Genomic DNA, 53806 nt, shown 5'->3' with positions numbered 1-53806 from the left:
TGGTCGATGTGCTGCCGCGAGTCGGCCAGCCTCCGGCCAGCCGTGTCCACGAACTCACGCCGCGACTCTGGAAGAAACTCTTCGCCCGCAATCCACTTCGATCGCCTTTGCACAGCCTTCGGGCGTAGGCAAGAACGCCGGGTAGTTACCGGTTACTCAGTGGCGGCACTTCCACTCAGAACCGCAGGTTGGCAGCGGCATAGAGCGAGCGCCCCATGCCGGGAACGGCGGTGCCATAGACCATCGGCCTCTGGCCAAGATAGGCACCGCCGAGCGGCGAATCGTAGAACCGGTTGAACACGTTCTCGACGCCGACATCGAGGCGAAGCTGCTTCCACTGGTAGCTGCTGCGCAGATTCATCAAGGCGTAGCCAGCGGTTTCCAACTCGTTGCGAACGCTGGAAACCCGGGTCTTGGCGTCTACGAAGACGCCTTCGAGAGTGTTCGTCCACGGCCCCGATTGCTGCACCAGAGCCAGTTTGGCGTTCAAGGGCATCAGGTGGTAGAGATTGTCTTCGGTGTCCGCGTTCTTGCCCCTGACGGTGCTCGCCACTCCCGTCATTTTCACCTTGCCGAGCTCCCCACCCTGGAGCAGCGTGAAGAAGCCGGAAATGTCGGCGCCGTACAGGCGAGCCGACTGATTGACGAACTGGAGATTGACGAAGCCGGTCGTCGCGATCACGTTGTTGCGATCGCAGGACGTCATCATCGCTCCCCCGGAACACCGACGTGCGTCGATGTAGTCCTGGACGTGGGTGTAGTAGGGCGTGACGTTGAAACCCCACTGCTCGCGCTCGGCGTCGTGCCAGCTGGCGGTGGCACTGACAGTATTGGCGACTTCCGGCTTCAGCTCGAGGTTGCCGACGTAACCGTTGCCGTCGCCGAACCAGTTGATCATGGTCATCGTCATGGTGTTGTTGGTTGACCAGGCGTAGCGCTCATACAGGTTCGGCGAGCGCGTCTTGCGCGCAACACCGGCTTCGTAGGTCTGCTGGGCGTCGGGAGTGAAGCGCAGCAATGCCGTCAGATCGAGGTTGTGATCGGTTCGACTGCGATCGGCGGCATTGAACGCGCCCGGGATCGACTTCGGGTTCGCCGGATCGCCGTAGACCACCGGGTTGTAGCCCTGCACGTCGCCGGTATTCATCCATACGGTGCTGCTGCGCAAGCCCAATTGGGACAGCCATTGCCCGCTCCAGCGCGCTTCCCATTCGCCAAAGACATCGAAGCGGTCGCGCTTGCCGTCGTTGATGTTCCAGAAGGTCGAACCGTTCATCATGTTCATGCTCATGCCGGCCATGCCGCCCATCCCGCCCATGGGCGGTACGTACGGCCCGATGGCCGGCCACCAGTCATCCAGGCGATACCTCTGGTACTCGCCGCCGACGCGGAACAGGTCGCGATCGGAGGCGAAGACATCCGCCTTGAGTAGCGCACCGGCGGTCTTACCTTCTGTATCCATCGGCATGCCGGCCGGATTTGCCAGGGTCAGCTTGTCCGCGAGGAAATTCATCTTGTGGCGGGTGTCGTTGTAATAGGCGCGCGCCTCCAGCGAACCCCAGCCGTACTGCCCCAGATAGCGAAGATTGACTTGGTGGCTGTCGTTGAGCGTCATGTCCATGCGCTCGTTCGGAAAACCCTGGTAGGGGATGTGCTGGTAGCCGAACTTGAGTTCGAGCAGGTGCTCCGCATATCGCAGCGCGAAGCCAAGCGACTGGTTCTCGGACTTGTACTGCGTCGAGCCCACTTCGTCACCGGCCAGCCGCTCCGAGGTTCCCACTGATAGTCCAGCAGGTTTGAAGCGCCCCCCCGCAGTGTAGTTGTCAGCCTGCGCGGTGGAGCCCGAGTAGTTCACGCTGAACATTTCGTTGGCCAGCGTGGCCGACAGGTTGGCTCCCCGGCCGTTGCCATTGCTGCGATAGAAGGCGCCGGCCTGCCCCTTGAGCAAGGCACCCTCGCCCGCTTTGGCGAACTCCGGCGCCGCCGAGTTGACGAGAATCGTGCCGGCGATGCTGTCGCCGCCGACGCTGACCGGCGTGATGCCGGCGAACAGCATGACGCTGCCGACGTTGGTCGGGTCGATGTAGGACAGCGGTGGGTTCATGTGGTTGGCGCAGGAGGAGATCAGATCCATGCCATCGACCTTGATCCGGATGCGGTCGTCGGCCAGGCCACGAAGGACCGGCAGGCTGGAAACGCCACCGGCGCCGTAGAGGCTGACGCCCGGCAGGCGGTCGAGCAGGCTGGCCGTGTCACTGGTTGCCGCGCGATAGGGGGCGAGAGTCGCCGCGTCGAGACGGCTGGCGCCAAATGGCTCCTGGTGTTCGATTTTCGACGCCCTGACAACGACTTCGCCCATCACCGGCATCGCGGCACTTTCCTGGGCGATTGCGCCCTGCCAGAGGCAGGGCAGAGTCAAAGCAACCGCGACGACGGTGGGTTTCCTGACAAACTTCATCTTCCTCTCCCTGGGTGGTTTTCTTTGCGCCCGGCATTCTAGGAAGTAAGGCTGACTTGCAGAATGTGGCATATCGCCGCACAAGCCATGGTTTTTGATAAGGATCAATATCGGTCAGCGGTGGGCTGCCGAAACGCAGCGCTACCCGGGCGGCAAGGCTGACGCTGGCCGCGGCGGACATCAGGCAGCCGAGCCGCTTTTCCGTGTCGGGTCGAAGCGGCGCGCCAAGCGGTGCAGTCGTCGCGATTCGCCCCGCCCAGCGGAGCTTGTCGCGGCCTCGATGCTGGTGCTGTCGCAACTCGGCTCGGAGAGGTGGCCCCGGAAATTCGGACAGGAGGATAAGTGATAGCCTTGCCCCAACGAACGGCTGCGGAACCAGCCGCCACAGGAGCAAGCACATGACCAGAAGGACCAGGCTAAACCACACACCGGCGTTCAAAGCGCAGGTGGCACTGGCGGCGCTGAAGAGCGACAAGACGCTAGCTGAGCTGGCGCAGCAGAATGACATTCACCCGAATCAGATCACCGACTGGAAGCGGCAACTGACGGAGCGCGCGGAGCAGGTTTTTGGAGACACCAGCAGCCCGGCTGGCAGCGATTTCGACCTGACGAAGCGGCACGCCAAGATCGGCCAGTTGACGCTGGAAAATGATTTTTTTGAACATGCGCTCACCAAGGCGGGTGGGCTTCCCGCAAGAGGATGATTAACCGCCGCCACAAAAACCCCGTATCGCGTCAGTGCCTGCTAACTGGGGTGACGCGTTCGACCGCGTACTACGCCCCGCGCGAAGTGACGCGGGAGAACCTGGCGCTGATGCGCCGGATGGACGAGTGGCACCTCGGGCACCCGTTCGCCAGCGCCCGCATGCGGCGCGATCTGCTGCGGCCCGATGGCTTCTCTGCGGGACGCAAGCACATCGGCACGCTGATGGAGCGCATAGGGATCAAAGCCCTCTATCGGAAACCCAACACCTCTCGTCGGCCGCGGGGGGATGAAATCTATCCCTACCTCCTGCGCAATCTCGCGATCGAGCGACCGAATCAGGTGTGGGCAGCCGACATCACCTACCTCCCGATGCGCCGAGGGTTCTACCTGTGCGCGGTGATCGATGGTACTCGCGCCGGGTGCTCGCCTGGAGGCTCTCCAACACGCTCACCACCGACTTCTGCCTGGACGCCGTGCGGGAAGCCATTCACCGCTCTGGTCGTCCAGAGATCTTCAACACCGGTCAGGGGTGTCAATTCACCAGCGGCGAGTTCACTGGCCTCCTGAAGGCGCACGAGATCCGGATCAGCATGGACGGCAAGGGGTCCTGGCGCGACAACCTCTTCGTCGAGCGCTTGTGGAAAAGCGCCAAGTAACGAAGAAGTCTACCTCAAGGCCCATGACAGCGTCGCCGACGCGAAGGCCAACCTGGCCACGTATCTACGTTTCTAGAACGAGCGCCGACCGCATCGTTCCCTGGAAGGCAAGACGCCGGACGTCGCCTACTTCGTAGCCCTCGCGTCTGCCACGCGACCCGCGGCGTAAGGGATGAGGAAGGGACTCCGTGGATTTGTGGACGATGCGCTGTCGCGCACCAGGCCGCTTGCCATGGAAAAGTCTGACGACTTTCCCACCGCACGTCCCTTCGCCCACAAGCTCCACCGAGCTCTATTCGTTTTGTATCAAATCCGGGAAAGTCAAAACCCACCGCAACACCGGTCACTTGACCGCAACTGGCCGGGCTCCACTTATCCAAGAGAATTTCCTGTCCAAACAAACGGGGCCACCTCTGTTCATGATGCGCGTCGGCAACCGATCTACACCGTGAGCGTCGACGAGAAGCCAGGTGTTCAGGCGCTGGGTCTGACGGCGCCGGACTTGCCCCCGATACCTGACAAAGCGGCTACCCTCGGGCGCGACTACGAGTACGTTCGCCATGGCACCGTCTCGCTTCTGGCCGGCATCGATCGGCACTCCGGTCATATCTTCGAGCGCGTCGAGGATCGGCAGCGTAGCGCCGAGTTCATGGAGTTGCTCAAGGACATCAACGCCCACTATCCTCCAGAGGCGATTGTTCGTCTCGTCCTCGACAATCATTCGGCACATATCTCGAAGGAAACCCGGGCGTTTCTCGCCCGCCACGCGCCCTGAGCGCTTGGCGTATGTCCACACCCCCAAACACGGCTCGTGGCTCAACCTCATCGAGTGCGCCGTCTCAAAAATGGCTCTCACCTTCTTGCGACATATCCGCGTCAGTTCTCAGGACGAACTCAAAACACGCATCCGCCAAGGTGTCGACGAGATGAACGTGGCCCCAGAATGGCCGGCGCACGCAATTTCTCAAACGCATGCTTGAGTTCGCCGATCACCTCGGCAAATCCATCCGCCTCCTCTACGATCCGCCTAGCACAGCAAATACCATCCGGTGGAGCGTTGCCGGGGAATCCTGGAAAAGCACTGGAACGGCGCCAAGCTGACCGACACCCGAACGATGCTGGAGTGACCCAAGAGCATGACCTGGAAAGGCGTTCATCCCGTCGTTGAGCTGAGCCGCACGGTCTATGAAAAAGGAATCCGACTGGCATGAGCGGTATGAACATTCGTAGAAACCACCTTAACGCTGGGTTTCAGAGTCGAACAGCCGTTCCAGAAGACCGCCCCCGTGGCAAGTCCTCGGCCGAAACAGGCCTTCAGCCAACCGGCCACATTCGCCAGGAATGCGCCGGCGAACTGCCGCTCATTCCATTTGCCACAGCCTATTGAGGCAATACGGCAACTCAATATGGGCCCAGCATCGGCCTTCACGCCACCGGCAACGCCGTCTTGTATTTGATCTGCTTGATCGCCACGCTGGAGCGGATATTGGAGACATTCGGAATACGAGCCAGGCGGTCGACGATGAAGGATTGCAGGGCCTTGAGGTCGGGGACGACGACGCGGAGCAGGTAATCCGAATCGCCGGTCATCAGGTAGCACTCCATGACTTCCGGCCAGGAATCGATGGCCGCTTCGAAAACCTGCAGCACGCTGCCGACCTGTTTTTCCAGGCTGACCTGAATGAACGTCGAGACGTCGAGGCCGACGCTTTCCGGGTCCAGCAGGGTGACGTAGCCGCGGATGACCCCGGCGGCTTCGAGGTCGCGCACGCGGCGCAAACACGGGGCCGGCGAGAGGTGAACCGCCTCTGCGAGCGCGACGTTGGTGATGCGTGCGTCGGCCTGCAACAGCTCCAGCAAACGGCAATCGGTATCATCGAGCGCCGCAAAGTCTCGTTTATTGCCCATGGCCAATCAATTCTTATCGAATATTGCCAAATAGTGGCAAATGGCAGCACATATAGCAACACTTGAAAGTGCTCGCGGGCCTATAGTTTTCTCCATCGACAGCCATAACGGACACGAGGAGAGATCCCATGAGCAAGGACACGAGCCGCCACCCGGCCCAGGACTGGGTCGATGAAGACGACGACGAAACGCAGGACTGGCAAGCCAGCCTGCAGGAAGTGATCGAGCGCGCTGGTGTGCCGCGTGCCGAGTTTCTGGTAGACCGACTGATCGAGTCGGGCCGCCGGGCGGGTGGCCGATTCCACACCCGCCACACCACGCCTTACCGGAACACCATTCCGGTGGAGGCGCAGCCGCCCTACCCTGGCGATCTTGATCTGGAAGCCCGCATCACCGCCATCCACCGCTGGAACGCGCTGGCCATGGTGATGCGAGCCAACCAGGCGCATCCCGAACTCGGTGGCCACATTGCCACCTATGCCTCGATTGCCGACCTTTTCGAGGTCGGCTTCAACCATTTATTCCGCGCCCCCAGTGCCGACCACCCCGGCGATCTGGTCTATTTCCAGCCCCACGCCGCGCCCGGCGTCTATGCCCGCGCCTTTCTTGAAGGCCGGCTGAGCGAAGACAACCTCGACCATTTCCGCCGTGAAGTCTCTGGCGGCATCGGTCGCGGCCTGTCGTCCTACCCGCACCCGACGCTGATGCCGGGATTCTGGCAGTTCCCCACCGGCTCGATGGGCCTCGGCCTGCTCACTGCGATCTACCAGGCGCGCTTCCAGCGTTACCTGCAGCACCGCGAGATCATGCCGGCCAACGACCGCAAGATCTGGGTCTATGTTGGCGACGGCGAAATGGACGAACCGGAATCGCTGGCCGGCATCTCGCTCGCCGCCCGCGAACAGCTCGACAACCTGATCCTGGTGGTCAATTGCAACCTGCAACGCCTCGACGGCCCGGTGCGCGGCAATGGCAACATCGTGCAGGAACTGGAAACGCTGTTCGCCGGTGCCGGCTGGAATGTCATCAAGTGCCTGTGGGGCAGCAACTGGGACGTGCTCTTTGCCCGCGACACCGAAGGCTGGATCCTGAAGCGCATGGCCGAAGCGGTGGACGGCGAATTCCAGAAGCTGTCGGCCACCGACGGCCACTACAACCGCCAGCACTTCTTCTCGCGCTATCCTGAACTGGCGGCGCTGGTCGCCAACATGTCGGACAAGGACATCGACGCGCTGATCCGCGGCGGACACGATCCGATCAAGGTCTATGCCGCCTACGCCGCGGCGGCCAAGCATCGCGGCCAGCCGACGGTGATCCTGGCGCAGACGACCAAGGGCTACGGCATGGGCGCCTCCGGCCAGGGCGCCAACACCTCGCACCAGACCAAGAAGCTGGCGCATGACGACCTGCGCCACTTCCGCGAACGCTTCGGCCTGCCGCTCTCCGACGACGACCTCGAAAACGCCCGCTTCTACCACCCCGGTGAAGACAGCAAGGAGGTGCGCTACCTCAAGGCGCGCCGCGCCGCGCTGGGCGGTTTCGTGCCGCAGCGGCGTCAGGAAGCGACGCCGATTGCCGTGGCTACGCCGGACCTGTACACCGCCTTCCATGCCGACTCCGGCGAGCGTGAATTTTCGACGACGATGACCTTCGTCCGCCTGCTGACCAAGCTGATGCGCGACAGCAACCTGGGCCAGCGCATCGTCCCCATCGTCGCCGACGAGGCACGTACCTTCGGCATGCAGGACATGTTCCGCCAGTTCGGCATCTACTCGCCCTGGGGCCAGCGCTACACACCGCAGGACTCGGACCAGCTCGCCTTCTATCGCGAGGACATCAAGGGCCAGATCCTCGAAGAAGGTATTTCCGAGGCCGGCTCGCTCGGTTCCTGGCTGGCGGCCGGCACGGCCTGGTCGCACAGCGACCAGCCGATGCTGCCGTGCTACATCTTCTATTCGATGTTCGGCTTCCAGCGCGTCGCCGATCTGATCTGGAACGGCGCCGACTGCCAGGCGCGCGGCTTCCTGCTCGGTGCCACCGCCGGCCGGACGACGCTCTCCGGCGAAGGTCTGCAACACGAAGACGGGCAGAGCCAGATCTACGCCGCGACCATTCCCACCTGCCGCGCCTATGACCCGGCCTTTGGTTACGAAGTCGCTGTGATCGCCGAGGATGGCGTGCGCCGGATGATGCACGTCGGCGAAAACGTTTTCTACTACGTCACGCTCTACAACGAGAACTACCCGCACCCGGCCATGCCGGCCGGCGCCGAGGAAGGCATTCACCGCGGCCTCTACCGCCTGCGCAGCGCGCTGCTCGCCGACGACAAGCCGCGCGTCCAGCTGATCGGCAGCGGCAGCATCCTGCGTCAGGTGCTGGCGGCCGCCGCCATTCTTGAAAGCGATTTCGGCATTGCCGCCGACGTCTGGAGCGCAACCAGCTTCGGCGAATTGCGCAAGGACGGCATCGCCTGCGACCGCTGGAACCTGCTCCACCTGGAAAGCGAGCAGCGGGAGCCCTATGTCACCGCCCAGCTGCGCGCCAGCCGCGGTCCGATCATCGCCGCCAGCGATTTCATGCGCGCCTACGCCGACCTCATCCGCAACTGGGTGCCGCGTCGCTACACCGTGCTCGGCACCGACGGCTTCGGTCGTTCCGACACCCGCGTCGCGCTGCGCGATTTCTTTGAGATCGACGCCCGCTACATCGTCCTCGCTGCCTTGAAGAGCCTGGCCGACGACGGCGACATCGAGCGCGGCATCCTGGCCCGCGCGCTGACCCAGTTCGGCATCAACGCCGACAAACCGAGCCCGCTCGGCTTCTGAGGAGAAGTTCCCATGCGTCAACTCATCGACATCCAGGTGCCGGATATCGGCGACTTCAAGGCAGTCCCGATCATCGACCTCTTCGTCAAGGTCGGCGACAGCATCAAGGTGGATGACGCCATCGTCACGCTGGAGTCGGACAAGGCGACGATGGATGTGCCGGCCACGGTCGGCGGCGTCGTTGCCGAGGTACTGGTCAAGGTCGGTGAGCGCGTTGCCGAAGGCAGCCTGCTGGTCCGCGTCGAAGCGGCGGCGGGTGCCGATGCAGCGCCGTCTGTTCCCGCCATAGAGACCACCGCGCCGCCACCCGCAGCGGCAGCGAACGTCACGGCCGTGCCGGCCCCTGCTCCAGCCTCGACCCCACAACCGGCCTCACCGCACCCGACCCCGATTGCAAGCCCGGCGGCGACCCCAGCCACGGGCGCTCGCGTGCACGCCTCGCCATCGGTCCGCCGCCTGGCCCGCGAACTCGGCGTCGACCTGATCAAGGTCCGGGCCAGCGACGCCAAGGGGCGCCTCTCGAAGGAGGACGTGATCGCCCACGTCAAGGCCACCATGCAGGCCGGCGCCGGACCGGCCACGGCGACAGGCGGTAGCGCACCCTTCGACCTGCTGCCCTGGCCCAAGGTCGACTTTGCCAGGTTCGGCCCGGTCGAGCGGCGCCCAATGTCGCGCCTCCAGAAGATTTCGGCGGCCAACCTGCACCGCAACTGGGTGATGATGCCGCACGTCACCAATTTCGAAGAGGCCGACATCACCGATCTCGAAGCCTTCCGCCAGCAGGTTAACGGCGAGCAGGACAAGGACGGTGCCAAGGTGACCCTGCTTGCCTTCCTGACCAAGGCGGCGGTGCATGCCCTGCAAACCTATCCGGCGTTCAACAGCTCGCTCGATGGCGACGATGTGGTCGAAAAACGCTACTGGCACATCGGCTTCGCCGCCGATACGCCGAACGGCCTGGTCGTGCCGGTGATTCGCGATGCCGACCGCAAGAGTATCGTCGAGATCGCCAGCGAAAGCGCCGACCTGGCCCGCCTGGCCCGCGACGGCAAGCTCAAGCCGGAACAAATGCAAGGCGGCACCTTCACGATCTCCAGCCTGGGGGGCATTGGCGGCACCGGCTTCACGCCGATCATCAATGCACCCGAAGTCGCGATCCTCGGCGTCACCCGCAGCAGCGTAAAGCCGGTGTGGGATGGCAAACAATTCGTACCGCGCACCATCCTGCCGCTCTCACTGTCCTGGGATCACCGGGCGGTGGACGGCGCCGCCGCGGCGCGCTTCCTTGTGCACCTGCGCAAGCTGCTGGCCGACTTCCGCCGCGTGGCGCTTTAAGGGGAGATGACCACGGGTCTCGCTGAAGTCAAAGTCCCGGATGTCGGCGCTTTCTCCGACCTGCCGGTCATCGACCTGTTCGTCAAGGTCGGCGACAGCATCAAGGTGGACGATACCATCGCTACCCTGGAACAAGGAAAAGGTCGTCGGCAAGCTGACCGGCGGCCTGGCCGGCATGGCCAAGGGCCGCCAGGTCGAGGTCGAGCGCGGCTACGGCGCCTTCATCGACCCGAATCACGTCGAGCTAGAAGTCACCGACGGCAGCGGCCAGAACAAGACCGGCGCCAAGGTCGATGTCGTCGAAATGGCCGACGCGCTGACGCAAGGTCCGGACCGCGACGCCATCAAGGTCTGGGACAAGCAGAACCTGCACCGCGGCGACAAGATCATGCTGAAGACCAAGACGATTGTGGTCGACGCCAAGGACGACGGACTTTACGTCACCTTCGAAGGCGACGGAGCACCGGCCGAGCCGGTCAAGTACGGCATGATCCTGCAAGCCGCCGGCCGTGCGCCGAACGGCAAGAAGATCGCCGCCGAGAAGGCGGGCGTCATCGTCAGCGACTGCGGCTTCATCCCGGTCGATGCCCAGATGCGCACCAATATCCCGCAGCCCATGTGGCCGCTGAAGTCGCCGCAGGCCACAAGACTTCCTTCGACGCGCAGATCATCCCCGGCGTCGCCTGCAGCCATCCGGAAGTGGCGTGGCTTGGCTGCACCGAAGACCAAGCCAATCCGGAAGGCCGCAAGATCGGAACCGCCAAGTTCCCGTGGGTGGCCTCCGGTCGCGCCATCGCCAACGCTGCCGACTACGGCTTCACCAAGCTGATCTTCGATGCCGGGACGCACCGCGCCATCGTCGGCCCCTCGGCCGGCGACATGATCGGCGAAGTCTGCCTGGCCATCGAGATGAGCTGCGATGCGGTCGACATCGGCAAGAACATTCACCCGCACCCGACGCTGGGCGAGACGGCCGGCATGGCCGCCGAAGTCGCGCACGGCTCCTGCACGGACGTTCCGCCGCCGCGCAAGAACTAATAGAGCCTCAAAAACCTCTGCGATGCGCCATAGGGTCTCTTGGCGTTCGGTTCGGGCGGGGCGGCTGACCCCGTCACCCATTTTTTGTCCGCTGCGGCGGTTGGGCAGTCACTTGTTTCGCCCGTCTGGCCAAAAAGCATGCAGATCCGTTTCTGTGCCGACTATTCCTTCTGGCGGGCATGCCAGAATTTTCAGCCGAGGAACCCGAATCCCAAACCAACGGCTCCAGCACGAACTCCAAAGACGAGAGAAAAAAAGAACTTCCCCGAAAATGTTGCCGGAATATTGGCCAGCACCTGCTCAGAGGATGGGATAGTGCCGCCAGAACCGGCCGAGGCTCGCATGAGTATCTCAATGAAATGTTCTGCCAATGGATAGTTGTAGTAAATGAAAGCCGTCTGGGCCGCAACGAACCAGCCAATCAATCCACCCATTCTGGCGCTGCGGGTCAACAGACATACGGTCGCAAAATAGAGTACGAACAATGCTCCGCTATCGACCTTGAACACCACAAAAGTCGGAATCACTCTCAGAACGGCTGAGAGCCAGAAGTAGCGCCCGGTGGCCAACTGCCAAAAGGTCACTAGTTCGTCGAGAAAAGCCTCGTCGTATCTGGTCATGGGCTTACCAAAGCGAGTTGGCCGGAAAGGTTGTTACCGCCTGCCGGCCAACTGCCGCCTCAAAGTCCATCGATTTCAGCATTCACAGCATACTCCTCGACAGCAATACGCACGACGTTGCTTGCCGCGGGCCGAAGGGCCAGCGCGTAGCCTGTGGTCGGCACCGGCACGTCAGGGTTGGGTGCCTCCACAGCGATGCCAGCGACTTCTCCCGGCGGGCAATCGGGGTGGATTTCCAGCTCGCGGCCGTTGGCAAATGCCACGACCAGGTTGGTGGCATCAAGGGCGACACGCTGCCCCGTTGCGCTGACCGCGAAGAAACGCGGCGTATTTGATTCGAGTGCATCGATCGGCATGTTATTACTCCGGTTTGGCGATTGACGACAGCAATTGGGCGCAGCGTTCGGCCAGGTAGCCGCGCAAGGCCTGGACGACGGGGCTGATGCGCCGCCGGCCGGCGCACAGCAGGCTGAGCGGCGCAGGCTCCCCGGCCCAATCGGGACACAGGTGGACGAGACGCCCGGCGATCAGGTCGTGCGCCACGTCCAGCGACGATTTGTAGGCCACGCCCTGACCGGCGATCGCCCAGCGACGTACGGCATCCCCGTCGTCGGAGGTGCGGTTGCCCGATACCTGAACCGAGGACTCGCCGCCGTTGCGGAAGAAACGCCAGCGGTCATGGACGTAATCGCCGAGCAGATAGGTCAGGCAGTTGTGCCGCGCCAGATCCCCCGGCGTTTCGGGGGCGCCATGACGCGCGATATAGGCCGGCGAGGCGCACAGAATACGGCAGTGCCCCGGCGCCACGGGCAACGCCACCAGCGACGAATCGGGCAAGCTTCCGTAGCGCAGCGCGAGATCGACGGGCTGGCGATAGATGTCGGCCAGGCGATCGGTCAGCAGCAGGCGCAGCTGCATATTCGGATGGTCTTCCTGGAAGCGGTCCAGCCAGGGCAGGACGACGTTGCGGCCGAGATCCGAAGGCATGGAGAGCTGCAACATGCCGCGCAGCGCAGCGCTGCCGGTCAATGCCGCTTCGCGCCCATCGGCCAGCAGTTGCAGCGCCTGTCGGCAGTGATCGAGGTAAACCCGTCCCTCGTCGGTCAGGCGCAAACTGCGTGTCGAGCGCAGGAACAGCGGCACCCCCAGCTCGGCCTCCAGGCGTTTCAAGCTCATGCTGGCCGCCGCCGGCGTCATGTCGAGACGCCGGGCTGCCGCCGACAGGCTGCCGGTATCGGCCGCCAGTTGGAACACCTCGAGGTCGCGCAGGGTTTGCATCCGCTCATTGTAGTCAGGGCAAGGGCTTATTTTTAAATAATTCTGATAAGTGAATCAAACAGAAGCCAGTTTTTTTGCAAATCAAACAGGCTCATGATGCGTCCACGTTCCAAACCGACCGGGAGACACCATGACCGAGGCCCCAGCCCATAGCACCAACGATTGGCAGTTCGACCACCTGACCCTGCTGGCCGCACCGGGCGACACGGGCGTCTGCGGGCTGGCCGCGCTCCTCGGCCTGGAACCCGGCCGCCGCCCGGCCTTCCCCTTCGGCGGCAACTGGTTCTATCAGGACGAAACCCCGCTACTGCACGTCATCGATGCTGCCGTAAACGGGGGGGCAACCTTCGACCACCTCGCCTTCCGCAGCCATCGTCCGCTGGATACGGTGCTGCCGGCGGTCACCGCCAGCGGCCTGCCCTATCGCGTCATGCGTATTCCGGAAACGGATACGGCACAGATCTTTGTTCAGATTGCCGAGAAGTTCGTGGTCGAACTCGACGTCCCCGTGGGAACGGCCGGATCGACAGCCGCCGACTATTCGCCACCGCAACCGGAGTAAGCCATGCCGAACACGACCCTGTTTGACGCCTTTCCCCTCGGCACCATGCCCTTGCCCAATCGCATCGTCATGGCGCCGATGACTCGCTGCCGCACAACCCAGCCGGGCGATGTCCCCAACGCGCTGATGGCGACCTACTACGCCCAGCGCGCCAGCGCCGGGTTGATCGTCAGCGAGGCGACGCAGATCTCCCGCCAGGGTCAGGGCTACAGTTTCACGCCGGGCATTCACACCCCGGAGCAGATCGCCGGCTGGCGACTGGTCACCGACGCCGTCCATCAGGCCAGTGGGCGCATCTTCCTGCAGCTCTGGCATGTCGGCCGGATGTCGCATGCCTGCTTCCACGATGGCCAGCCGCCGGCCGCCCCGTCGGCGCTGGCGCCCGATGCCCAGGTCTGGGTGGTCGGCGGCGACGGGGTCGGCCGCATGGTCGATTGCCCCGTGCCTCGCGCCCTGAGCATCGGTGAAATCGCCGCGATCGTCGGCGACTTCCGCCAGGCGGCGGTCAATGCCATTGCCGCCGGCTTCGATGGCGTCGAAATCCACGGCGCCAACGGCTACCTGATCGACCAGTTCCTGCGCAGCACCGCCAACCGCCGCACCGATGCCTACGGCGGCAGCATCGCCGGCCGCTGCCGCTTTCTCAAGGAGGTGGCGAGCGCCGTGACCGAAGCCATCGGGGCGCAACGTGTCGGGGTCCGCCTCTCGCCCTACATCACGGCGCGCAACATGCACTGCCCGGAGATCATCCCGGCCATTCTCCATGCCGCCGGTGAACTCGAGCGGCTGGGCATCGCCTACATCCACCTCTCGGAAGCGGACTGGGACGATGCGCCGCAGGTTCCGGACAGTTTCCGTCTCGAGCTGCGCCGGGCATTCGGCGGCACCCTGATCGTCGCCGGACGCTACGACCGGTCGCGTGCACAAGCCGTGCTCGCGACCGGGCTGGCCGATCTGGTCGCCTTCGGCCGCCCCTTCATCGCCAACCCCGATCTACCCGCCCGCCTGGCCAACGGCTGGCCACTGGCCGACTTCGACCCTGCCACCCTGTTCGGCGGGGACGCGCGGGGCTATGCCGATTTTCAACCCCATAGCGCAGTCTTCCCCCAATAAGACCCCAAAAGGAAAACAGCCATGTCACTGAGCATCATCGCAAGCATCGTCGCCCACCCCGAACACCGGGAAACCGTCCGCCAGGCCCTGAGCGCCATGCTGACTCCCACCCGTGCCGAGGCCGGCTGCCGGCAATACGACCTGCACGTCGACCAGGCCGACCCGAACCGCATGGTCATGATCGAACGCTGGACCGACGATGCCGCGCTCGACGCCCATGTCGCCACGCCCCACATGGCGCAGCTGAAAGCGATCATCGGCGACAAGACCGCCGGCATCGACATCCAGCGCCTGAACCACATTGCCTGACCCCACACCCAAGGAATATCCATGAAAGCCGTTGCCTACCAGAAGAACCTCCCCATCGACGATCCCGCCGCCTTGCAGGACATCGAACTGCCGGACCCCGTCGCCATCGGCCGCGACCTGCTCGTCGAAGTCAAGGGAATTTCCGTCAATCCTGTCGACTACAAGATACGCCAGGGCCGCCAGCCCGCTGCCGGCCAGTGGGGCGTGCTGGGCTGGGACGCCGCCGGGATCGTCCGCGCCGTCGGCCCCGAGGTCACGCTGTTCAAGCCGGGCGACCGCGTCTGGTACGCCGGCGACATCACGCGCCCGGGCAGCAATGCCGAGCTGCAGCTGGTCGACGAGCGCATCGTCGGCCACATGCCGGCCCGGCTGGGCTTTGCCGAAGCCGCCGCGCTGCCGCTGACCGCCATCACCGCCTGGGAACTGCTCTTCGACCGCCTGGGCGTCGCCCCCGGCAAGCGCCCGACCGGCGCGTCGCTGCTCATCGTCGGCGCAGCCGGCGGTGTTGGCTCCATCCTGACTCAGCTGGCCAGCCGCCTGACGCCGCTGACCGTCATCGGCACCGCCTCCCGGCCGGAAACCCAGGCCTGGGTGCGCGAACTGGGCGCCCATCACGTCATCAACCACAGCCGCCCGTTTGCCGAGGAACTGCAAGGCATCGGCCTGAAGAACGTCACCCTGGTAGCCAGCCTCAACGACAGCGAGGGGCATTTCGCGCAGATCGCCGAGGTCATCGCGCCGCAAGGCCGATTCGCCCTGATCGACGACCCGGTGGCCCCGCTCGACATCATAAAGCTCAAGGGCAAGAGCATCTCGCTGCACTGGGAGCTGATGTTCACCCGTTCGCTGTTCCAGACCGACGACATGATCGCCCAGCACCGCCTGCTCGACGAGGTGGCGGCCCTGGTCGACGAGGGCGTCATCCGGACGACCGTCGGCGAGCGCTTCGGTACCGTCAGCGCGACCAACCTGAAGCGCGCCCACGCCCTGCTGGAAAGCGGCAAAGCCCGCGGCAAGATCGTTCTCGAAGGATTTTGACATCCATTTACCGACTCACCACGGAAACAATTTCATGAATCTCAGCCAGATCGTCAAGGCCCGCTACACCACCAAGGCCTATGACCCGACCCGGAAAATCCCGGCCGAGCAGTTTGCTCACCTGCAGACCCTGTTGCGCTACGCGCCGTCATCGGTGAATTCGCAGCCCTGGCACTTCGTGATCGCCAGCACCGACAAAGGCAAGTCCCGCATCGCCAAGGCGACGCAACCGGCTTACGCTTACAACGAAGCGAAGATCAAGAACGCCTCGCACGTCGTCGTCTTCTGCGCCCGTCAAGGCATCGATGAAGCGCACCTGCAGAACCTGCTGGCGCAGGAAGATAAAGATGGCCGCTTTGCCACACCAGACGCCCGGACCGGCCAGCACACCACCCGCAGCTTCTACGTCAACCTGCATCTCTACGACAACAAGGATGTCCAGCACTGGATGGAGAAGCAGGTCTACCTGTCGCTCGGCACCCTGCTGCTGGGGGCGGCCGCGCTGCAAATCGACGCAACGCCGATCGAAGGCTTCGACGCCAAAACCCTCGATGAGGAACTCGGCCTGCGCGGCCAAGGGCTGAGCAGCGTCGTCATCGCCTGCCTCGGCTACCGGAGCAGCGAAGACTTCAACGCCCGGCTGCCGAAATCCCGCCTGCAGGAGGAAAGCGTTATCACACAAATCTGATTCCCCCCAAGCCCACGGAGAAAAACATGCTTCATCGATTCAAGCAAGGCCTGGCCGTGAGCATCCTGCTGGCCGTTTCTGGCAGCGTCCTGGCGCAGCAACTCCCGCAACTGAAGCCGGAGGAAGCCACCCGCTACCGCAAGGCAGGCTATGCCTTCGCCAACAGAAACATGCTGAAGATCAAGGCCATGCTCGACGGCAGCCTGCCCTACAACAAGGATCAGGTACTGGCCGCTGCCACGGTGATCAACAGCACCGTCAATTCCGGCATGGGGGCGCTCTACCTGCCAGGCACCGAAAAGGACATCGGAAGCGAGAAGACGCGCCTGAAGCCGGAATTCTTCACCCAGCCGGACAAGGTCAAGGAAGTGGCCGGCGCCTGCCGGACCGCCGGCAGCAAGCTGGCGACGGCTGCCGCGAGCAGTAATCAGGCACAGGTCAGGGTCGCTTTCGACGACATGGGCAAGGCCGGCAAGGGCTGCCACGACGCGTTCCGCAAGGACTGAACGCCGAGGCCCGCCATGACCGCCGCCCGTATTCGCCTGTGGGAGCTTCCCATCCGCATCTTCCACTGGAGCCTCGCCGCCGCCGTCCTGAGCGCCATAGCCAGCGGCCTGACCGGCGGCAACTGGATGATCTGGCACCAACGCCTGGGGCTGGTGGCGGTCGGGCGGCCGGCTTTTCGGCTCGTATGGGGTTTCGCCGGCCCGACCCATGCCCGCTTTTCGTCTTTCTGGCCGACGCCGGGCAAGGTCGCTGCCTATCTGCGCGGTGCATGGCGCGGTATCGGCCACAACCCGCTGGCCGCCCTCTCGGTACTCGCCCTGCTCGGCACCGTCGCCTTCCAGGCAAGCAGGGGCCTGTTGGCCAACGACGACATCGCCTTCAACGGGCCGTTCTACGCGCTGATCGACAAGGCGACGAACGATGCCGCCACGGGCTGGCACCGCACGGCCGTCAATGTCCTCTACCTGCTGGTCGCACGGCAGGTCGCGGCGATTGCCTTCCATGCCCGCATCAAGCGCCAGAACCTCATCCGCCCCATGATCACCGGCTGGCACGAAGGCCAGGGCGCCCAGCCGACCTGCGGCGGCAGCCGCCATACCCTGGCTTTCTCCCTCGCGCTGGCGCTGCTCGTCGTCTATGCTGCCAGCGGCACCTGGCTGCCGGCGCCTGTCACCCCTGCCACCAGCCCGACCATGGACTGGTAGCTCCATCATCCTTACAAGAAAAGGAAAACCACCATGCCCCACACGCTCCACCACGCCCGGCGCACACCGTACACCCTCGTTGCCGCAGCCCTGCTCGGCCTTGCCCAGCTGGCCGCCGCCGCCCCGCCGGTCGGCACCCTCGAGGAGGTGGCCCGACTGCCCATCCGCCCCGGCAACGTCACCGCCACCAACGCCGGCCGCGTCTTTGCCACCGTGCATCCGCTCGACAAACCCTCGGGCGTGCAGCTGATGGAAGTCACCGGGCCGGACGCCTACCGCCCCTGGCCGGATGCCAGCTATCAGAGCGCGGCCGACAACAAGGGCGACGATCGCATCGACACGCCGCTCGGCATCGCGCAGGACAAGGCCAACCGCCTGTGGATCGTCGACATGGGCCTGAACCTCGGCAAGACCCGCGTCTGGGCTTTCGACATCGCGAGCGGCAAGCTGGCGCACAAGTTCACCCTGCCCGCCGACGTCGCCCCGAAGGGCGCCTTCGTGCAGGACCTGGCGGTCGACAGCGAACGCGGCTGGGGCTACCTCGCCGACATCGCCCCACCGGCCCTGATCGCCCTCAACATCAAGACCGGCGAAGCGCGCCGCTTCTCGGCCTCGCCGACCCTGCTGGCCGACCCCAAGGCCGTCATGAAGGTCGATGGCAAGCCAACGTTGTTCGGCGGCAAGCCGGCCAGCATCGGCGTGAACCCGCTGACGCTGTCGAAGGACGGCGAGACGCTCTACTTCGGTGCCATGAACGGCCTCAAGTGGTATGGCGTGCCGACCCACCTCTTCCGCGACGGCGCCGATGACCGGTCCATCGCCGCGGCGATCCGCAGCGTCGGCAGGAAGCCGGTGTCCGACGGCGTGGCGACCGACGATGCCGGCAACCACTTCTTCACCAACCTCAACGCCAACGGCATCGACCGCCTCGACCGCCGGGGCCGCCTCAAGCCGCTGGTCCGCGATGCCCGCCTGTCGTGGCCGGACAATGCCCAGTTCGGCCCGGAATCCTGGCTATATGTCTCGGTCAACCAGTTGCACAAGACCAGCGCCTTCACCGGCGGCGACGATCTCGGCCAACCCCCCTACCGCATCATGCGCGTGTGGACCGGCACCGGCGGCAACGCCCGTCGATGACCCCCGCGCTGCGGCGGTGCCCGCCCGCCGTCGCAGCGAAACCGAGAAAATGCCAGCACTACCTGCACACCATGGTTCGCGTCACTGACCCGCCGGCTTCGCTCGCCTTTTGCTGCAACGCTCTGGGCCTGGAACTGCGCCGGACCTGCGAGAACCCCGCCGGCCGCTTCACGCTGACCTTCCTGTCCGCGCCCGGCAACGAAGCGGCCGAGATCGAGCTGACCCACAACTGGAACCCGGAGACCTGCACCGGCGGGCGCAATTTCGGCCACATCGCCTGTCAGGTCGACGACATCTGCACCGCCCGCGAACGCCGGCGAGCCCGCGGCTGACCATCGCCCGGCCGCCGCGCGACGGCCGCATGTCCTTCGACCACTCGCCGGACAATATCTCCATCGAATTGCGGCAAACCGGAGCACCGTTGCCCCCGCAGGCACCCTGGGTGGAGTTGCCCAACGTCGGCACCTGGTAGAAACGGTCGATCCGCTGCGCGGCGTGGCGTGGACCAGGAAACGATCCGCCGCCAGATCAAGGAGATACTCGCCGAATCCGGCGGCGCGAGGCAGGTAGACCGGGTGCGCAAGCTGGCGCAGAGCCGCGCGTGGACGGGAGACGTTCCGACCGATCGGCAGACGACCCAGGCGCTACATCGGCCGGCACCGTCAGCGAACCTTCGAGTTGTGCCTGGCCAACCTGTGGCATGAGACGAAATGCCGCACCTGAAGGCGTGTTGGAAAGCCTAGAATCGTGTTCTTTTGGCGACACCGGCCGTGCTCTCCGAAACCGACCTGAGCGCCGCGGCAGGCGGCTTGCCCGCCTTGCCGGAGAAGCCCCGACCGTCACTCCGGCGGACGATTCCCTTCCTGCTGCTCTCCGTCGCACTCCACGTCCTAGCTCTCCGGCTGGCGTTCGGGGTGGTCGTTCGACCACCCACACCGGCGTTTCCTCCGGCGCTGACGGTCGACGTGCGAGAACCGGCGCCGCGGCCCGGGAAGTTCGCGCAAACCAGCCGGCGTGAGCCGCCGAACGTGACTGTACGGTCAAAGCCTGCCGCCTTGGCCGGCCGGCCGGCCAAGGCGGCGGCGCCGCCGCTCCGGGAGACGGCGACGGCGGCCACGGCGCATTCATCGGCCGTTCCACCCCAACCCTCCCGCGGGCCGGCCGAACCGCTGCCTGCGGCGCCGACGCCGGGGCCGGGCAGCGCGGCACGCTTCGACGCCGATTACCTGCACAATCCCCAGCCGGTCTATCCGATCGCGTCGCGCCGCCTGGGCGAGGAGGGGCGGGTGCTTCTGCGCGTCAGGGTGAGCGCGCAGGGCTGGCCGGCAGAGGTGGATGTCAAGCAGTCGAGCGGTTTTCCGCGTCTGGATCAAGCCGCCCGTGCGGCGGTGCAGCGCTGGCGATTCGTCCCGGCCAGGCAGGGAACGGAAGCCGTCGAGGCCTCCGTGCTCGTACCGTTGCAATTCACCCTGGACAGTTGAACCGGGAATAGCGAATGCGGCGGGAGAGGATTGAGCGCCGTTTTGGGTGCCGGGCGATGCGGTAGCGCCGGCGACGACGGCGAGCCGGAAGCAAACGGGAAGCCGCAGCGCCGCAAAGGCAGCGGAACTGCTATCTTCTCACCGTCCAAACCCAACCGAGGATGCCCGATGACCGAGACCGCACCGCTGCCCGCCGCCGACCGGACCGTTCACGGCGCCTGCCCGCACGATTGCCCGGACACCTGCGCGCTCGAAGTGACCGTCAGCGCCGGCCGCGTGATCAAGGTGGCCGGCGCCGCCGATCATGCGCCGACCGCTGGCGTGCTATGTACCAAGGTCGCTTTCTACCCCGAGCGCATCCATCACCCCGACCGGCTGCTTTACCCGCAGCGTCGCATCGGCGCCAAGGGACCTGGCGCCCGCTTCGAACGGATCACCTGGGACGAAGCGCTGACGGCGATCGCCGAGCGCTTCCAGCGCATCGCCGCCGAGCACGGCGCCGAGGCAATCGTTCCCTACAGCTACGCCGGCAACTCGGGAATGCTCGGCTACGGTTCGATGGATCGCCGCTTCTTCCACCGCCTCGGCGCCGCGCAGCTCGACCGGACGATCTGCGCCAGCGCCGGGGCGATGGGCTACCGGGCGACGATCGGCGCCAGCGTCGGCTTCGACCCCGAGAACGTCGTCGATGCGCGGCTGCTCATTCTCTGGGGGACCAACAGCGTGGTCTCCAATCTCCACTTCTGGCGCCTGGCGCAGGAAGCCAAGAGGCGTGGCGCCCGGCTGATCGCCATCGACCCGTACCGCACGGCGACGGCCGACAAGTGCCATCAGCACATCGCGTTGCTGCCAGGTACCGACAGCGCGCTGGCGCTCGGCCTGATGCACGTGCTGATCCGCGACGAGTTGATCGATCGCGACTACATCGCGCGCTACACGCTGGGCTTCGACGCGCTCGCCGAACGCGTCCGGTCGTACGCGCCGGCGCGCGTGGCGGCGATCTGCGGCCTCGACGAAGCGACGGTCGAGCAACTGGCGCACGACTACGCGACGCTCGCGCCGGCGGCGATCCGCACGAACTACGGCATCAACCGCACCGCCGGCGGCGGCATGGCCTTGCGTGCCGTGGCCTGCCTGCCGGCGCTGACCGGCGCCTGGCGGCAGCCGGCGGGCGGCGTTCTGCTGTCGACTTCCGGCCACTATCCGGTGGCCAGCGCGGCGCTCGAGCGCCCCGACCTGATGCCCAGTCCGCCGCCACGAACGATCAACATGAGCACCATCGGCAACGATCTGCTACACGCCCGACCACCGATCCGAGCGCTCTTCGTCTACAACAGCAACCCGGTGGCGGTCGCCCCGCAAGCCGCCGAGGTGGTACGCGGCTTCGCCCGCCCCGATCTGTTCACCGTCGTGCACGATCTCTTCCAGACCGATACCGCCGACTACGCCGACATCCTTCTGCCGGCGACCAGCCACATGGAGCAGCTCGACATCCACAAGTCCTACGGCCACCTGTACCTGCAAGTGAATCGGCCGGCGATCGCGCCGCTCGGCGAGGCTCTGCCGAACACCGAGCTGTTCCGCCGCCTGGCCCGACGCCTGGGTTTCGACGACGCCTGCTTCGCCGACAGCGACGACGATCTGTGCCGCCAGGCCTTCGACTGGAGCGATCCCCGCCTGGCCGGCCTGTCGTGGGAGAAGCTCAAAGCCGATGGCCACGCCCGCCTGGCCTTGCCACGCGGCAGCGCGCCTTTTGCCGCCGGCGGCTTCCCGACGCCTTCCGGCAAATGCGAGTTCTACAGCGAATGGCTGGCGAGCCAGGGTCTCGATCCGCTGCCCGACTTCATCGCGCCTCGCGAATGGCAGCACAGCGCGCTGGCGGCCGACTTTCCGCTGGCCCTGATCACGCCGCCGGCGCGCAACTTCCTGAACACCAGCTTCGCCAACTCGGCGCGCTTTCTGGCACAGGAAGAGTCGCCGGAGATACACCTGCACCCCGCCGACGCCGCCGCACGCGGCATCGCCAACGGCAGCCCGGTACGCGTCTTCAACCGGCGCGGCGAGTTTCGCGCCCGCGTCGTGGTCACCGACCGCGTGCGCTCCGGAGTCGCGATGGCGACGTCGATCTGGTGGCGCAAGCGGTCGCCCGACGGCCGCAACTGCAACGAAGTCACCAGCCAGGCGCTGACCGACATGGGCGGCGGTGCAACGTTCTACGATTGCCTGGTCGAGGTGGCGAAGGCCTAGCCGCGGTCGGTCGGCGCCAGCGCAAGCGTCGCCCTGGTTCGGCGTTCGCGCCGGCGATCGTCGGCCTGTGGCAGCAACGGAACGGGGTGGTCAGGCGCCTCGGCTTCTGCTCCGACCGCGGCGCGGCGGGAAGCGCCACCAGGCCAGAAGCACCAGTCCGGCGAACACCGTGTAGGCCGCGGTAAATACCCACAACGGAGCCTCGTGGTAGATCAGCTTCTGGATCCAGTGCTCGATGAAACTCGCGCGGTACGCGGTGATGCCCGCTTGACCGCGGAGCCAGGATTCGAGTGAGGTGAGTGGACAAGATTGCCCAAACCAGGTCTGAACTACCACGAAGGCGATGGCGGCGAGATGCGCCAGCCGGAAGCGCCATTCGTTGACCCAGCGCCAGTGCCGCCAGTTTCCCGCCACAACCACGACGAGGCCGCCCACGACAAAGAGGACGACTCCGAAGTGGATGACGAGGACGACGTCAGCTAAGAGCTGGTAGGACACGACGGGTTCATGTTGCGGCGCCAATTCGGGACAGGAAGCCGCTTCGCGGCTTCGCCCCCCAAACCACCGGAGATATGGAGTACGTATCCGGCTGTTCGATGAACGGAATTTCTCGCGTGGACCAAGGCTGGACAGCCTGGATCCATGAAGACGCACAATGGTAGCGCAAACTCCAAGGCCGACGTTTTCGGTCGCCGCCATGGAATTGGCCGGCCAAGATCGAGCTGCCTTGCCGGCCGGCGGCCCTTCCGCCATCGGCCGCTCGTCGGTCGCCTGCGCCACTTCCTCCGGCGCACGGCGGCGCGCCAAGCCCTGTCCGGGCTGGACTTATCGATTTGGGTCGACAAGTTGTGCCCCGTCGCCCCGAATTCGACGTGAGTCGACTCGTAGTGAGCGAAGACATCGCTCCGCCTTTCCGAGACGGTAGGCGGGTGTCTACAGTCGGCGGCCCGCCGAAGGAGATGAACTGCCCTGCCGGCCCGGGCTTCGGCGACCGAACTGCCGCTCTTCGAGAAGGCTTTGTCCGGGGTGTAATAAATCGGCACGAGCTCCGACCAATCGTTCGAGCCAACCAACAATACGCTCGCAACCTACCAACCACTATGGAGAAGATGATGAAAAAACAAGCCCTCGTTTCCTTGACCGTCGGTTCCCTGGTCGCCGCTGCCACCCTCGGTTCCACCGCACACGCTGACGACAATCCGTTTGCCGCAAAACGACTGTCGGGCGGCTATCAACTGGCTCAAGCCGACAAAAAAACGGACGGCAAGTGCGGCGAAGCCAAGTGTGGCGCCGACAAGAAGGAGACGGCGGACAAGAAGAAGGACGGCAAATGCGGTGAAGCCAAGTGCGGTGCGGACAAGAAGGGAAGCGCGGACAAGAAGGGAGGTGTCGACAAAAAGTAGCCGCCAACGATGCGGCGCGAGCATCGTGTTCGTCGCCGCGCGGGTTGCGACATAGCCAGGAAACGTCATGAATCATCGCCCCCTGCAAGGCGCCGGACTCGGTTTTCGCCGCGAGCTGATCGCCGAACTCAAGAACGGGATTCCCGCAGCCATCGGATTTTTCGAACTGGCTCCGGAAAACTGGGCCGGCATGGGCGGAAAATCGGCCAGAGATTTACGCTATTTTACCGAACGCCATCACTTCGTCTGTCACGGCCTATCGCTGTCGCTGGGCGGGCCGGCTCCACTGGATCTGCCGCTGCTGCGCCGCATCAGGACTTTCATGACCGAACATTCGATCAACCTCTACACCGAGCACCTGTCCTGGTGCTCCGATGACAGCCATCTCTACGAACTGCTGCCGATTCCGCTCAGCGAGGAAGCCGTGCGGTGGACGGCCGGACGCATCCGCCAGGCGCAGGACATCCTGGGCTGCCGGATCGGCATCGAAAACGCCTCGTACTATTTCGCACCGCCGGGTGCGGAAATGAACGAGACCGAATTCATCTCGGCCATCATTCACGAAGCGGATTGCCTACTGCATCTCGACGTGAACAACATCTACGTCAACAGCCGCAACTTCGGTTTCGATCCGCTGGCTTTCCTGCACGCTTTGCCCCTGGAGCGCACCTGCTACATCCACGTTGCCGGACATCATGTCGAGCCGGACGGCTTGCTGGTCGATACGCACGGTGCCACGGTGGTCGACCCGGTGTGGTCCTTGCTGGCCGAGACCTACCGGCGCATCGGCAGCGACCTGCCGACCTGCCTCGAACGAGATTTCAACGTCCCCGATCTGGCGCAACTGACCGCCGAGCTTGATCAGATCGCCCGCCTGCAAGCGCAGGCACGCGACGCCGTCAGACAGGTGACATGATGCTGCGCGACTTTCAGAAGTTTCAGCACGAATTCGGCCGCCATCTGTGCGACCCACATCGGGTGCCGCGTCCCGCCGGTACGCCGCAGCGTCGTGTGGCGGTCTATCAAGAACTGGTATTCAACAACCTGTGCGGCTTCGTCGATACCTGTTTTCCGGTTTGTCGCAGCTTGGCTGGCGAAACGCGCTGGCGCCTCTTGTGCCGGACCTTCCTGCGCGACTGGCCGATGCACACGCCGTGGTTCCGCGAAATTCCCCGCGAATTCGTGCGCTATCTCCACGAGGCGGAGGTCCGCCTGCCGTTGCCGCGCTGGCTGCCCGAACTGGCTCATTACGAGTGGGCCGAACTCGCGGTCGACGTGATCGATGCGCCGCTACCGCGAGTCGACCCGGCAGGTGATCTGATGGACGGCACGGTGGCGCTCAATCCGGCCTTGATGAATCTGGCCTATGCCTGGCCGGTCCATCTGATCGGCCAGGAGTTCCGACCCCGCAAGCGCCGGCCGACCCACCTGGTGGTCTATCGCGACGCCGACGACATCGTTCGCTTTTCCGTCGTCACACCGATCACCGGACGCCTGATCGAGCTGCTGGCCTCCGAACCGACGAGCGGAAGACGGGCAATCCTGCACTTGGCCAACCAACTCAAACATCCCGATCCGCAGAAACTGCTTGGATTCGGCGCCGGCCTGCTCGGCGAACTGCAGCAGCAGGGTATCGTTCTTGGGAGAAAGCTGTGATAAATCTCGCCCTGCGGACCATCCGCACCGTCGATAGCCTGGGTTTCTGGCTTGGCCTTCTCAGCCTGCGCATCCTGCTCGGCTGGGATTACTTCGAGTCCGGCCTGGAGAAATTTCGTGGCAACAACTGGTTCTTCGATATTCAGGAGCGCTTTCCTTTCCCGTTCAACATCGTTCCGCCTGAAGTAAGCTGGCAGATGGCAACCTGGTTCGAATTGCTGGGTGGCATCGCCTTGGTGATCGGCCTGGCAACGCGCTTTGTTTCGATCTCCTTGATCGTGCTCACCGTTGTCGCCATTGCCGCCGTGCATTGGCCAGAAACATGGAGCAGCTTCGGTGAACTGATGCTGGGCTATGTTTTTTCCGACAACGGCGCCGGAAATTTCAAGCTGCCGGTGCTGTTCATTGGTATGCTGTTGCCGCTACTGCTCTGCGGCCCCGGCAAGTTGTCGATCGACGCCTGGATTCGGCGGCAGTGCAGCGCACAACCTGCCAACCACCCGGAATTCTCGACGGTCTCGTGTCCGACACCCCAGTAATCGATGACCAGTTCGTTGCGGCGGTCCGTCGCGACATGTTGAAGTTTGCACAAATGCAGCTCCGCGATGCGGCGATGGCCGAAGACGCGGTGCAGGAGGCGCTCGCTGCGGCGCTGGCCGGCGAGCGCAGTTTCGCCGGTCGGGCCGCCTTGAAGACCTGGGTGTTCTCCATCCTGCGCAACAAGATCGTCGATCTGATCCGTCTGCAGTCGAGAACGACGAACGTGTCGGCGCTGGCGGACGACGAGGCCGGAATGGACGAAACCTTCGAAGCGTTGTTCAAGGCGAACGCCCATTGGCGCCCGGAGGCCCGCCCGTTTGGCTGGGGCAACCCGGAGGATACCCTGCGGCAGGAACGCTTTTGGGAGGTGTTCGAAATCTGCCTCAACCACCTGCCGGAGAAAACGGCACGCGTGTTCATGATGCGCGAGTTTCTCGAATTCGAAACCGACGAGGTTTGCCGTAAGCTCAACCTGACGATCAGCAATTGCAACGTGATCCTGCACCGGGCCCGCAACGGCCTTCGCCGTTGCCTGGAAAGCAACTGGTTCTCCTCGGGAGAAAAACCTTGTTGAGCTGCAAGGAGGCCACCCGGCTGATGTCCGAAGCGCAGGATCGCCCATTGAGCCGTGGCGAGAAACTGCTGCTCGAAATGCATCTGGCAATGTGTCGCGGCTGCCGCAATTTCCGCACGCAGATGGATTTCCTGCGCCTGGCATGCCGCCAGTTCATGCGACGATGGAATGGCCAGGACGACGGCTCGCCGCCCCCCTGATTGTCGACGTTCACCAACCGAAGGACGGTGACAGTCCTGCGGTGGCCGATTGGCGCAAGCGAATGGCCGGTGCGGAAGCCAAGGATCTGTACAAGCAGCGGGCCTCCACCGCCGAATATGTCCATGCGCAGGCTCGGAACCGCAGGATGACGCGACTGCTGGTACGAGGTATCCGGAAAGTGAAGGCCGTGGCCGTTCTGTTTGCCCTGGCGCACAACCTGATGCACGCGGCGAATCTCGCACCGGAAATGGTCGGCTCAGGCACAGGTGCGTCCGCAGCACGCCAAATGGCTGGGTAAATGGTGGAAAAACAGGGCACGACTGCTCCATGTTGCGGCGCCCAATCGAGATAGGACGAAGCCTCGCAGCCCCTTCCTCCCACGCTTCCGGAGGTAGGGGTCACGTATCCGGCTATTCGATGAACTGAATCACTACCGAGCCAAGGCTTGGCACTCCCAAGTCCATGAAGAAGCGCCATGGCAGCGCAAACGCCAACGCCGGCGTCTTTGAGGATCACCAGGGAGAATGAACCCACGCTTCGCGCACGGACACCACGCGCTTGCGCAGTTCCCGATAGCCGGCCGGGCCCCATTGTCTCCCGGGATGGCCATACAACTTGCGCCGTACCCACTGGCTGATATCGCACAGTGGATTCACCGTAGCCGGCCTTGCGGCAGTGTTCCACGTGACCAAAGGCATTTGCCGTCCCAACAAACGAAGCCACTGCTGAATTGCGACTTATCCGAACGGCGGGCGCGGGCCGATGAGCCGCAGTATGAGTCTCGTCACGATCGTTGAATACAAAGGTTTGATTGCAAAATTGCGGAAAAGAAGCAACAATCAAACCTTGATTTCACTTTTGGTGAATCGGCAGACATGTTGATCGAGTTTGGCGTGGCGAATTTCCGCTCGATTCGGACCCGGCAGAAGCTGAGCATGGTGGCGAGTCCGGACGCCACGCATCTTCAGCGCAACGTCAGCCCGGGCCAGAACAAGGAACTGCGGTTGCTGCGGTCGGCGGTCATCTATGGCGCCAACGCGGCAGGCAAGAGCAACCTTCTACGCGCCGTGGAAACTTTTCGACAACTCGTGCAGAACTCGGCCACGGGTTTCCAGGAAGGCTACGCCATCCCCGTGACCCCGTTTCTCTTTGCGGAGGAGGCATCATGTGCAGAGCCTTCCGAGTTCGAAATCATCTTCACGGCCGACGACGGTGTCCGCTATCACTACAGTTGCGCAGCAAGCTCGGAACGGGTGTTCAAGGAATGGCTGGTGGCCTACCCGCGTGGGCGCGCACAACGGTGGTTTGAACGGGAATACGACGCCGGAAGTAAGGCGCAACGGTGGTGGTTCGGCCCCAATTTCAGCGCCGAACGGGCGGAGCGCAAGGTTTGGCACGACTTCACCCGGGACAATGCCTTGTTCCTGTCGACGGCCATTCAACTGAACAATGCTCAACTCCGGCCGGTATTCAACTGGATTACCCAGAAGCTCATCGTGCTGGTGCCCGGCGTCGTCATGAACCCATTTCTGAGTCTCAACCTCCTACGGGACGTGGATGAGCACGAGCAGATCATGCGCTTTATGCGTGCGGCGGACATCGGCATTGATCGTTTGGAACTGCTGGAAGAGGACTCTCCCTCGGCCCCCGCGGGAAAGCTTCCACCGGGCGCCGTACGGCTTCATTTCGAGATTGGCCTGCCTTCGGGTTCTTCGCCGCAAACGCCAAAGCGTCTGCGCGTCCTGGCATGGCACAAGCGGGCGGATTCCCGCGAAGAAGTGGCACTCGACATCGATCAGGAGTCCGACGGCACGCAGAAGCTGTTCGAGTTCTCTGGCGGTTGGCTACGGGCGCTTGAATGGGGGGCGACGCTGCTCGTCGACGAGTTGGACCGCAGCCTGCATCCCCACATTACCCGCTTCCTTGTGGGGCTATTTCATAGCCGGAAAAACGACAAGAACGCCCAACTGGTTTTCACGACGCATGATACGACCCTGCTCGACACCGAGCTTCTACGGCGCGACCAGATTTGGTTCGTGGAGAAAGACAAGCAGGGCTCATCGTCGCTCTATTCGCTACTGGAATACTCGCCGCGCAAGGATGAAGCCCTGGAGCGGGGTTATCTCAAAGGTCGTTACGGGGCGATTCCGTTCATCGGCAGCATCGCGGGGTAACGTATGGCGCGTCGCATGCCGATCTCCAAGCCGCGGGACAGCGGTTCATTCCGTCGTACCGCGGGGCAGAAGCCGCCCCGGTCCATCACCCTCATCGTGTGCGAGGGCGAGACCGAACAGGAGTATTTCGCGGCCGCGCGTATTCAGTACGGGCTGACGACGGCGGAAATCGTTCTTGCCGAGAACACGAAAGGCGCCGCACCCGTCAGCGTCGTCGCGTGCGCCGAAGCGAAGTGTACGGAGCGCGGCGGCTATGATCGGATTTATTGCGTCTTTGACCGTAACGGTCACGAGAGCTTTGGCCGTGCACGGGAACGGATGGCAACGCTGGCCGGGCGCAAGAACAAGCCACTCGATATTCGGGAAGCGATTTCGATCCCCTGTTTCGAGTTCTGGCTGCTCCTACACTACGAAAAAACGGATGCTCCATTCAACCATTGCGCCGATGTGATCGAGCGGCTACGCAAGAAACTGCCCGGCTACGAAAAAGCGGAGGCGACGATCGCCAAGCAACTCACGCCGCGGCTGAAAGAGGCCGTCGAAAACGCCGCCTGGGTCGAGAATCGAGCAGAGCGCAACGGGTACAACCCGTACACCTCCGTTCACCACGTGCTCCAGCATTTCGCGCAAGTGGCAGATCAGAAAGGCATATCCTGACCGGCAGGGAAAAACTCATCGAAGTCGCGCCGCCGCAGTAGGCGATCGACACCTCCGGCGCGCGCCGAAAATTCATCCGGCACAACCAGGTTGCACCTCGGGTCGGCGCGGCGACCGCTGGCGGCGGCACGTCGATTCTTCGCAACGATGACAACCCGACGGCCGGGGGCCAGCAAGGGCCCCGTCAGCCGTCTCGCGAGTTGCTTAGAGGCCCGCCGCGGCGCGCAGCGCGCTCGCCTTGTCGGTCGCTTCCCACGTGAATTCGGGCTCGTCGCGGCCGAAGTGGCCATAGGCCGCCGTTTTCCGGTAAATCGGGCGCAACAGGTTGAGCGACTGGATGATCCCTTTGGGACGCAGGTCGAAGTGCTTGCCGACCAGATCGACGATCAGTTCGTCGGCGACCTTGCCGGTGCCGAAGGTATTGACCATCAGCGACACCGGCCGGGCAACGCCGATGGCGTAGGCGACCTGTACCTCGCAACGCTCGGCCAGGCCGGCGGCGACGATGTTCTTGGCGACGTAGCGCGCCGCGTAGGCCGCCGAACGGTCGACCTTCGACGGATCCTTGCCCGAGAACGCGCCGCCGCCATGCCGGGCGGCGCCGCCGTAGGTGTCGACGATGATCTTGCGGCCGGTCAGACCGCAGTCGCCGTGCGGGCCACCGACCACGAAGCGCCCGGTCGGGTTGACCAGGTAGCGCGTACTGGCAGTCAGCAGGTCCTTCGGCAGCACCGGCTTGATGATCTCCTCGATCACCGCTTCCGAGATCTGCGCGTGCGAGACGTCCGGATCGTGCTGCGTCGAAACGACGATGGTGTCGATCGACACCGGCGTGCCGTCGGCGTAGCGGACGGTCAACTGGCTCTTGGCGTCCGGACGCAACCACGGCAAGCGGCCGTCGCGGCGGACTTCGGCCTGCCGTTGCATGATGCGGTGCGCGTAGTGGATGGGCAAGGGCATGAGCGACGCCGTTTCGTTGCAGGCGTAGCCGAACATCAGTCCCTGGTCGCCGGCACCCTGGTCGAGGTCGATGCCCTGGCCCTCGTTGACACCCTGCGCGATATCCGGCGACTGGCGGTTGATGGCGGTCAGGATGGCGCAGCTCTTGTAGTCGAAACCGATCTCCGAATCGGTGTAGCCGATGCGGCGAACGGCCTCCTGCGCGATTTCGCGATAGTTGATGTGCGCCTTGGTGGTGATCTCGCCGGAGATGACGACCAGGCCGGTGGACACCAGGGTTTCGCAGGCCACTCTGGCCGGCGGATCGTCGGCCAGGATGGCGTCGAGGATGGCGTCGGAAATCTGATCGGCGACTTTGTCCGGATGGCCTTCGGAAACCGATTCCGAAGTGAAAAGGTACTCTTTGCTCACGCTGCGTCTGCTCCAAAAAAACCCCGATGAGTCGGCGTTGCCGGCTCCGGGGTTCGAGCAGACGACGCTTTAGCAGTATTTTATCGCCGCTGTCGCGACGCCCTCCGCCCTGCAAGTTGTCCTGATTAACTCGGCGGAGCGATAATTATAGTTTTTCTTCCGTTCGCTGGTCAAACCTCGTCTACGCGGATCGCTGCGTGCTTGCCTCGTGATTGCCCTCGCCCGCCTTCTCGGCCGCCTGCCGCTTGCCTGGCTGCACGCGCTCGGCGTGCTGCTCGGTTGGCTGACGTGGCTGCTGTCACCGACCTATCGCCGGCACATGCGGCAGAACATGATTCTGGCACTTGGCGAAGCGGGCGCAACCGGCCTGCGTCGTGCCGTGATCGGCGAAGCCGGCAAGTGCATGCTCGAACTGCCGCGCCTCTGGCTGCGGCCGCTGGCCGAGACCGCGGCGCGCGTCGTCCAGGTGTCGGGCTGGGAACTGGCCGAGGCGGCAACCCGCCGCGGCCGGGGAATTATCTATCTGACGCCGCATCTCGGCTGCTTCGAGATTACCGCCCAATACCTGTCGACCCGGGCGCCGATCACCTGCCTTTATCGGCCGCCGAAGCGCGCCTGGTTGCAGACACTGATCGAGGTCGGCCGGGCGCGGCCACAACTCCTTCTCGCGGCGGCCGACGTATCGGGCGTCCGCAGCCTGCTCAAGGCGCTCAAGCGCGGCGAGGCGGTGGGCATGCTGCCCGACCAGGCGCCGCGCGGCGGCGACGGTCGCTGGCTCGATTTCTTCGGGCAACCGGCGTATACCATGACGCTGGCGGCGCGCCTCATCGACACTGGCGCCAGTGTCATCATGGTCTGGGCCGAACGCCTGCCGCACGGCGCGGGCTACCATTTTCACCTGCAGGAACCGACGCGACCGATCCGGGGAACGATCGAGGAACGGGCGCAACAGATCAACCACGAGATCGAGCATCTGATTCGCCAGTGTCCGGCGCAGTATCTGTGGGGCTACAATCGCTACAAGCGACGCCGCGGCAGCGAGCCGCCACCCGACGTATCGGCCGAATCGGTGTGAGAGCCTGCCGCACGCACCGGACATCGGACGCCGAGGCAACGGAATGAAGCCGATGCAGATCGCTTTCTGCCTCTACAAGTACTTCCCCTTCGGCGGCCTGCAGCGCGACTTCCTGCGCATCGCGCTGGCCTGCCAGGCACGCGGCCACGCCGTTCGGGTCTATACGCTCGAATGGCGGGGCGACGTCCCGGCCGGCTTCGAAGTCGTTCTGGTGCCGGTCAGCGCGCTCACCAACGCACGCCGCTACGCGCGCTTCACTGCCTGGGTGAGCACGGATCTGCTCACCCGTCCGGCCGAGCGGGTGGTCGGTTTCAACAAGATGCCCGGTCTCGATGTCTACTTCGCGGCCGATCCATGTTTCGAAGACAAGGCGCGTACCCTGCGTCATCCGCTTTATCGGCTCTCCGGGCGTTACCGTCACTTCGCGGCTTACGAGCGTGCCGTCTTCGGGCCGTCGAGCCGTACCGAAATTCTGCTCATCTCGCCCCGCCAAGCGCCCTTGTTCGAGAAGTACTACGCGACACCCGCCGAACGCCTTCACCTGCTGCCGCCGGGAATCGCCTCCGACCGCCGTGCGCCGGCCGACGCGCCGGCGATCCGCGCCGACTTTCGTCGCGAGTTTGCGCTGGCCGACGACGACCTGCTGTTGCTTCAGATCGGCTCGGGCTTCAAGACCAAGGGCCTGGACCGCAGCCTGAAAGCCATCGCCGCCCTGCCGCCGGCACTGCGCCGACGCAGCCGCCTGATCGCCATCGGCGACGACAACCCGAAGATGTTCCGCGGCCAGGCGCGGGCGCTCGGCCTCGCGGCGCGCGTCGACATTCTGCGCGGCCGTGGCGACATCCTGCGTTTCCTGCTCGGCGCCGACCTGCTGCTGCATCCGGCATACAACGAGAATACCGGCACGGTTCTCCTCGAGGCGCTGGTCGCCGGCCTGCCGGTACTGACCACCGCGGTCTGCGGTTACGCGCATTACGTTGCCGAAGCCGACGCCGGCACGGTCGTCCCCGAACCTTTCGTGCAGTCGAGCCTCGACCGGATACTGGCGCAGATGCTGGACGACGACCAAGCCCGCGCCGACTGGCGCGCCAAGGCCCTAGCCTTTGCCGAGCAGGCGGACATCTACAGCAATGCCGAGCGCGCCGCCGACGTGATCCTGGAAGATCTCCGATGAGCCGGACGACACTGTTTCTCGACCCGACCTTCGCTCGCGAGTGGGCGGGACAGGATCCCTTCGTCGCCGTCGAAGCGCTCGAGGGCGAGGTTTTCCGCGCGCTCGAACGCCGCCGGACGCTGCGCAGCGAAGTCGCCGGACGCGGCTATTTCGTCAAGATCCACCGTGGTGTCGGCTGGCTCGAGATCGCCAAGAATCTCCTCGCGCTGCGCTGGCCGGTGCTCGGCGCCCAGGACGAATGGCGCGCCATCCGGCGGCTCGACGAAGCCGGCGTGGACAGCCTGCGAGCCGCCGCTTTCGGCCGGCGCGGCGGCAATCCGGCGCGCCAGCGCTCGTTCATCGTGACCGAGGAACTGGCCCCGACGATCAGCCTGGAAGACTATTGTGGCGCCTGGCCGACGCGCCCGCCCGCGGTTCGCTTGAAGCGTGCGCTGATCGTCCGCGTTGCCGAAATGGTGCGCAGGATGCACGCTGCCGGCGTCAACCACCGCGACCTCTACCTCTGCCATTTCCTGCTGCACCTCGCTCCGCCGCCAAGCGCCGAGCGTATCCGACTGTCGCTCATCGATCTTCATCGGGCGCAGGTCAGAGCGGCGACACCGCAACGCTGGCGCGACAAGGATCTGGCCGCGCTGTACTTCTCGGCGCTCGACATCGGCCTGCGGCAGCGCGACCTGCTGCGTTTCCTGAGCGTCTATTTCGCTCGTCCGCTACGCCTCGTCCTGCGCGACGAGGCGGCCCTGCTCGCCAGGCTGGAACGCGAAGCGCGGCGCCTGCAGGCGCGCTTCGTACGCAAGGTCGCCGCCGGGACGATGACATGAAGTCCGGGCAGATCGACCAGCCGCTGGCGACTGCCGAAGCGGCCCGGCGATCGTCGGCGCCAGGCGACGAACGATGATTGCGCCGCAACCGACCACGCGCCGTGCGCTGCGCGCCGCCGGCCGCCAGCCGGCGCTGCCCTTCCGGGTCGCCCTGGCCGACGGAAACCGGCTGACCATGCTTCGTCTGCTGCGCGTTCTGCCTGGCAAACGGCTGGTCGGCGAAGCGGATCTGGACGGCCGCCGGGTGCTGGCCAAACTCTTCATCGGGCGCCGCGGCGAAGGACACTGGCGAAAGGAACGGGCAGGACTCGCGGCGCTCTCCGCGGCCGGCATCGCCACCCCGCCGCTGGTCGCCGCGACGGCGATGGCTGACGGCGGCTTCGCCCTGGTGACCGATTTTCTCGCACCGGCGGAAAGCCTCGCCGAAACGATGGCATACCTGCCGCCGGCAGCTTTCGCGGCCGGCATGACGCTGCTGGCCCCAGCCCTGACCGTCGTCGGTCGTCTGCATGCCGCCGGGCTGGTGCAGGACGACCTGCATCTGGGCAACTTCCTGCGCCACGATGGACGGCTGCTGGTCGTTGACGGCGGCGCCGTGCGTCCGGTCTGCCCCGGCCACTCGCTGCCGCCTGCCGACGCCTGCGCCAACCTGGCGATCCTGCTCGCCCAGTTGCCCGACGAATGGGATCGCCGGCTGGGCGAACTGCTGCCCATCTATGGCGCCGCGGCGCGCACCGCGCCGCCCGCTCTGCCGGCCCTGCAGGCGGCGATCGAGCGTATCCGCGCCTGGCGGCTCGACGACTTCCTGGCCAAGACCGTTCGCGAATGCACGCTGTTCGCCGTCGAACACGATGCCACCCGCTTTTGCGCCGTGCGACGCGATGAGACCGCCACGCTGGCCCCCTGGCTGGCGTCTCCCGATCAGGCGCTCGAGGCGGGTACCGTGTTCAAGGACGGCGGCACGACGACGGTCGCCAGGCTGGTGGTCGACGGCCGGGCCTTGTTGATCAAGCGCTACAACCTGAAGAGCCTGAGCCACGCCTTCGGTCGCCTGTGGCGGCCGAGCCGGGCCTGGCATTCGTGGCGCGAAGCGCATCGCCTGCGTTTTCTCGGTATCGCGACACCGGCGCCGCTGGCGCTGATCGAGGAACGCGTCGGACCGCTGAGGCGACGCGCCTGGCTGATCAGCGAATTCTGCGCCGGCCCGAACCTGTTGCATCATCTGTCGCCCGATGAGGTTCCGCCGCCAGCCGAGGCGGCAGCGATGATCGCCCTGTTCGAGTCGCTACATCGACGGCGCATCAGTCACGGCGATCTCAAGGCGACGAATCTGCTATGGGAAACGGACCGGGTCGTGTTGATCGACCTCGATGCCGTCGTCCAGCATCGGTCGGCCGCCGCGCACGCACGTGCCTGGCGGCGCGACCGCGCCCGCTTGCTGCGCAACTGGCCGGCGACGTCGGTTCTCCATCGCTGGCTGGACGCGCACCTGCCGGCCACCTGAAACGGCCGGCAAGCATTGCTGCAGGCGGTGCCCGGAGCCGGTCGGTGCCGCGCCGGCGCTACGGCCGCAGTGACGGATTGAGGGTGTAGGTGCCGGTCAGGCTGGCCTGCGCCAGGATGTGGCCGGCCATGGCGGCGCGCACCTGCTGACCGGTCAGTTTGCCTTCGACGTTCAGCCGGGGAAGGTCGAGCGCGAAAACGGTAAAGACGTAGTGATGGACGATCTCGTCATTCCAAGGCGGGCAGGGCCCATCGTAGCCGTAGTAGTCGCCACGCATGTCGTTGTCGCCGGCAAACCAGCCGGTGTAATCGTTGATTCCCTGGCGCGCTTCGTGGGCGGCATGCGGCCCCGGTTTGCCGCGCGGCGTGACATCGTCGGAGAATTCGCCCTCCCTCACCTCGCGCAGAGAGGCCGGCAAATCGATCAGCACCCAGTGGAAGAAATCGACGCGCGGCAGCGCCGCCGGCACCGTCCGATCCTCCTGGTTGACGTCGTCGCCCCGGCTCGGCACATCCGGATCGTGGCAGATCAGGGCAAAGGAGCGCGTTCCCTCAGGGACGGCACTCCACGCCAGATGCGGGTTGAGGTTCCTGCCGAGACAGACGTGGTGCTCGGGGTCGACGATGCAGAAAGCGAAGTCGCCCGGAATGGCTTGTCCTTCACGGAAGCTGTTGCTGGTCAAGTTCATGGTTGATTCCCCCTGGTTGATTACTCGGCCGCGCTACGTTTGAAGTCGCGCAGGCGAAAACCTGCGACCCATAGTGTAGCGAAATAGACGCTGGCGCCAAAGGCGACGACCAGAGAAAGGCGCCACAGTCGTTGCCCCAGGCTCCAGCCCAACCAGTCGGCGGCCTCTCCGGCCACCGCCCAGAGTGCCACGCCCATGCTCAGCAGGGCACAAGCGAGCCGGCCATAGAAGAGTAGCCAGCCGGGCTGCGGCAGATAGATCGCGCGCCGGCGCAGGCCGCTGTAGAGCAGACTGGCGTTCAGGATGGAAGCCAGGCCGATGGCCAGCGCCAGGCCGGCATGTTCCAGCCAGCGGATGAGGATCAGGTTGAGCAGCTGCGTCACGCAGAGCGTCAGCAGGGCGATCCTGACCGGCGTCCGGACGTTCTGGCGAGCATAGAAGCCGGGCGCCAGCACTTTGACCAGGATCAGGCCGAGCAGGCCGAGACTGTAGGCGACCAGCGCGTCGCGCGTCCGGAAAACGTCCGTCGCCGTGAACTCGCCGTGGTAAAACAAGGTGGCGATCAGCGGCACGGCGAGGAGCGCCAGGGCCAAAGCCGCCGGAGCAGCGAGCAGGAAAGTCAGCCGCAAACCCCAGTCGAGCAGCTTCGAGTACTCGTCGTGGCGTTCCGCCGCGTGGCAGCGGCTGAGCGAGGGCAGCAGGATGGTACCCAGGGCAGCGCCCAGCAGGCCGGCCGGGAACTCCATCAGACGATCCGCGTAGTACAGCCACGAGACACTGCCGGTACTCAGGAAGGACGCGAAAATGGTGTTCAGCAACAGGCTCACCTGCGCCACCGAAACGCCGAGCAAGGCTGGCGCCATCAGCCGGAAGATGCGCCGCACGCCTTCGTCTTGCAGGTCGAGCGAGAAGCGCGGCAGCATGCCCAGGCGCTTCAGGCTGGGAAGTTGGAAGGCGAGCTGCAGCGCACCGCCAAGGAAGACCGCCCAGGCCAGGGCCATGATCGGCGGCTCGAAAAGCGGCGCCGCATAGAGCGCCATGACGATGAACGCGACGTTGAGCAGCACCGGCGTGAAGGCCGGGACGGCGAACCGGCTCCAGGTATTGAGGATGCCGCCGGCCAGCGCGACGAGTGACATGAAAAGAATGTAGGGAAAGGTGATGCGCGTCAGCTCGACGGTAAGCGCGAACTTCGCGGCGTCGTCTACGAAGCCCGGCGCCGAGATGTGGACCAGCAGCGGAGCGCCGGCCATGCCGAGCAGGGTGACCGCCAGAACGACGAGAAAGAGCAGACTGGCCACCCGGTCGACGAGTTGTCGGGTGGCCTCGGCTCCCCGACGGTTCCGGTATTCGCCAAGCACCGGCACGAAAGCCTGCGAGAACGCGCCCTCGGCAAACAGGCGGCGCAGCAGGTTGGGCAGTTTGAAAGCGACAAAGAAGGCGTCGGTCAACATTCCGGCACCGAAAGTGCGCGCAATCACGAAATCGCGCACGAAGCCCAGAATGCGCGACAGCAGGGTCATGCTGCTGACGGTGGCGAGTGTCTTGAGCAGGTTCATGGGCTGGCGGCTGCCTGTGCGCGAAACTTTGGATCATAGCCGGTCGGGATCGATCGGCAAAACGCCAGGCCGGCCACGCTCCGGAAATCACCCGTCGGTCGTTGGCGAGCCGACGACAATCGGCTAGAATGCGCCCCACCATGGATTCCCTTTCTCTGATACGTGAATTCCTTCAAGGCCGACTCGGCGTGGAACCTGACAGAATCGTCCCGGAGGCCCTGCTGGAGCCGCTGGGAGTCGATTCGCTGATGGTCCTCGAACTGATGTTCGAGTTCGAGCAACGCTTCGGAATCACCCTCGCCAAGGGGACGCCGACTCCCCGGACGGTCAGCGAAATGGCAAGCCTGATGGACCGGCTGCGCAGCGAACGCCAGTCCTCGTCCTGAGTCATGGACCGGCGTCGCGTTGCCATTACGGGTTTGGGCCTGGTCAGCCCATTTGGCGGTAGTCTGACGGACTTTTTCGGGCGCCTGTTGAACGGCGAGTCGGCCATTCAGTTGCTCCGTCTCGACGAGCCACCGCGCCCGCTGTGTCTTCCCTTCGTGAGTTGCCGCGGCTTCGACGGCGCCACTGTCCTCGGCCAGGCCATGGCGGCGACGATGGATCGCTACGCCCAGCTCGCGACGGCCGCCGCCTTCGCCGCCTGGGACGACGCCGGTTTCGACCGCCGGCCGGCCGGCGCCGAACGCGACGACTGGGGCGTCGCCTGGGGAACGGCGCTCGGCGGAACGCTGGCCTACGAAAAGGGCTACCGCGAACTGTGGTTGAAGGGCCGCGAGCGGATCTCGCCTTTGTCCGTCGTACTCGGTATGAACAACGCCGCCAACGCCCACCTCTCGATCCAACTCGGCCTGGGTGGCATCAGCGTGAGCTACACGGTGGCCTGCGCCTCGTCGACCATCGCCATCGGCGAAGCTTTTCGCCGTGTGCGCAGCGGCGAGGCGCCGGTCATGCTGACCGGCGGTTCGGACGTCCCGCAGGCCTACGGCGTCGCCCGCGCCTGGGAAGCCCTGCGCATCCTGGCGCCCGGCGATGCCGGGACGTCGGCCAGCGCCTGCCGCCCGTTCAGCGTCGACCGCAACGGCCTGGTGCTCGGCGAGGGCGGCGCGGCACTGGTGCTCGAGGACTGGGAGCATGCCTTGGCACGCGGGGCCGAGATTCACGCCGAACTGATCGGTTACGCAACGACTTGCGACCACACACATCTGGTGCGTCCCGAGCTTGACGGCCAGTTTCGCGCGCTGCGCGCGACGCTGGCCGACGCGGCCCTCGCGCCGCAGGAAGTCGACTACATCAATGCCCACGGGACGGCGACCAGCGAAGGCGATCCGGTCGAGGTCGACGCGATTCGCCGGGTCTTCGGCACGGGAACGAGCGGACCGGCGGTGAGCGGCACCAAGTCGATGCATGGCCATCTGCTCGGCGCCGCCGGCGCCATCGAAGCGATCGTCACCGTTCTCGCGCTGCGCGAGCGGGCCATTCCGCCGACCGCTCATCTAACGACCGTCGACCCGGCGTGCGGCGGCATCGACCACGTGCTCGCTGCCCGCCACGAACCGTCGCTGCGCGCGGCATTGTCCAGTTCCTTTGCCTTCGGCGGCAGCAACGCGGTACTCGCTTTCCGCGCGGCCGGCCGATAACCTTCCGGAAGAAACGCGATGTCTCAAGATGCCAGCCGGCCAGCGGCCGAAGCCCTTCTCATGGAGGTCGCCGAACTGATCGTCTCGGCGCTCAATCTGGACCTCTCGCCCAGCGAGATCGAGCCCGATGCGCCGTTGTTCGGTGAGGGACTGGGGCTCGATTCGATCGACGTTCTCGAAATCGCGCTGGTCGTTTCGAAGCGCTACGGTTTTCAGTTGCGTTCCGACGACGACGACAACGTGCGCATTTTCTCCTCCGTGCGCACGCTGGCAGAACACATCGCGTGCCAGCGCACGCAATGAAAGCGATTTCCCCGGCCAGCCTGCTGCGCGGCGGCGCCGTGAGCGGCGTGCTGATCGCCTGGGCATGGCTCGCGCACGAGGCCAGTGTCGGTAGCGGCGACTCCGACCTGGCGGTCGCCCTGGCCGGTAGCTGGCTGCTGGCCGTCATCGTCGTCCTGCTGTGGCGCAGCGGCAAGCCCTGCTGGCTGATCGCCGGCGGCCTGCTGGCCATCGTCGCTGCCCTCTGTAGCTGGCCGGCCCTGCGCCAGAACGTGGCGCTGCTCTACTACCTGCAGCATGCCGGCACCCACCTGGCGCTCGGCCTGCTGTTCGGACGCAGTTTGCGCAGCGGTCAGCCGCCACTGGTCACCCGTTTTGCCAGCCTGGCCCACCACGGTGTGTTGTCCGACGCGCAGCGCCGCTATACGCGACAGGTGACCGTTGCCTGGACGGTCTACTTCGTCGCCACGGCCGCCTTGTCGACGGCGCTTTTCCTGCTGGCTTCGGCGGCCGTGTGGTCGGTCTTCGCCAACCTGCTCGCCATGCCGCTGCTCTGCCTGATGTTCGTCGCCGAGTACCTGGTCCGTCATCGCGTCCTGCCGCCGGCGGACCGTACCGGAATCGCCGATACCCTGCGTGGCTACCGCGAGTCGATGCGTGATCGGCGCTGGCTGGCGAGCGACCGATGAGTCGTCTGCCGCTGCTCGGGCACGCCGGCCTAGACGAGATTTTTGCCTACCGACCGAGCGGACCGCTGACCGTGCGCGCTTTTCTCGCCGCCGCCTGGGCGCTTGCCGACCGCCTGCCGGCCGGACAGCGCTTCCTCAACCTCTGCCAGGACCGCTTTCGTTTCAGCGTCGGACTGGCGGCCGGACTGTTGGCCGGCCGGAGCAGCCTGCAGCCGGCTTCACAATCGCCCGAAACGCTGAACCAGATTCGGCAACGATGGCCGGACGTCTTCTGCCTGTGCGACAGCGCTTTCGACAGCCTCGATCTGCCGCGCGTCGATTATCCCGAGTCGCTGGCAGTGCACCCCGAGCGGGTGGTCGCCATCCCGCAGGTGGCGGCCGAACACGTCGCCATCACGGCCTTCACGTCGGGCTCGACCGGCCTGCCGGTGCCGCACGACAAATCCTGGGGATCGCTGGTCCGCAACGCGCGTGCCGAGGCCGACCGACTCGGCCTGCGGCATGGTCCGCGCCACGCTGTCGTCGGTACCGTGCCGGCGCAACACATGTACGGCTTCGAATCCACGGTACTGCTCGCCATGCATGGCAATTCGCCTTTCTGGTCGGGCAAGCCCTTTTATCCTCAGGACATCGTCTGCGCGCTCGAGGCGGTCCCCCGACCGCGACTCCTGGTCACCACACCGTTTCATCTCGCCACGCTACTGGCCTCGGGCGTCGAAGTGCCGGCAGTCGACCGGCTGCTGTCGGCGACCGCGCCGCTCTCCGAGCAACTCGCCGCCGATGCCGAAGCACGCCTGGCAGCACCTTTGCAGGAGATCTACGGCTGTACGGAAACCGGACAACTGGCCAGCCGCCGGCTGCTTGCCGATGCCGCCTGGCTGCCGCTGGACGGCGTGCGCCTGGAACGCGAGGGGGAGCTGATCGTGGCCTCGGGCGGCCACATCGAAGGCCGGGTGCCACTTGCCGACGCCATCGAGCTGCTGCCGGACGGCCGCTTTCTTTTGCTCGGCCGCCATTCCGACCTCGTCAGCGTCGCCGGCAAGCGCAGTTCGCTGGCCTATTTGAACCACCAGATCGCGGCGCTTCCGGGTGTCGTCGACGCCGCCTTCTTTCAACCGGACGCCGTTCCCGGCGACCGCGACATCACGCGCCTTTGCGCCTTCGCCGTAGCGCCCGGTCAGAGTCGGCAGCAACTGCTCGCCCGCTTGCGGCAGCGGGTCGATGCCGCCTTCCTGCCGCGCCCGCTGTTCATCGTCGACGCCTTGCCGCGCAACGCGACCGGCAAGCTGGAGCGCGCCCAGTTGCAGGCGTTCTACGAGTCGAACCGGAGCCAGCGCCATGCGGCAAGCTGACGGCGCGTGGGCGGTTCCGGCCGGCCACCCGGCCTTGACCGGCCATTTCCCGGGCCGTCCGATCGTTCCCGGCGTCGTCCTGCTCGACCGGGCGCTGCTCTTCGCCGAAGCCCTCCTCGGCAGACCGGGCCTCGCCTGGCAGATCGCGCAGGCCAAGTTCTTCCGTCCGGTCGGCCCCGGCGAAACTCTGGTCTTTCGCCTGCAGGAACAGCCGGATGCGGCGCTCACTTTCTCCATTCGGGCCGGCGCGAGCGAAGTCGCCAGCGGCCGCCTGCGACCCGCCGGATGAACGGCCGTCCCGCAGCAGCGGCCTGGTTGCGGCAACCGGAACGCAGCCATCCCGCGATCCTGCGGCTGATGGTCTGGATCTCCCTGACCCTCGGCCGCGCGAGCGGCCGCCTGCTGCTCTACGGCATCGCGCTGTACTTCCTGTTCTTCTCGCCGCAAGCCCGGCGCGCCAGCCGGGCGTATCTCGGCCGGGCACTGGGACGCTGGGCCCAATGGTCCGACGGTTACCGCCACGTGCTGTCGTTTGCGAGCACGATCCACGACCGCGTCTATCTGCTCAACGACCGTTTCGACCTGTTCGACATCGAGGTGCACGGCGCCGAAGCACTGCACGCGGCGCTCGCCGGGCAGACGGGCGCGCTGCTCATCGGCGCCCACCTCGGCAGCTTCGAGGTTCTGCGCGCCGTCGGTCGCGGCCGGGCCGGCCTGCAGGTGGCGATGCTGATGTACGAGCAGAATGCACGCAAGATCAACGCCACGCTGGCCGCGATCAACCCGGCGGCGGTGCAGGACATCATCCCGCTCGGCCGCCTCGATTCGATGCTCGAGGTGCGCGACCGGCTGGAACGCGGCTATCTGGTCGGCCTGCTGGCGGACCGCGCACTGGCCGACGAAGCGACCCGACAATACGACTTTCTCGGCCAGCCAGCGGCCTTTCCGATCGGCCCCTTCCGCCTCGCCGCCATGCTGCGCCGACCGGTCTTCTTCATGACCGGCCTGTACCTCGGGAGCAATCGTTACCGTATCCACTTCGAAGCACTGGCCGACTTCTCGCAGGTCGCGCCGGCCGACCGCGACGCCGCCATTCGGCAGGCGCAGGCCCGTTATGTCGCTCGCCTGGAACACTACTGCCGGCTGGCACCCTACAACTGGTTTAACTTTTTCGACTTCTGGCACACGGCGCGATGAAGCGACTGTTCGCCGGCCTGCTGATCACCGTGTCGACCATCCCGGCGCTGGCCGCCTGGGACCTCTCCCAACTGATGGATGAGTTGGCACAGACCCGCGGCGGACGGGCGCGTTACGTGGAAACCCGGTACCTCGCGCTGCTCGACCGACCGCTGGTGAGCCGTGGCGAACTGAGCTTCACGGCGCCCGAGCGACTCGAAAAGCGGACACTGAGCCCGCGCCCCGAACTCCTGTTGCTCGACAAGGACCGCCTGACCATCGAGCGAGGCCAACAGAAGCTGAGCATCGACCTGGCCAGCCAGCCTGAAGCGCAGGCGTTCGTCGACAGCATCCGCGCTGCGCTGAACGGCGACCGCGCGGCGCTCGAAAGGAACTACACGCTCTACCTCGCTGGCAATCGGGAGAACTGGACGCTGACCCTGCTGCCGAGCAGCCAGGCGATCGCCACGGTCGTTCAGAGAATCCGCATCGGCGGCCAGCGCAACCGCATCCGCAGCATCGAGTATCTGCAGACCGACGGCGACCGTGCGCTGATGAGCATCGAGCCGTTGACGCCGAAGTGACGCCGGTCGTCCGCCGCCCTCTCGTTCTCTGGTCCTTGGCCATGCTCGCCGTGGCGGCGATCGTCTGGCAGAGCCGCTTCTCGACCGACATGTCGTTCTTCCTGCCGGCACAGCCGAGCGCGGAACAGGCACTGGTGGTGGATCAGATCCGCGAAGGTTCGCTCGGCCGCTTGCTGATGCTGGCCATCGACGGTGGCGATGCCGAGCAACGCGCCGCGCTGTCACGCGACCTGCGTGCGCGGCTGTCCGGCCGACCGGAGTTCGCGGCGCTGCGCAATGGCGAGAGCGGCAGCCTGGAGGCCGAGCGCGAGCTGCTGTTCCGTTGGCGCTATCTGCTGAGTCCGGCGGTGACCCCGGAACGCTTTACGGTCGCCGGCCTGCACGCCGCGCTCGCCGAGAGCATCGACTTCCTGGCCTCGCCGGCCGGTCTGCTGGCCAAGCGGCTGTTGCCGCAGGACCCGACCGGCGAACTTCTGGCTCTGCTCGGCCGACTCGATGCCGCGGCCCAGCCAAACAGCCGGGCCGGCGTGTGGACATCGCGCGACGGCGAGCGCGCCCTGCTCCTGGCGCAGACCACGGCGCTCGGCTCGGATACCGACGGGCAGGCGGCGGCCATCGACGCCATTCGCGCCGCCTTCGCGGCAGCCGCAAAAGCGACCGGCTTGCCGGCCGCCAGCCTGCAGATCGCCGGTCCGGGCGTTTTCGCCGTGCACGCGCGGGCGACGATCAAATCCGAAGTGGCGCGCTTGTCGCTGATCAGCACGCTAGCCATTGCCGGACTGCTGTTCGCCGTCTACCGTTCGGCCCGGCTGGTCGGCCTCGGTCTGCTGCCGGTGGCGAGCGGCGCGCTGGTCGGCACCGCCGCCGTCGGCCTCGCTTTCGACAGCATTTTCGGGATCACCATCGGTTTCGGTTCGGCGCTCATCGGCGAAGCGGTCGACTACTCGATCTATTACTTCGTCCAGTCGGCGCGCGGCGACGCCGCGGCCTGGCGCGCCAGGCTCTGGCCGACGATCCGCCTCGGCGTGCTGACCTCGGTCTGCGGGTTTGGCGTTCTGCTCTTCTCCGGTTTTCCCGGCCTCGCCCAACTCGGCCTGTATTCCCTGAGCGGCCTGCTCACCGCCGCCGTGGTGACGCGTTTCGTCCTGCCACAACTGCTGCCGGCCGACCTCGCGCCACGCGACCTGAGCACGCTTGGCCGCTTTTTCCTGCGACTTACCGCCCACCTGCCGAAACGGCGCTGGCCGCTGATCGTTCTCGCCGGCCTCGCGGCCGGCAGTCTGGCGACCCATCGCGGGGACTTGTGGCAGCGCGACCTCTCGGCTCTGGGTACCGCCAGTCGCGAGGATCTGGCCGCCGACAGCGCGTTGCGCGCCGATCTCGGGGCGCCAGACGGCCGCCTGCTGGTCGTCGTCAACGCCATCGATCGCGAGCAGGCGCTGCAGGCCGCCGAACGCGCCAGCGCGCGACTCGACCGGCTGCTCGCCGCCGGCGTCATCGGCGGCTACGATTCGCCGACGCACTTCCTGCCCAGCGAGGCGACGCAAGCCGCCCGGCGCGCCAGCCTGCCGACGGGCGACGAACTGCGTCAGCGTCTGCCGCTGGCCTTGGACGGTTTGCCGCTGTCGGTCGATAAGCTCGGCCCTTTCCTGCGCGATGTCGAAATGGCCCGCACGGCGCCGCCGATCGGTCCGCAGACCTGGCGCGGCAGCAGTCTGGCGCTCGCCGTCGACGCTCTTCTGCTGCCGCGCGGCGACGGCTGGAGCGTTCTGCTGCCCCTGCGCCCGCCGCCGGGCGGGGAGCGGCAGGCGATCGACGAGGCGGCCGTGCGCACGGCGCTGGCCGGCTCCGGGGCGCGGCTGATCGATCTCAAAGCCGAGGTCGATGACCTCTATGCGCACTACCTGGGCGAAGCGAGGTGGCTCGCGCTGGCCGGATTGGCGGCCATCGTCGGCCTGCTCGGCATCGCGCTGCGTGCGCTGCGCCGCGCGCTGCGCATCGTGGCGCCCTTGCTGCTCGCGGTCCTGCTGGTCACGGCCGGACTCGCTCTGGCCGGCGAGCGCCTGCAACTCCTGCATCTGGTCGGACTGCTGCTGATCGTCGCCGTCGGATCCAACTACGCGCTTTTCTTCGACCGCCTGAACGACCGGCTGGACGAGGAGCCGCGCACGCTCGCCTCGCTGGTGATCGCCTGCCTGACCACGGCGATCGGTTTCGGCACGCTGGCGACTTCGCCCGTCCCTGTCCTCCAGGCGCTTGGCATCACGGTCGGCCCGGGAGCGCTGCTCGCGCTGCTCTTGTCGGCGGCCTGTCTGACCGGCCGCCCGCTGGCCGGTGCGACCGGCGACGGGAGAAGCCGGTGACGCGTCCGCCGCCAGCCTGGCAGCCCTCGCCGGCGATCAAGCTTTCCTTCGCCGCGCACGCGGCGGCCGGGCTCGGCCTGCTCGCCGCTCCGGACGGCTGGCCGGTGGCTGTCGGCGCTTTAGCCGCCAACCACCTGCTGCTGACCGGCGCCGGCTTGCTGCCGCGCAGTCGTCTGCTCGGACCCAACCTCAGCCGCTTGCCGGCCGCCGCCACGGCGCGCCGTGAAATCGCCTTGACCATCGACGACGGACCGGATCCGGAAATCACGCCACAGGTTCTCGATCTGCTCGACACCGCCAGCGTCAAGGCGAGTTTCTTCTGCATCGGCCATCGCGCCCGGCGGTTTCCGGCCCTCTGCCGCGCCATCGCCGACCGCGGCCACCGCGTCGAGAACCACGGCGACTCGCACGCGTGGTCCTTCGCCGCCTTTGGAACGCGCCGCCTGCAAGCCGACATCGCGGCGGCGCAAGCCACTCTCGCCGACATTACCGGGCAGGAACCGCGCTTCTTCCGGCCGACCGCCGGCTTGCGCAGCCCGCTGCTCGACCCGGTGCTGGCTCGCCTCGACCTGCGGCTGGCAAGCTGGACACGCCGCGCTTTCGACACCCGCCAACGCGATGCGCGGCGCGTTTGTCTTCGGCTGACCCGGCGACTCGGCGCTGGCGACATCCTGCTCCTGCACGACGGCAACGCCGCCCGGACGGATGCCGGGACGGCGGTCATCGTCGCCGCGCTGCCCAGCTTGCTGCAGGCGATCGCCGAGCGCCGCCTGAACCCCGTCACCCTGACCACCGCTGCGCCATGAGCCAAGCTTTCCTGCGCCGCCTGCTCGACGACGCGAGCCAGCCCTTCCGTTCCGGCGGACGCTTCGCCTACCACTACGCGCGCGGCAAGCTGGGCGGCGACTGCGTCTTCCGCGCCCTTCTCGAGCGTGGGCTTTTCCCCGCCGAAGGGCATTATCTCGACCTCGGTTGTGGCCAGGGCTGCCTATTTTCCTGGCTGCTGGCGGCGCGCGCGCGATACGACAAGGGCGACTGGCCGAGCCACTGGCCGGCGGCGCCGAAACCACTCCGCCTGCGCGGCTACGAACTGATGGCCAAGGACGTCGAACGCGCCGGGCGGGCTTTCGGCAACCGGTACCCCATGGTCGATATCCGGCTCGGCGACATGCGCGAGGCGGATTTCGGTGTCGCCGACGTCGTCACCATCCTCGACGCACTGCACTACATCGACTACCTGCAGCAGGAAGACGTTCTGCGCCGGATCCGCGCCGCCTTGCCGGCGCGTGGCCTGTTCGTCACGCGCATCGGCGACGCTGGCGCCGGTTTGCCCTACCAGCTTTCCAACTGGGTCGATCACGCCGTCGTCTTTGCCCGCGGCCATCGCCTGCCGAAGCTGTACGGCCGACGCCTCGGGGAATGGGTCGAGCTGCTGCAAGCGCTGGGTTTCGTCGTCGACAGCGCGCCGATGAGCGAAGGGAAACCGTTCGCCAACACCCTGCTGGTCTGTCGGCTGCCGGCCTGACCTCTGCCGGAGCGGCAGGCGCCGGCCAGCGACCGGCCGGCCAGGCCGGGGAGGCGCGGCGGCGGATGAGCGTCGACCTCTGCTACTATTCGCCCGCAACGATCGGGACCGCCAACTTGACTCCATTGCTTCTTTCCGCCTGCACGCTGACCACCTGCCTCGGCCATGGCCTGGCGCACACGCTGGACGGCTTGCGCACCGGCCGCAGCGGCCTGACGCCCTGCGCCTTCGAGAGTGTCCAGATCGAGACCTGGGTCGGCCAGGTGGCGGCAGTCGATGAGCAGCGATTGCCCGCGGCACTCAGGCGCTACGATTGCCGCAACAACCGGCTGGCGCAACTGGCCCTCGAAGCCGACGGCTTCGCCGCTGCGGTCCGCACGGCGATCCAGCGCTACGGCCGCCAGCGCGTCGGCGTTTTTCTCGGTACCAGCACGTCCGGCATCCTACAGGCCGAACTGGCGTATCGGCGGCGCGACCCGCAGAGCGGCGAGCTGCCCGCCGATTTCCTCTATCGCCACACACACAATCCGTTTTCGCTGGCCGAATTCGCGCGCGACTACTTCGCCCTCGAAGGACCGGCGGCGGCGGTGTCGACCGCCTGTTCGTCGAGCGCCAAAGTCTTTGCCGCGGCCGCCCGCCTGATCGCCTGCGACGGTATCGACGCGGCGCTGGTCGGTGGCGTCGACTCGCTCTGCCTGACCACGCTTTACGGTTTCGCCTCGCTCGAACTGACGTCCAGTCGCCCGTGCCGGCCGTTCGACCTGCGGCGCAACGGCATTTCGGTGGCCGAGGGGGCGGCTTTCGCGTTACTCGAGCGTCTGCCGGCCGAAGTGCCCCCGGCTTCGCTCCTGCTGCTTGGCTACGGCGAATCGAGCGACGCCTACCACATGTCGGCGCCGCACCCACAGGGTCTTGGCGCCCGGCTGGCGATGGCCGCGGCGTTGCGCTCGGCCGGTCTCACAGCACCCGAGATCGATTACCTCAACCTGCACGGTACCGGTACGCCGAGCAACGACGCCGCCGAAGGCCAGGCGGTCGTCGACTTGTTCGGCCAGCGCGGCGTCGCCTGCAGCTCGACCAAGGGGGCAACCGGCCACACGCTCGGCGCCGCCGGCGCGGTCGAGGCGGCGATCTGCGGGCTGGCGCTGACGTCCGGCCTGCTGCCCGGCAGCCCGCATACCGAGACGCCGGATCCGGCACTGTCGCTGGACTATCTCACGACAGCCCGCAACGGCCGCGTGCGACGGGTGTTGAGCAACTCTTTCGGTTTCGGCGGCAGCAACTGCAGCCTGGTTTTCGGCCTGGCACCATGAGACCCGCCCCGCTCGGCGCCTGGATCGAAGGTATCGGCTGCCTTGCCCCCGGCTTGCCGGACTGGCCAACGGCCTGTGCGGTGCTGTGCGGCGAGCAGGCGTACGCGCCGGCGCCGACGCGGCTGCCGGTGCCCAGCCTGCTGCCGGCGGCCGAGCGTCGGCGCGCCAGCCGGGTCGTCCGGCTGGCTCTCGCGCTCGGCCTCGAAGCCGCGGCCCAAGCCGGCGCCGAACTCACCACGCTGGCCACGGTGTTTACCGCCTCGGGCGCCGACGGTCACAATTGCCATGCGCTGTGCGAGCAATTGGCGAGCGACGACCGGCGGGTTTCGCCAACCCGCTTTCACAACTCGGTGCATAACGCCGCCGCCGGTTACTGGGGCATCGCCACCGGCTCGATGGCGCCTTGCCAGGTGCTCTGCGCTTTCGACGCGAGTTTCGGCGCCGGCCTGCTCGAGGCGCTGGCGCAGGTCGTCGCGGAGCAGCGGCCGGTCTTGCTCATCGCCTACGACAGCGAGTATCCGGAACCGCTGCACAGCAAGCGGCCGATCGGCGATTGCGCCGGTGTCGCCTTGCTGTTGACGCCCGACCGCAGCGCCCTTTCGCTGGCCCGCCTGGCGCTCGCGCCAAGCGACGACGTCGCGGCGAAACTGGCCGACGACCGGCTCGAACACTTGCGGACCACGATTCCAGCATTGCGCGCGCTGCCTCTGCTGCAATCGCTGGCCAGACGCAAAACAGACAGCGTCTGCCTCGATTACCTGCCGCCGATGTCACTGCGCGTCGATCTCGACCCATGCTAGATCGCCGCTGGATTGCCGAACACGTCCCGCAGAGCGGCGCCATGTGCCTGCTCGACGCCGTTGTCGACTGGTCGGCGGGAGCGATTTCCTGTCGCGCCACGAGCCATGCCGATCCGGCCAACCCGCTGCGCGAGGCAGATCGCCTGGGTGCGGCGAGCGGCATCGAGTATGCCGCGCAGGCGATGGCCTTGCACGGCGCCTTGCTCGCGGCGGCTGGCGACCGGCCCCGGCAGGGCTACCTGGCCAGCCTGCGCGGGGTGACGCTGAACGTGGCGCGGCTGGACGACCTGCCAGGCGAACTCGTCGTTCTGGCCGAGCGGCTGTCGGGCGACGACAGGCACGTCCTCTATCGCTTCTCGGTCGGTCACGCCGGTCGTTGCCTCGTCGAAGGCCGCGCGGCCGTCGTTCTCGACGCCGGGACGCCTGGCGAGCCAGCGGCGTCATGAAGCGTGCGCTGGTGACCGGCGGCAGCGGCGACATCGGCGCCGCCATCTGCCGCCGCCTGGCGGCAGATGGTTGCTACGTGATCGTCCACGCCAGGAGCCGTCGCGACCGGGCGGACGAGGTCGTCGGCCAGATCGTCGCGGCCGGGGGTTCTGCCGAAAGCGTCGTTTTCGACGTCACCCACCGCCGGTCGGCCGCTGCCGTACTGGCCGATCTTCTTGCCGACGGGCCGATTCAGGTGCTGATCAACAACGCCGGCATCCACGCCGACGCGGTTTTTCCCGGCATGTCCGACGAACAATGGGACAGCGTCCTGGACGTCTCGCTGAACGGGTTCTTCAACGTCACCCGACCGTTGATTCTGCCGATGATCCGTACGCGCTGGGGACGAATCGTCAACGTCTCGTCGGTCGCCGGCGTCGTCGGCAATCGCGGCCAAGTCAATTATTCGGCAGCGAAAGGCGCGCTGCATGCGGCCGGCAAGGCGCTCGCCCTGGAAGTGGCGAGTCGCGGCATCACGGTCAATTCCGTGGCGCCGGGGATCATCGCCGGCGCGATGAGCGGCGGCGCTTTCGACAGCGCGACGATCAAGGCACGGGTACCGATGCAACGTGCCGGCCAGCCCGAGGAAGTGGCCGACCTGGTTGGTTTTCTGGCGTCGGAGCGGGCCGCCTACATCTCGGGCCAGGTCATTTCGATCAACGGCGGCCTGATCTAGCGCCGGCCCGACCTGGCGGCCGGATGGTGGCGACTTACCGGCCTCCGCCGTCGACGGCTTGACCTCCTCTTCTTTTCGGACCCACGCCGCTCCTTCGTCGCGCCGCGCACCCTGAGCGTGGGCAAAACGCAGGCTTACCAGGTACGGACGTGCCCGGTGTCGAGGTGGACAAACTCGCTGCGCGGGTAGAAACCGACGCCGCCGGCCTGCAAGGACATGGCGGCGTCACGAAGGTCGACCAGCGGTACGCCTTCGAGGCGGACGTCGATCGCCCGCCCCTGCATGTGCAAGCTCTGCCTCGCGACGCCACTGCGACCGCCATGACGCAGCTGCTGGTTGGTGGCGGCGCCGCGGTAAGCGGAGATGACCTGGAATGGTCGCGGACACTCGAGCTCGCGCCGGGTCCGGAAAAGGAGGTCGAGCAGCAACGGATCGATGGCGCCGACTTCACCCGAATAATGGTCGCGCAGAAAATGGTTGAGCCGGGTCAAGGCCTCAGGAAGGTAGCGTTCGCCGAGCGCGAAAACGAGCGAAAGTCGTTCGCCGGTATGGAGGTGATCGAAATCGAGCCGCCGCGCCTGCGGCAAGGACGCCAAGGCGGGTCGGGCCAAGGTCATGACCGTCCCGGCGGCGGCCAGCCGCGTCACGTGTCCGAGAAAGCGCCGTCGCGAGAAGCGTTGTGATTGCCACATGATGATTTCGTCCAAAGGCTAGTTGGCTGCTTTCAGACCGATGGCCATCGCGGGCGAGGCATCGGCCCGAATGCTGATCGAGCGCTGGCGCAGGGCATCGCGCAGCACGCGGTCGCGGCCGTAGATGTCGGGGAAGAAATGGACGCGACCGTTCCTGACCGCCGCGGTATCGTAGGCGATGCGCACCGGAATCGTTTCCGTCAGGCGAACGGTCATCGACCTTCCCTTGCGCATCGCCTGGACTATGCGCTCGCGGGGCCACTCCCGTTCGTCACCGAGGACGAATTGCGCCAGTTCGGCCGGCGCCTCGACCCGTATGCAGCCATGGCTGAAGTCGCGCCGGTCGCGCTTGAAGAGCTGCGGACTCGACGTGTGGTGGAAGTAGATGTTGTCGCCATTGGGGAAAACGAACTTGATATCGCCGAGTGCGTTCGCCGCTCCTGGTCTCTGGCGAATGCGCACCTGTCCCCGCTCGAGAGCGTCCAGGCCTCCCTCGGGCAGGCCGCTGATCACCCGGCCCTCGCTGTCGACCAGTTCGAAGCCCTGACGGTCGAAATAGCCCGGGTCGCGACGCAGCCTGGGCAAGGTCTCGCCGCGCGTGATCGACGGGGGGACGTTCCAGTAGGGGCTGAATTCGATGGCGCGCATCTGGGCATCGAAAAGCGGCGTGCGGGTCCGGCGCGCGTTGCCGACGATGACCCGCATGGCGGGCCCAGGCTCGATTCGGCCATCGCCGACCAGATAGCCGCGCAGCATGAACTCCGGCACGTTCACGACGACGATCCGGCCAGCCGGTAGTAGCGGCATCCAGCGCAGTCGTTCGAGCGCCAGTTCGAGTTGTTCGACGCGTACTTCCGGAGTCACCTTGAGCTGCTCGAAGGTTTCCCGGCCGATCACACCGTCCGGCGCCATCCCGTGCCGCTCCTGAAACGACTTGATGCCGTCGACCAGTTTGCCTTCGTAGCGCGGCGGCACGGCCGTTTCGGCCGGCAGGTCGCCGAGCAGGCTCAGGCGCTCGGCGAGGCGCGAAGTTCCGGCGTAGACCTGGCCGGGGGTGAGCTTGCCGGCCGGCAGCGGCGGCAGCTCCTGCTGCCAGGCGGGGTGGCCGACAAGGCGGCGGTACGAGGCCAGCGCCTGCCGCAAGCTGTCGTACTGCGCCGAGCGCGGCGCCGCGTTGCGCAGCGTCTCGGCCAGCCGGTCTTCCGCCACGGCCGACTGCAGCAAGAGGTCAGGATCGAAGTCGCTGCCACTGGCGGAAGTGTACTTTTCACCCAGCCGATGCGGGTCGACGCGCCCGAAGCGCAGGTCGACCAGATAACGCCGCAATGCGGCAGTCAGCGCGGCATCGAGTCTGGCAATACGATATTCGCTCAACTCGGACGCGCCGCCGGCATTCTCCAAGCTCTCCTGCAATTCCTTCACGCCGTAGTCACGGGCTTCCAGTCCTTCGGCCGCGGCGTCGGACAAAAGGGCAACGGCTTGACGAGCGGCCGGAGTCGGCCCCCCGCGGCCAAACCACGAAAGCGGTTCGCTGCCCGACGAGTGAGCGCTCGCCGCCGTCAGCACGATGGCGAGGCAGGCGGCGGAAGCTCCCCAGCGCCGGAGGCGTGAGGCCGGGACGGCGGAAACAAGCGGTGATCTGACGAGCATGTGGACTCTCGGAAGAATTTTTCACATTATCCGGGAAACTTCGCTTCGCCGCACCCGATCCCTGCGCGCCCTTCGGGAAGCCAAGACACACCGGACAAATGACGTTCTACATCTCCGGTTCTCCACATTGGACAAGGTTTCTCTTTGACGACTGACGACTGATTGACTATAATCCGCCGCTCATCGGCCAAGTAGCTCAGTTGGTAGAGCAGCGGACTGAAAATCCGCGTGTCCGTGGTTCGATTCCGCGCTTGGCCACCACTATTCAGCGCCCAACCGTTCTCGGTTGGGCGTTTTCGTTTGTGGATTCCGCACGTCACGCAGGGTTCCGGGCCATTCTGCGTGTGCCAGCCACTCCGGACACGAGCGACCTAATTCCCCCGGTTCGCCCCTGTTCCGCCCTATCTTCTCTCGAAACCTGCGCCAACTTCTTCGCCGTGGCACACGCAGACGGCGTTGTTCGTCAACCACTTATGCGTGCGCCGACGGGAATGGTTGGCTCGCGGGTTTGCACGAGCAAAGCAGAACGGCAAACCCGCGAGGCCAGCCTCCACGTCAACCCTTGGGCGGG

The 53806-nt window shown here is 65.9% G+C and carries 50 protein-coding genes, 1 tRNA gene and 6 pseudogenes; 46 read left to right on the top strand and 11 right to left on the bottom strand.

Going from position 1 to position 53806, the window contains the following annotated elements:
- Positions 1-175: 175 nt before the first annotated feature.
- Positions 176-2458 (bottom strand): TonB-dependent receptor, encoded by a 2283-nt coding sequence (locus Q1M07_RS07290; RefSeq protein ID WP_300452527.1) that lies wholly within the window; start codon positions 2456-2458, stop codon positions 176-178.
- 398 nt (positions 2459-2856) lie between these two features.
- Here Q1M07_RS07290 and Q1M07_RS07285 point away from each other — a divergent pair.
- A pseudogene (locus Q1M07_RS07285) lies at positions 2857-3989 on the top strand (IS3 family transposase).
- Positions 3990-4226: 237 nt separating this feature from the next.
- Positions 4227-4800 (top strand): annotated as a pseudogene (locus tag Q1M07_RS07280) (IS630 family transposase); the annotation flags it as partial.
- Positions 4801-5245: 445 nt separating this feature from the next.
- Here the strand turns inward: Q1M07_RS07280 and Q1M07_RS07275 are convergent.
- A complete protein-coding gene (locus tag Q1M07_RS07275) occupies positions 5246-5728 on the bottom strand; it encodes an Lrp/AsnC family transcriptional regulator (RefSeq protein WP_300452525.1) in 483 nt (160 codons plus the stop codon).
- A 128-nt stretch (positions 5729-5856) separates the two neighbouring features.
- On the opposite strand from Q1M07_RS07275, the gene aceE reads away from it, so the two are divergent.
- From aceE to Q1M07_RS07260, 4 genes and pseudogenes are all read left to right on the top strand, one after another.
- Positions 5857-8553, top strand: a complete 2697-nt coding sequence (gene aceE, locus Q1M07_RS07270; protein ID WP_300452523.1) for a pyruvate dehydrogenase (acetyl-transferring), homodimeric type — start codon at positions 5857-5859, stop codon at positions 8551-8553.
- Positions 8554-8565: 12 nt separating this feature from the next.
- Positions 8566-9888 carry a dihydrolipoyllysine-residue acetyltransferase gene (aceF, locus tag Q1M07_RS07265; protein ID WP_300452521.1) on the top strand — a complete coding sequence of 441 codons (1323 nt, stop codon included), beginning with the start codon at positions 8566-8568 and terminating at the stop codon, positions 9886-9888.
- 6 nt (positions 9889-9894) lie between these two features.
- Positions 9895-9975: pseudogene (locus tag Q1M07_RS18735) on the top strand (hypothetical protein); the annotation flags it as partial.
- 43 nt (positions 9976-10018) lie between these two features.
- Positions 10019-10926 (top strand): annotated as a pseudogene (locus Q1M07_RS07260) (FAD-dependent oxidoreductase); the annotation flags it as partial.
- A gap of 191 nt (positions 10927-11117) precedes the next feature.
- On the opposite strand, the gene Q1M07_RS07255 reads toward Q1M07_RS07260, so the two are convergent.
- From Q1M07_RS07255 to Q1M07_RS07245, 3 genes are read right to left on the bottom strand one after another with little or no spacing between them, the layout of a single operon-like run.
- Positions 11118-11546: a hypothetical protein gene (locus Q1M07_RS07255; protein ID WP_300452519.1), complete on the bottom strand. Its 429-nt coding sequence runs from the start codon at positions 11544-11546 to the stop codon at positions 11118-11120.
- 59 nt (positions 11547-11605) lie between these two features.
- Entirely contained in the window at positions 11606-11902 is a 297-nt protein-coding gene (locus tag Q1M07_RS07250; RefSeq protein ID WP_300452517.1) for a hypothetical protein, read from the bottom strand.
- Between the two features lie 4 nt (positions 11903-11906).
- Positions 11907-12824 carry a LysR family transcriptional regulator gene (locus tag Q1M07_RS07245; RefSeq protein ID WP_300452515.1) on the bottom strand — a complete coding sequence of 306 codons (918 nt, stop codon included), beginning with the start codon at positions 12822-12824 and terminating at the stop codon, positions 11907-11909.
- Positions 12825-12954: 130 nt separating this feature from the next.
- On the opposite strand from Q1M07_RS07245, the gene Q1M07_RS07240 reads away from it, so the two are divergent.
- From Q1M07_RS07240 to Q1M07_RS07190, 11 genes and pseudogenes are all read left to right on the top strand, one after another.
- Positions 12955-13386: a hypothetical protein gene (locus tag Q1M07_RS07240; protein WP_300452513.1), complete on the top strand. Its 432-nt coding sequence runs from the start codon at positions 12955-12957 to the stop codon at positions 13384-13386.
- Between the two features lie 3 nt (positions 13387-13389).
- Positions 13390-14499, top strand: coding sequence for an alkene reductase (locus Q1M07_RS07235; protein ID WP_300452511.1), 1110 nt, complete (start codon positions 13390-13392; stop codon positions 14497-14499).
- A 21-nt stretch (positions 14500-14520) separates the two neighbouring features.
- The gene (locus tag Q1M07_RS07230; protein WP_300452509.1) at positions 14521-14808 is read left to right on the top strand and encodes a putative quinol monooxygenase; all 288 of its coding nucleotides are present in this window, start codon (positions 14521-14523) and stop codon (positions 14806-14808) included.
- 21 nt (positions 14809-14829) lie between these two features.
- Positions 14830-15846 (top strand): zinc-binding alcohol dehydrogenase family protein, encoded by a 1017-nt coding sequence (locus Q1M07_RS07225; protein ID WP_300452507.1) that lies wholly within the window; start codon positions 14830-14832, stop codon positions 15844-15846.
- 34 nt (positions 15847-15880) lie between these two features.
- Entirely contained in the window at positions 15881-16534 is a 654-nt protein-coding gene (nfsB, locus tag Q1M07_RS07220) for an oxygen-insensitive NAD(P)H nitroreductase (protein WP_300452505.1), read from the top strand.
- Positions 16535-16560: 26 nt separating this feature from the next.
- On the top strand, positions 16561-17040 hold the full coding sequence (locus Q1M07_RS07215; RefSeq protein ID WP_300452503.1) for a cytochrome c: 480 nt from the start codon (positions 16561-16563) through the stop codon (positions 17038-17040).
- A gap of 15 nt (positions 17041-17055) precedes the next feature.
- A complete protein-coding gene (locus Q1M07_RS07210) occupies positions 17056-17745 on the top strand; it encodes a cytochrome b/b6 domain-containing protein (protein ID WP_300452501.1) in 690 nt (229 codons plus the stop codon).
- A gap of 33 nt (positions 17746-17778) precedes the next feature.
- The gene (locus Q1M07_RS07205) at positions 17779-18882 is read left to right on the top strand and encodes an L-dopachrome tautomerase-related protein (protein ID WP_300452499.1); all 1104 of its coding nucleotides are present in this window, start codon (positions 17779-17781) and stop codon (positions 18880-18882) included.
- 71 nt (positions 18883-18953) lie between these two features.
- Positions 18954-19354, top strand: a pseudogene (locus tag Q1M07_RS07200) (VOC family protein).
- 298 nt (positions 19355-19652) lie between these two features.
- Entirely contained in the window at positions 19653-20363 is a 711-nt protein-coding gene (locus tag Q1M07_RS07195; RefSeq protein WP_300452496.1) for a TonB family protein, read from the top strand.
- Positions 20364-20531: 168 nt separating this feature from the next.
- Complete coding sequence (locus Q1M07_RS07190; protein WP_300452494.1) at positions 20532-22610, top strand: molybdopterin oxidoreductase family protein; 2079 nt, start codon at positions 20532-20534, stop codon at positions 22608-22610.
- 90 nt (positions 22611-22700) lie between these two features.
- Here Q1M07_RS07190 and Q1M07_RS07185 read toward each other — a convergent pair whose 3' ends face one another.
- Positions 22701-23108, bottom strand: a complete 408-nt coding sequence (locus Q1M07_RS07185; protein WP_300452492.1) for a DUF2784 domain-containing protein — start codon at positions 23106-23108, stop codon at positions 22701-22703.
- A gap of 614 nt (positions 23109-23722) precedes the next feature.
- On the opposite strand from Q1M07_RS07185, the gene Q1M07_RS07180 reads away from it, so the two are divergent.
- From Q1M07_RS07180 to Q1M07_RS07140, 9 genes and pseudogenes are all read left to right on the top strand, one after another.
- Positions 23723-24013 carry a hypothetical protein gene (locus tag Q1M07_RS07180; RefSeq protein ID WP_300452490.1) on the top strand — a complete coding sequence of 97 codons (291 nt, stop codon included), beginning with the start codon at positions 23723-23725 and terminating at the stop codon, positions 24011-24013.
- Positions 24014-24080: 67 nt separating this feature from the next.
- Positions 24081-24929 carry a DUF692 domain-containing protein gene (locus Q1M07_RS07175; protein WP_300452488.1) on the top strand — a complete coding sequence of 283 codons (849 nt, stop codon included), beginning with the start codon at positions 24081-24083 and terminating at the stop codon, positions 24927-24929.
- Positions 24926-25669 (top strand): putative DNA-binding domain-containing protein, encoded by a 744-nt coding sequence (locus tag Q1M07_RS07170; protein WP_300452486.1) that lies wholly within the window; start codon positions 24926-24928, stop codon positions 25667-25669. Before Q1M07_RS07175 ends, Q1M07_RS07170 begins: the two co-directional genes overlap by 4 nt.
- Positions 25669-26208: a DoxX family protein gene (locus Q1M07_RS07165; RefSeq protein WP_300452532.1), complete on the top strand. Its 540-nt coding sequence runs from the start codon at positions 25669-25671 to the stop codon at positions 26206-26208. Before Q1M07_RS07170 ends, Q1M07_RS07165 begins: the two co-directional genes overlap by 1 nt.
- The gene (locus tag Q1M07_RS07160; RefSeq protein ID WP_300452484.1) at positions 26190-26783 is read left to right on the top strand and encodes a sigma-70 family RNA polymerase sigma factor; all 594 of its coding nucleotides are present in this window, start codon (positions 26190-26192) and stop codon (positions 26781-26783) included. Before Q1M07_RS07165 ends, Q1M07_RS07160 begins: the two co-directional genes overlap by 19 nt.
- A complete protein-coding gene (locus Q1M07_RS07155; RefSeq protein WP_300452482.1) occupies positions 26777-26983 on the top strand; it encodes a zf-HC2 domain-containing protein in 207 nt (68 codons plus the stop codon). Before Q1M07_RS07160 ends, Q1M07_RS07155 begins: the two co-directional genes overlap by 7 nt.
- Positions 26984-26988: 5 nt before the next feature.
- Positions 26989-27282: pseudogene (locus Q1M07_RS07150) on the top strand (transposase); the annotation flags it as partial.
- Between the two features lie 577 nt (positions 27283-27859).
- Positions 27860-29158, top strand: a complete 1299-nt coding sequence (locus Q1M07_RS07145) for an ATP-binding protein (RefSeq protein ID WP_300452480.1) — start codon at positions 27860-27862, stop codon at positions 29156-29158.
- 15 nt (positions 29159-29173) lie between these two features.
- Positions 29174-29815, top strand: coding sequence for an RloB family protein (locus tag Q1M07_RS07140; protein ID WP_300452478.1), 642 nt, complete (start codon positions 29174-29176; stop codon positions 29813-29815).
- Positions 29816-30019: 204 nt separating this feature from the next.
- Here the strand turns inward: Q1M07_RS07140 and metK are convergent, their stop codons facing one another.
- Positions 30020-31186, bottom strand: coding sequence for a methionine adenosyltransferase (metK, locus tag Q1M07_RS07135; RefSeq protein WP_300452476.1), 1167 nt, complete (start codon positions 31184-31186; stop codon positions 30020-30022).
- A 208-nt stretch (positions 31187-31394) separates the two neighbouring features.
- Here metK and Q1M07_RS07130 point away from each other — a divergent pair, with 208 nt between their 5' ends.
- The 4 genes from Q1M07_RS07130 to Q1M07_RS07115 all read left to right on the top strand — a co-directional run bounded on the left by Q1M07_RS07130 (position 31395) and on the right by Q1M07_RS07115 (position 35760).
- Positions 31395-32261, top strand: a complete 867-nt coding sequence (locus tag Q1M07_RS07130) for a lysophospholipid acyltransferase family protein (RefSeq protein WP_300452474.1) — start codon at positions 31395-31397, stop codon at positions 32259-32261.
- Positions 32262-32313: 52 nt separating this feature from the next.
- Positions 32314-33435, top strand: a complete 1122-nt coding sequence (locus Q1M07_RS07125; RefSeq protein WP_300452529.1) for a glycosyltransferase family 4 protein — start codon at positions 32314-32316, stop codon at positions 33433-33435.
- Positions 33432-34256, top strand: a complete 825-nt coding sequence (rfaP, locus tag Q1M07_RS07120; RefSeq protein ID WP_300452472.1) for a lipopolysaccharide core heptose(I) kinase RfaP — start codon at positions 33432-33434, stop codon at positions 34254-34256. The genes Q1M07_RS07125 and rfaP overlap by 4 nt, the downstream gene beginning before the upstream one ends.
- 73 nt (positions 34257-34329) lie before the next feature.
- Positions 34330-35760, top strand: coding sequence for a lipopolysaccharide kinase InaA family protein (locus Q1M07_RS07115; protein ID WP_300452470.1), 1431 nt, complete (start codon positions 34330-34332; stop codon positions 35758-35760).
- A gap of 58 nt (positions 35761-35818) precedes the next feature.
- On the opposite strand, the gene Q1M07_RS07110 is transcribed toward Q1M07_RS07115, so the two are convergent.
- Entirely contained in the window at positions 35819-36448 is a 630-nt protein-coding gene (locus Q1M07_RS07110; protein WP_300452468.1) for a YbhB/YbcL family Raf kinase inhibitor-like protein, read from the bottom strand.
- A gap of 20 nt (positions 36449-36468) precedes the next feature.
- The gene (murJ, locus tag Q1M07_RS07105) at positions 36469-38007 is read right to left on the bottom strand and encodes a murein biosynthesis integral membrane protein MurJ (RefSeq protein WP_300452466.1); all 1539 of its coding nucleotides are present in this window, start codon (positions 38005-38007) and stop codon (positions 36469-36471) included.
- 128 nt (positions 38008-38135) lie between these two features.
- On the opposite strand from murJ, the gene Q1M07_RS07100 reads away from it, so the two are divergent.
- The 15 genes from Q1M07_RS07100 (at position 38136) to fabG (ending at position 50893) form a co-directional block, all read left to right on the top strand.
- Positions 38136-38393, top strand: coding sequence for an acyl carrier protein (locus Q1M07_RS07100; RefSeq protein ID WP_366984002.1), 258 nt, complete (start codon positions 38136-38138; stop codon positions 38391-38393).
- 3 nt (positions 38394-38396) lie between these two features.
- Positions 38397-39647 (top strand): beta-ketoacyl-[acyl-carrier-protein] synthase family protein, encoded by a 1251-nt coding sequence (locus tag Q1M07_RS07095; RefSeq protein ID WP_300452462.1) that lies wholly within the window; start codon positions 38397-38399, stop codon positions 39645-39647.
- Between the two features lie 18 nt (positions 39648-39665).
- Positions 39666-39950, top strand: coding sequence for a phosphopantetheine-binding protein (locus tag Q1M07_RS07090; RefSeq protein ID WP_300452460.1), 285 nt, complete (start codon positions 39666-39668; stop codon positions 39948-39950).
- Complete coding sequence (locus Q1M07_RS07085) at positions 39947-40618, top strand: hypothetical protein (RefSeq protein ID WP_300452458.1); 672 nt, start codon at positions 39947-39949, stop codon at positions 40616-40618. Before Q1M07_RS07090 ends, Q1M07_RS07085 begins: the two co-directional genes overlap by 4 nt.
- Entirely contained in the window at positions 40615-41970 is a 1356-nt protein-coding gene (locus Q1M07_RS07080; protein ID WP_300452456.1) for an AMP-binding protein, read from the top strand. Before Q1M07_RS07085 ends, Q1M07_RS07080 begins: the two co-directional genes overlap by 4 nt.
- Positions 41957-42259, top strand: a complete 303-nt coding sequence (locus tag Q1M07_RS07075; protein WP_300452454.1) for a hypothetical protein — start codon at positions 41957-41959, stop codon at positions 42257-42259. Before Q1M07_RS07080 ends, Q1M07_RS07075 begins: the two co-directional genes overlap by 14 nt.
- The gene (locus tag Q1M07_RS07070; protein ID WP_300452452.1) at positions 42256-43167 is read left to right on the top strand and encodes an acyl-CoA synthetase; all 912 of its coding nucleotides are present in this window, start codon (positions 42256-42258) and stop codon (positions 43165-43167) included. Before Q1M07_RS07075 ends, Q1M07_RS07070 begins: the two co-directional genes overlap by 4 nt.
- Complete coding sequence (locus tag Q1M07_RS07065) at positions 43164-43730, top strand: LolA-related protein (protein ID WP_300452450.1); 567 nt, start codon at positions 43164-43166, stop codon at positions 43728-43730. The genes Q1M07_RS07070 and Q1M07_RS07065 overlap by 4 nt, the downstream gene beginning before the upstream one ends.
- Positions 43727-46093, top strand: coding sequence for an MMPL family transporter (locus Q1M07_RS07060; RefSeq protein WP_300452448.1), 2367 nt, complete (start codon positions 43727-43729; stop codon positions 46091-46093). The genes Q1M07_RS07065 and Q1M07_RS07060 overlap by 4 nt, the downstream gene beginning before the upstream one ends.
- A complete protein-coding gene (locus Q1M07_RS07055; protein ID WP_300452446.1) occupies positions 46090-46899 on the top strand; it encodes a polysaccharide deacetylase family protein in 810 nt (269 codons plus the stop codon). The genes Q1M07_RS07060 and Q1M07_RS07055 overlap by 4 nt, the downstream gene beginning before the upstream one ends.
- Positions 46896-47618: a class I SAM-dependent methyltransferase gene (locus Q1M07_RS07050; protein WP_300452444.1), complete on the top strand. Its 723-nt coding sequence runs from the start codon at positions 46896-46898 to the stop codon at positions 47616-47618. The genes Q1M07_RS07055 and Q1M07_RS07050 overlap by 4 nt, the downstream gene beginning before the upstream one ends.
- A 65-nt stretch (positions 47619-47683) precedes the next feature.
- Positions 47684-48931 carry a beta-ketoacyl-[acyl-carrier-protein] synthase family protein gene (locus Q1M07_RS07045; RefSeq protein ID WP_300452442.1) on the top strand — a complete coding sequence of 416 codons (1248 nt, stop codon included), beginning with the start codon at positions 47684-47686 and terminating at the stop codon, positions 48929-48931.
- Positions 48928-49731, top strand: coding sequence for a beta-ketoacyl synthase chain length factor (locus Q1M07_RS07040; RefSeq protein WP_300452440.1), 804 nt, complete (start codon positions 48928-48930; stop codon positions 49729-49731). The genes Q1M07_RS07045 and Q1M07_RS07040 overlap by 4 nt, the downstream gene beginning before the upstream one ends.
- Positions 49725-50177 (top strand): 3-hydroxylacyl-ACP dehydratase, encoded by a 453-nt coding sequence (locus tag Q1M07_RS07035; RefSeq protein ID WP_300452438.1) that lies wholly within the window; start codon positions 49725-49727, stop codon positions 50175-50177. The genes Q1M07_RS07040 and Q1M07_RS07035 overlap by 7 nt, the downstream gene beginning before the upstream one ends.
- Positions 50174-50893: a 3-oxoacyl-ACP reductase FabG gene (gene fabG, locus Q1M07_RS07030; protein WP_300452436.1), complete on the top strand. Its 720-nt coding sequence runs from the start codon at positions 50174-50176 to the stop codon at positions 50891-50893. Before Q1M07_RS07035 ends, fabG begins: the two co-directional genes overlap by 4 nt.
- A gap of 134 nt (positions 50894-51027) precedes the next feature.
- Here fabG and Q1M07_RS07025 read toward each other — a convergent pair whose 3' ends face one another.
- Positions 51028-51585 (bottom strand): YcbK family protein, encoded by a 558-nt coding sequence (locus tag Q1M07_RS07025; RefSeq protein ID WP_300452434.1) that lies wholly within the window; start codon positions 51583-51585, stop codon positions 51028-51030.
- An 18-nt stretch (positions 51586-51603) separates the two neighbouring features.
- A complete protein-coding gene (locus Q1M07_RS07020; RefSeq protein ID WP_300452432.1) occupies positions 51604-53235 on the bottom strand; it encodes a L,D-transpeptidase family protein in 1632 nt (543 codons plus the stop codon).
- 185 nt (positions 53236-53420) lie between these two features.
- On the opposite strand from Q1M07_RS07020, the gene Q1M07_RS07015 reads away from it, so the two are divergent.
- A tRNA-Phe gene (locus tag Q1M07_RS07015) sits at positions 53421-53496 on the top strand.
- Positions 53497-53806: the final 310 nt, after the last annotated feature.

The organism is Accumulibacter sp. (assembly GCF_029255285.1).
GTDB lineage: Bacteria > Pseudomonadota > Gammaproteobacteria > Burkholderiales > Rhodocyclaceae > Accumulibacter.
The sequence above is the reverse complement of the archived record's forward strand: the minus strand, read 5'-3'. Positions and strand labels throughout refer to the sequence as shown.

Excerpts from the sequence above, each read along its gene's own strand:
- Q1M07_RS07115 (WP_300452470.1), top strand. The coding sequence starts at position 34,330 with ATGATTGCGCCGCAACCGACCACGCGCCGTGCGCTGCGCGCCGCCGGC.
- Q1M07_RS07205 (WP_300452499.1), top strand. The coding sequence starts at position 17,779 with ATGCCCCACACGCTCCACCACGCCCGGCGCACACCGTACACCCTCGTT.
- Q1M07_RS07020 (WP_300452432.1), bottom strand. The coding sequence starts at position 53,235 with ATGCTCGTCAGATCACCGCTTGTTTCCGCCGTCCCGGCCTCACGCCTC.
- fabG (WP_300452436.1), top strand. The coding sequence starts at position 50,174 with ATGAAGCGTGCGCTGGTGACCGGCGGCAGCGGCGACATCGGCGCCGCC.
- Q1M07_RS07095 (WP_300452462.1), top strand. The coding sequence starts at position 38,397 with ATGGACCGGCGTCGCGTTGCCATTACGGGTTTGGGCCTGGTCAGCCCA.
- Q1M07_RS07180 (WP_300452490.1), top strand. The coding sequence starts at position 23,723 with ATGAAAAAACAAGCCCTCGTTTCCTTGACCGTCGGTTCCCTGGTCGCC.
- Q1M07_RS07240 (WP_300452513.1), top strand. The coding sequence starts at position 12,955 with ATGACCGAGGCCCCAGCCCATAGCACCAACGATTGGCAGTTCGACCAC.
- nfsB (WP_300452505.1), top strand. The coding sequence starts at position 15,881 with ATGAATCTCAGCCAGATCGTCAAGGCCCGCTACACCACCAAGGCCTAT.
- Q1M07_RS07100 (WP_366984002.1), top strand. The coding sequence starts at position 38,136 with ATGCGCCCCACCATGGATTCCCTTTCTCTGATACGTGAATTCCTTCAA.
- aceF (WP_300452521.1), top strand. The coding sequence starts at position 8,566 with ATGCGTCAACTCATCGACATCCAGGTGCCGGATATCGGCGACTTCAAG.
- Q1M07_RS07290 (WP_300452527.1), bottom strand. The coding sequence starts at position 2,458 with ATGAAGTTTGTCAGGAAACCCACCGTCGTCGCGGTTGCTTTGACTCTG.
- Q1M07_RS07255 (WP_300452519.1), bottom strand. The coding sequence starts at position 11,546 with ATGACCAGATACGACGAGGCTTTTCTCGACGAACTAGTGACCTTTTGG.
- rfaP (WP_300452472.1), top strand. The coding sequence starts at position 33,432 with ATGAGCCGGACGACACTGTTTCTCGACCCGACCTTCGCTCGCGAGTGG.
- Q1M07_RS07035 (WP_300452438.1), top strand. The coding sequence starts at position 49,725 with ATGCTAGATCGCCGCTGGATTGCCGAACACGTCCCGCAGAGCGGCGCC.
- Q1M07_RS07190 (WP_300452494.1), top strand. The coding sequence starts at position 20,532 with ATGACCGAGACCGCACCGCTGCCCGCCGCCGACCGGACCGTTCACGGC.
- Q1M07_RS07210 (WP_300452501.1), top strand. The coding sequence starts at position 17,056 with ATGACCGCCGCCCGTATTCGCCTGTGGGAGCTTCCCATCCGCATCTTC.
- murJ (WP_300452466.1), bottom strand. The coding sequence starts at position 38,007 with ATGAACCTGCTCAAGACACTCGCCACCGTCAGCAGCATGACCCTGCTG.
- Q1M07_RS07080 (WP_300452456.1), top strand. The coding sequence starts at position 40,615 with ATGAGTCGTCTGCCGCTGCTCGGGCACGCCGGCCTAGACGAGATTTTT.
- Q1M07_RS07245 (WP_300452515.1), bottom strand. The coding sequence starts at position 12,824 with ATGCAAACCCTGCGCGACCTCGAGGTGTTCCAACTGGCGGCCGATACC.
- Q1M07_RS07085 (WP_300452458.1), top strand. The coding sequence starts at position 39,947 with ATGAAAGCGATTTCCCCGGCCAGCCTGCTGCGCGGCGGCGCCGTGAGC.
- Q1M07_RS07250 (WP_300452517.1), bottom strand. The coding sequence starts at position 11,902 with ATGCCGATCGATGCACTCGAATCAAATACGCCGCGTTTCTTCGCGGTC.
- Q1M07_RS07040 (WP_300452440.1), top strand. The coding sequence starts at position 48,928 with ATGAGACCCGCCCCGCTCGGCGCCTGGATCGAAGGTATCGGCTGCCTT.
- Q1M07_RS07075 (WP_300452454.1), top strand. The coding sequence starts at position 41,957 with ATGCGGCAAGCTGACGGCGCGTGGGCGGTTCCGGCCGGCCACCCGGCC.
- Q1M07_RS07230 (WP_300452509.1), top strand. The coding sequence starts at position 14,521 with ATGTCACTGAGCATCATCGCAAGCATCGTCGCCCACCCCGAACACCGG.
- Q1M07_RS07170 (WP_300452486.1), top strand. The coding sequence starts at position 24,926 with ATGATGCTGCGCGACTTTCAGAAGTTTCAGCACGAATTCGGCCGCCAT.
- Q1M07_RS07215 (WP_300452503.1), top strand. The coding sequence starts at position 16,561 with ATGCTTCATCGATTCAAGCAAGGCCTGGCCGTGAGCATCCTGCTGGCC.
- Q1M07_RS07045 (WP_300452442.1), top strand. The coding sequence starts at position 47,684 with ATGAGCGTCGACCTCTGCTACTATTCGCCCGCAACGATCGGGACCGCC.
- Q1M07_RS07090 (WP_300452460.1), top strand. The coding sequence starts at position 39,666 with ATGTCTCAAGATGCCAGCCGGCCAGCGGCCGAAGCCCTTCTCATGGAG.
- Q1M07_RS07070 (WP_300452452.1), top strand. The coding sequence starts at position 42,256 with ATGAACGGCCGTCCCGCAGCAGCGGCCTGGTTGCGGCAACCGGAACGC.
- Q1M07_RS07050 (WP_300452444.1), top strand. The coding sequence starts at position 46,896 with ATGAGCCAAGCTTTCCTGCGCCGCCTGCTCGACGACGCGAGCCAGCCC.
- Q1M07_RS07175 (WP_300452488.1), top strand. The coding sequence starts at position 24,081 with ATGAATCATCGCCCCCTGCAAGGCGCCGGACTCGGTTTTCGCCGCGAG.
- Q1M07_RS07235 (WP_300452511.1), top strand. The coding sequence starts at position 13,390 with ATGCCGAACACGACCCTGTTTGACGCCTTTCCCCTCGGCACCATGCCC.
- aceE (WP_300452523.1), top strand. The coding sequence starts at position 5,857 with ATGAGCAAGGACACGAGCCGCCACCCGGCCCAGGACTGGGTCGATGAA.
- Q1M07_RS07110 (WP_300452468.1), bottom strand. The coding sequence starts at position 36,448 with ATGAACTTGACCAGCAACAGCTTCCGTGAAGGACAAGCCATTCCGGGC.
- Q1M07_RS07065 (WP_300452450.1), top strand. The coding sequence starts at position 43,164 with ATGAAGCGACTGTTCGCCGGCCTGCTGATCACCGTGTCGACCATCCCG.
- Q1M07_RS07140 (WP_300452478.1), top strand. The coding sequence starts at position 29,174 with ATGCCGATCTCCAAGCCGCGGGACAGCGGTTCATTCCGTCGTACCGCG.
- Q1M07_RS07225 (WP_300452507.1), top strand. The coding sequence starts at position 14,830 with ATGAAAGCCGTTGCCTACCAGAAGAACCTCCCCATCGACGATCCCGCC.
- Q1M07_RS07275 (WP_300452525.1), bottom strand. The coding sequence starts at position 5,728 with ATGGGCAATAAACGAGACTTTGCGGCGCTCGATGATACCGATTGCCGT.
- Q1M07_RS07145 (WP_300452480.1), top strand. The coding sequence starts at position 27,860 with ATGTTGATCGAGTTTGGCGTGGCGAATTTCCGCTCGATTCGGACCCGG.
- Q1M07_RS07125 (WP_300452529.1), top strand. The coding sequence starts at position 32,314 with ATGCAGATCGCTTTCTGCCTCTACAAGTACTTCCCCTTCGGCGGCCTG.
- Q1M07_RS07025 (WP_300452434.1), bottom strand. The coding sequence starts at position 51,585 with ATGTGGCAATCACAACGCTTCTCGCGACGGCGCTTTCTCGGACACGTG.